This window comes from Ruegeria sp. AB8, from assembly GCF_056542605.1.
Genome location: NZ_JBQGAB010000015.1, coordinates 1 through 57,671, shown reverse-complemented (window position 1 = coordinate 57,671; position 57,671 = coordinate 1). Strand labels below are relative to the sequence as shown.

The following is a 57,671-nucleotide window of genomic DNA, read 5'->3' as shown; positions in this document are numbered from 1 at the left end:
GCTGCGACCCTTTGAGATGCGCGCCAGGAACAGGCCCACGAAGGGCGAGAACGCGATCCACCAGGCCCAGTAGAACGTGGTCCAGCCTGCCTGCCAGCCAAACTGACGGCCCTGCTCTCCTGCTGCATAAGCCGCGGTCAGAGTGGCTTCGTCCAACTCGGCGGCTGCACCTTCCAGACCGCCCTTGAAGCCGTCAAAGCTGCCCCAGGCATTGGTTGCGCCGCCCATCAGGTCAGCCGCATGCGCCTGCGCCTCGGCGGGCAGAGCTGCTGCAAAAGCTTCGGCCGACAGCGGGCCATAGGCATTAAAGCTGAGCGACAGGAAGTGCAGGATGTAGTCCACCATCGCCGAGCCGTAGGTGGTCATGGCGAAGACAAACGAGCCGAAGACGATGAACGTGCCCAGCAGGATGATCGACAGCACAAGGTTCAGGTTCGACAGGTACTTGACGCCCCGGCCAACACCGGAAACCGCCGAAATGATCGACAGGCCCATGATGACGACCAGCCCCGAAATCAGACCGACCTTGCTGGGGGTCGGCACCTCGCCGCCCATATCCATGATCCACTGCATGCCGGTGATGGCATAAAGACCGTCGATGAACTGGCTGACGCCGTAGCCGATGGTGACCGAGACACCCAGAATAGTCGCCACAACACCCAGAACGTCCACGGTGTGGCCCAGAAACCCGTTCATCAGGCGGCCAAACAGAGGCGTCAGCGCCGAGCGGATCGTCAGGGGCATGTTGCGCGTATAGGCGTAATACGCCAGCGACAGCCCGGTTACCACGTAGATTGCCCAGGCGTGGAAGCCGTAGTGCAGGTATGTGAAGCGATATGCGGATTGCAGCGCCTCAGGCGAGTTGCCCTCGACCGCGCCCGAGACCACCACGGGGTTCGAGCCCCATAGACCCAGAGGTTCGGCGGTGGCAAACACCATCAGGCCAACACCCAGACCCGCGCCGAACATCATCGAGAACCACGAGAAATTCGAGAATTCAGGCTTCTCACCCGGTGTACCCATGATCCGCCGACCGGTGGATGGCAGGATCGCAACGATGGCAAGGAAGAAGAAGAACAGGCCGACGATGATAACGTAGAAGCTGTTGAATACTTCAAGCAGCCTGCCGTTCCAGCTGCCGAGCGTGCTGTTCGCATTGGCCGGGAACACCAGCGCCCAAAGTACGAGCGCGACCATGATCCCTTTGCTGATCAGGGCGATCGGGACGCTGTAGTTCTCGTAGAAACCGGCATCCGCCGTTTCTATCTCGAGATCCGTGAACGGTTCGGGTACTGACATATTCTCTCCTCCATGGCGATGTCATTATTTTGGGGGTCTACGTGGTTGCGTATGCGCCTTCGCGCCGACGTCCTGATGTAGCTGACGACCGGGCATGCGGCCGGGGTACACATGAAACCCTTTCAACCCCGGGAAGTGCCAACGCGCGCTCCCATACGCACAGATTTCAGCGCAACCTGGTCCGAAAACACGTGCTGCGCCCTGGCCTTCCAGTTTTTTTTCATACGGGTGACGCCCAGAATTGGCACGGAACCCGAAACTGTCTGCGGACCTGTTCAACGGCGTTTTTTGCAGCCCATTGTACTCGACCCTCATTGGTTCGTCTGCATACAAGGTCGATTTCGGTCGTATTCGGCGTTTACCGACACTATCCGACCCATTGCCGACCCCAGCCGCCATTTGTGACTGACAGATGCATCTATTGTTTAACAAAATCAGTTCTACAACCGAGAAAATTCCATTATTCACTTGAATGATCCTAAACCGAGTACTGATTACGCATGTCCAGACGCCATTATAAACTGCCGCCTTTGACCACCCTTTCCGCCTTCGAGGCAGCAGCACGGCATCTGAGCTTCAAGAACGCCGCCGAGGAATTGTCAGTCACACCCGGCGCAGTCAGCCATCAGATCAAGGCGCTGGAAGGCGATCTGGATACAGCGCTTTTTCAACGCAAGCATCGCGGTGTGGACCTGACCGAGGACGGAAGGGCATTGTACGAGGCATTGTCCACGTCCTTCGGGCGCATCTCAAAAACGCTGGCGACGATCCGCGACCGCACGTCGGGCGGCAAGGTGACCGTCGGATCGACAACGGCCGTCGCCGCATTGTGGCTGTCACCCTCCATCATCCGGTTCTGGCGGGAAACGCCTGAAGTCAATGTCGATCAGATCTCGCAGGATCGTCCTTTCAGGAACCGGCCCGAGATTGATTTCTTCATCCGATACGGCAAGGACAATGACCCTACGCTGTCGCATACCCCGCTGTACCGAGATCAGCTGATCGCGGTCGGCAGCCCGGACACGGCCGAAAGACTTGCGGGGGCGGATTTGGAACAATTGGCCGCCCAGCGGCTTATTCATCTGGATTCAGAGGATCAGACCTGGACGACATGGCCGGACTGGTTTCAAATTCTGGGGTATTCAGGAAACATCCCGGTGGAAACACGCGTCAACAGCTACTCGGTGGCCTTGCAGCTTGCGCGCAAGGGCGCAGGACTGGCGCTTGGATGGCAACGCCTGATCAGGCCTATGTTGCAATCCGGGAAACTGGTTCCGATCGGCCCGCATCGCCTGACGGCCCCCAACCAGTTCTACCTGGTCGGCCGGCCGGAAGAGGAACTGACCGAGAATGCACGCGCGCTCAAGAACTGGATCATTCAGGAAGTGCGTCAGAATTCGGATTAGATCAGGTCAAGCTGTGATGAGGATTTCTGATATTGAAGCGGGGGCAGCGGTTCCGTCAAAACGATTGAAATGCATCCAGCCAAGAGTCAGGAGAGCCCGATGAACAAGCATAGTGTTCTGTCATCCGTTCTGAACGATGTGAATATCGCAAACGGCCTGCCGAACGAACATTATATCGACCCGGTGGTTTTTGCCGAAGAAAAACAGTCGGTCCTGTTTTCGAATTGGTCTGGTATCGGGTTTGGCAAGGACGTCCCCGAGGAAGGAGACGCCAAACCAGTGGACTTTCTGGGTATGCCCCTGTTGATCGTGCGCGACCGCGACGGCGAGATCGGCGTGTTTCAGAACACCTGCCGGCATCGTGGAATGATCCTGGTGGATACGCCCAGAAAAATCGGCGGTGCCATCCGCTGTCCCTATCACAGCTGGTGCTACAGCCTGAAAGGCAAGCTGCATGCGACGCCTCATGTGGGGGGGCCGGGACAGAACAAGCATGAAGATATCGACAAGGACGATCTGGGGCTGGTTCGGATTCGGTCTTACGTCTGGCGTGACGTGATCTTCGTCAATGTCAGCGGCAACGCACCCGATTTCGAAGAGGTTCACGGACCGCTGATGGAACGCTGGGGCGAATTTGAACAGCCTATCTTTCACGGCGGAGAGACATCGTCCTTCAAGCTTGAGGTCAAGTCCAACTGGAAGCTCGCAGTCGAGAACTATTGCGAAAGCTATCATTTGCCGTGGGTGCATCCCGGTCTCAACAGCTATTCCCGTCTGGAAGATCACTATAATATCGAAGCGCGCAACCACTACTCGGGCCAGGGAACGCTGGTTTACCGTCAACTGACAGATCAGGACGGTGCCACGCTGCAGGATTTTGCCGGCCTGAGCGACAAGTGGGATGAGGGCGCGGAATATGTCGCGCTGTATCCCAATGTGCTGTTGGGCGTCCAGCGCGACCACAGCTTTGCCATCGTTCTCGAGCCTGTCGATCAGGAGAACACAGTGGAACATATCGAGCTGTATTACGCCAAGAGCGAAGCCGAAACGCCCGAGCATGACGGGTTGCGCGCCTCGAACGCGCAGCTATGGAAAACCGTTTTTGAAGAGGATGTTTTCGTCGTGGAAGGCATGCAGAAAGGTCGGCACGGCGTTCTGTTTGACGGCGGGCGGTTTTCCCCGGCGATGGATGGACCGACCCATTGCTTCCACCACTGGGTGGCCACGCAGATCGAAAACGGCCGGACAGTCTGAGGAACGGCCGGGTGAAGGATCGGACAGAACAAGATCAACGGGCTACGCTGGATCGGCTGCTGCTGGATGCACATTCCCGAGGCGACCACGTAGACCTTGTCCGCTATTACACACAGGCCGCGGACGAGCGTGAAGCCGTTCGCGACCTGGACGCGGCCTGCTTCTATCTGACCCATGCCTTTGTCTTTGCGCTGGAAGCCGGCGTGCCCGAAGCCGATGTTCTGAACTACCGGCTGTTTGAACACGGGCGCACGGAACGGTTGGAGTTCTGAGCCAACCGTCGACGGTAACGTGCCCCGCCGTTACACTGCCCTAACGTCGCCCTGTTCACACGCGCGATAAAACTTCTATTCTGCCCGGGGCTTCAATCGGACCGTCACCGGAGGGGCAAACGTTGGAAAACGTGACTGACATGCTGATCGTCGGCGCCGGGTTTTCCGGGCTGACCATGGCGCTGGAGGCGCGAAAGCGCGGCGTTGCCGACATCGCCATCCTTGAAAAAGCAGGCGATATCGGCGGGACCTGGCGCGAGAATACTTATCCCGGCGTTGCCTGTGATATCCCCTCGCATCTCTATTCAATGGCTACCCACCCGAACCCGGACTGGAGCCGGGCTTATGCGGGCGGAGCCGAGATTCAGTCCTATCTGCAGAAGATCGCCCGCGCCGAGGGCCTGTACGATCTGTGCCATTTTCACCAAAGCCTGAAATCTGCCAGATGGGACGGCACAAGCTGGCAGGTCGAAACACATGAAGGTCAGCACTGGACCGCAAGCTTTCTGGTCTCGGCAATTGGTGCGCTGCATGTGCCGAACATTCCGGATATCCCCGGCGCCGAGAGCTTTCCCGGCCCTTGCTTTCATTCCGCCGAATGGGAACACGACGTCCCATTGGCCGGCAAACGCGTCGCGGTTGTGGGCACTGGCGCATCCGCGGTTCAGTTCGTGCCCGAAGTCGCCAAATCCGCGGCGGACGTCACCGTTTTCCAGCGCAGCCCGCCTTATGTCCTGCCGCGCCCTGACGGCCCGATTGCACCATGGGTACGTCGCCTCTACCGTCACGTCCCCCTGCTGCCACGCCTGCGGCGCAAGCTGATCTACATGATTTTTGAGTACCGCCACAAAGTATTTCGCGGCGAGGCGCGCATGGTGAATTTCGCAATGAAAATGTGGCGTAAATCACTGACTGGCGCGATCCCGGATCCTACCAAGCAGAAGATGCTGACGCCCGGTTATCGGATCGGGTGCAAACGTATCCTGAGCTCGAACGACTGGTACCCGGCACTGGCCCGCGACAACGTCCACCTGGTTCCGCAAGGGGTGGCATCCATTGAGTCCGACCAGATCATCGCAACAGATGGCAGCACGGTTCAGGCTGACGTTCTAATCTGGGGGACCGGCTTTCACGTCACGGATGTGGTGCAACGACTGGACATCTCGGGCGTCAACGAAATTACACTGCACAAAGCTTGGGGCGACGGAATGCAGGCCAATCTGGGCACCGCGATCGCCGGTTTCCCGAACTTCTTCATATTGCTGGGGCCGCATACCGGGCTGGGGCACAACTCGGTTGTTCTGATGATTGAAGCCCAAGTGAAACACATTGGCCGCGTTCTGGCGCAGATGAAGAAAAAAGGGCTGAAGGTCATCATGCCGGATGCCGCGAAACAGGATGAGTTCACACGCGAGATGCGCGAACGGCACACCGACAGCGTCTGGCAGACTGGCGGCTGCACATCGTGGTATCAGGATGCGCAAGGGCGCAACACCACGCTGTGGCCCGGCACCGTGGCGGAGTACGAAAAGAGGATGGCGCAGGCGGGTTTGGAACAATACCGTCCAGTGCCCACGCCGAATGGAGAATTGTAGATGACGACTATCCTGATCTTGCTGGGCGCACTGGGCCTCTTTCTGCTGGCCATGAACCTTTGGACGCGGCGGCTGACCAAAAAGGGGTTCGAAAGGGTGCCTCAACCGGGTCAGGTGGTCGCGGTTGATGGCGGCAGCATCCACTATGTCGAGCGTGGAGATCCCACCAACCAGACCATCGTGATGATCCACGGTCTGTCGGGGCAGCTACAGCATTACACCTATGCGCTGATGGACGAATTGACGGACGATTTCCACGTCATTGCCCTTGATCGCCCCGGCTGCGGGTATTCTACCCGGGACGACCCGTCGTTGGGCACCCTTCCGGAGCAGGCCCGGATGATACAGGAGTTTCTGGACCAAAAATCGGTCACCGACGTCATTCTGGTCGGGCATTCTCTGGGCGGGGCGGTGTCGCTGGCGATGGCCCTTGAATATCCCGACCGGATTGCGGGGCTCGCGTTGCTGGCCCCGCTGACACAGCAAATGCCCGCGCCGCCACAGGTTTTCAAACCGCTGGAAATCCGGACTGCCTGGTTACGCAACCTGATCGGCAATACGATCGCCGTGCCGCTGGCGGCAAAGACAGCGCCCCATGTTCTGAGCGCCGTTTTTGAGCCCGAGCCCGCCCCGGCGGATTTCCTGGACCGGGCGGGGGGTGCCCTGGGGCTGCGCCCATCGGCCTTCATCACAGCCTCGCAGGACGTGGTTGGCGTGGATACCAGCATCGAAGACCAATGCCGCCGCTACCCTGAATTACAAGTGCCGGGCGGTATTCTTTATGGCACTCAGGACGCCATCCTCTCAGCCGCGCAGCACGGCCCTCCGATGACAGAATTCGGCCTGACCTACGAGGAAACTGGCAAGCACGGCCATATGATCCTCATCACCATCCCGGAAATTTGCGCATCGTTCATCCGAAAGATTGCCGATAATTGCCGCTCATCCCGATTGGAATCGGCAGGTCAGCCCAAAGAGTGAAAGATTCCGCCACGGACCGCCATTTCCCTCTTGACCCTGCCGGACCCCTCCCTTAAATCGCCTCTCACTCGTGGCGGAGTAGCTCAGTTGGTTAGAGCAGCGGAATCATAATCCGCGTGTCGGGGGTTCAAGTCCCTCCTCCGCTACCAAATCACTCAAGTTAAGTATATGATTTTGAAGAAAAATCACACCCTTCCTTGAGATTGCCCCGCCATCTTTCCCACCACTTGGTTTCTCAAAACCTATTGGAAAGGAAAAATGATGCAAAAATACTCACCTAAGGAAATCTGCGACGAAATGCTGGGCGTAGCTTATCAGACCGCTGGCTTAGCAGTAGCGCTGGATAATGCGATCTTCTTCGACAACGGCGGGCTGCAAGACATACATCCCCAAACACTAAAGGCGGTGGATGGCATGGCAAAAGCGCTGTGCAGATCCACAGACATGCTCGTTGATCAGATCGAAGCCCTCAATCTTGCGGCCGATTGGTCTGACGCCACCAAGGACAGCCCAAAGTTGGTCAAGGTCTAGGTCAATAGACCAAGTTTGTGACCGGCGTTGAAAGAACCAATGGCCCCCCGTGCGAGGTACCCCGGGGGGTCTGTTTGTTAGAGGAGCGGGGGGAAAATCCGCGCGCGCAGATGCAGTGTCCACTCCCACACTCGCGGGTCTCTAATAAATTTTTTTCTTTCAACTCATCAATCACATATCGTTTTGATGCCGTGCATCGGCCATTCGTATATCTGATTGGAGACTTCCTCCCGAACCAGTTGTAGGGAGAAATGAAGAGCTCTGAAATCGTCTACAGGGTCTCACGCGGCCAGAAGATCTTGGTGCCCTGTCAGTATTTTTTTGTCCAAAAGATACGGGAGATGATTGAAGGGTTCGGAGCGACGGATCCGGCACCACTGATCGATTGGCAGAGGTCCGAGGTGCTGCACCCCTCCGGCGGGCTCGCACATTTCGCGGTGAACGATGAGGCCGTGTCAGGGCGGGAATACCATGCAGTGGGACTGTACCCTACCCAAGAGATGCGTTTTCGGGCGTTTCTTTCAGATGATTGCACTGAGGCCTGAGAGCTACCCGTATGGCGCTCTGTGTAACCCCAACTGTGCATGCGAGACGATACAACAATGAACTAGTGTTGGGATATGACAAAGCTCACCTCTGTTCCCTCCCCCAAACCCCGGATTTCATCCAAACTTCGGAAGGCCGTCGAACTGCGCGTTCGCCATGGCCTGACAATCGACAAGGCATGCTCCGAAGCAGGTATGTCGCCGGCCGGATACTACAAGGCGATGAAACGACCGGCAGTTAGGGAACACTTCGAAGCGGTTCAACAAGCCTACATCCTTGAAACCGAGCAACTGAGATCGATGGCCAAAGCGCGAGCTATTGAGGTGGCGCTGGATCTAATGCATAACGCAAAGTCGGAGTCCATCCGAGCTAGGATGGCTGAGTTCCTCGCAAGCGAAGGAAAGACGCCTCAGGTGGCCGTACATGTCGACGCTAGGCAGGTTCAGGGTTACGAATATGTCCGACCAGGGCAAAAAGTCGTTGAAGTCGTTCCTCAAGATGTCGAGCAGAACGAGTTTGGCTCATAGGCTAATAGGCAAACAATCGCTGCAAATTAAGTTTGGTTCAAGAAAACTATTCCCGACCTTACTCGTAGTCTGGGCTCCGCCTAGTCACTTGCTTGATTAATTGCTTGCTTGAGCTCCCGGGCTTTTTCAGAAAAGTGCCCACCTTCCATTTCGTCCAAGCGCTTTTTTGCCTCGCCCAAGTCAAAGAAATCTGAGACGCTCTGTTCCGAGAGGGGATAGTAGACCGTGTTGCTCATAGCCCAATGTCGAAGACTTTCTAAAACTTGTAGGAAATTCTCATCTAAGACACTGAACTCTTTTACCCACTTTCTCACGACTTCGGCGCCTGATAGGTCTCGCCATCCGTATAGGAAACCTGATAAATCTGGCATACTCTGAAAGGAATCTTGGGTTTTCGCTTCTTTCAGGCGTTCGTCCAGAATCGCCATCAACTCGTTGAGGAACACATCATCAAACACCCATTGCTCGGGTTGCGTTTTGCGGTCACCAACGATCCCATGATCCCAAATTTGGTCTCTAAACAACCTACCTACAAGCCAGTTTAATGCCTTTGCGTTCTTTGCCACATCTTTTGCAACTTTGTGCATCAAACTTGGGTTTTGATCTCTTAGTCGGACGAATAAAGCTTCAGTAGCCTCCGCCGCGACTTTCTCAATACCAAAAACCAAGGACCCCGGCTTTAGTTGGTTCGAAATTGCCGTGTCCATGCAATCGCAAATGCTATGGATAAAGCCAGCAGCGTTTTGATCCTCAAGTGTTGCAATAGTCTCCTCGTCTAGCCTGTTTAGAACATGCTCTAGCCAGGATTTACCTACTGGTCTGATTTCTGAAGCATACGTCAATAGTTTTGCGGTAAGCTCTGGCAAATCCTTCCCAGCCAGTTGCAACAACTCGTGGAAATCAGCATCGTTCATCACGGTTTTGGGGCTAGTCAAAGCGAAATAGTAACGATAGTGTATGGGGCTTCCTAAGCGTTTTAGTCTTATGGCACCACTCACGTCTTGTCTCGACGTTTTTGCAAAAACTCTTTTCTTTGGTTCTTCGTGCATTTCAATGCCAGGAACAAATTCGGATAGATGCCATATCGATTTGCTCGAGTCGATTTCCTCAGAAGGTAGCAATTTCTTTAATTTTTTCCCAAAATCTTTTCTATTTTCGGCATTTATTCTACCGTCACCAGTTACAATAATCGAGCGAACGGACAGGTATTTTTCGAGCCATTTATAAAGTTTGAACTGTGTAGTCTTTATTAGGTGAAGTCTACAAAAGTCAGGGAAATAGACATCGTCTGCTATTGATGGGAAGACGAAACGAATACCGTTTAAAGCAAGCTTGACTTCGCGTGGAGTCGACAGTCCCATCCCTTCGTGATCGACCGCAGATCTTAAGTCTTGTAGCATATCCCCTTGAGGTTTTGATCCAGTAACCTGCTCAAAAAGGGTTTCGGCCCCTGTCAAAAATTGAGCCCGTAGATCGAAAGGCTCGGGCAGAGGGATCGCGAACGTCAACTGAACAATTTTTTGTAAGAACAAGTCTCCATCTTTTACGTTTAGACCAGTTTTCAAAGCCTGACCAAGCACGTCACGGTCGTAACACATTAGGTATGCCACATTAGGAAAATCGGCCACGGAACGCACTAGGCGGACTACTTCAACTGCCTGTGCCGGCTCTAGGCGGTCCAAGTCGTCTAGTATTACCACAAACCCAATACCGAGTTCCTGGATTTTCTCAGCGATCTCGGCTTTCAACTCTGATGGGGTTTGACTTTGAGGCGCATAGCTTTCCAGAATACTTGCAGCAGCGCTTAAACCATCAGCTGCTAGGTGGCCGGAGGGGAAGAAATGCCCTGCAAAACTCGCAAATGGTACTAGTTTGCGTGCCGTGCTTTGGCTGTAAGCTCTAACTGCTTCACCAACTTCCTTGACTTTGGCTTGAACTGCTTCAGTGGTATATCCCTGCTCTGCTGCAAGCTCTTCCTCCCTTTTAGCTAACATCTCTGAGATGGGATCAAGAAGCGACGAAACCATTGGTGTCGAATCCCCATTCAACCACGGCGCAATCGTCACAGTGTGGATGTTAGCCTCTTTGCCTTTTTCAAGTTCAGTGCGAAGAAAGTTCAAAAGAGAGGTCTTGCCTGAACCCCAAGGTCCCTCGAGGCCAATAACCAAACCTGCTCCTTTTGAAGCCTCTAAAATTGAAGGTGCAAGCCTTTTCGCGATCTTCGAAAACCCAAATTGATCGCATTCTTCAACCACCAAGGCTCTGTCTGAATCTAGTTCTAGTGCCATAGTTTTCCCAGATGAATTGTTTGCCAGAAATTTTTGTCGCGTAACTTTAGAACACGGTTTTTTCATTACTATTCGCACAGTTAAGATCAGTTCAACGACAATCGACTTACTCACAAACAATGCTGTAGCCGGGTGGAACACTGTTGCTTTTTGTCGCTGGATTAGATTCCACTTAACAATCGCGGGCAACTCTGCAGATGGTCAGAACGGGCGCATTCAAATTTTGAAAGCACTCCCGGTCGCGAATATCCATTTCGTGTAGAAGACGCGCATAAGAGTTTTGAATGCGTAGATCTTTCGATTTGTAGTTGGCACGCTACAAGCGAGCGCAGCCAACCCATTGCTCGAAGCACGCACGGCTACACGTACATTCTGGGTGCGCAAGAGCTAAAAACACTCCGAAAACTAGACAAAGCCTAGACCGTCAAAAAACTCGCGCTCACCATATTTCTAAGCAAAACTAAGGTGCGGTGTGATCAAAATAGTGGAGTTATCCTCGGGCGAGAGAAGCCTAAGTACAATTCACCTACTCCGCTTTGGCGACCAGAAGCCCAAGAAAGGCATCCTCCAAAAACCACAATGAAGAAAACTGAAGGCAATCTGCTTTACTCACTTTGTGTTTTGAAGCTGCGTGATTTTTGGGTTCAGCTTCCTGACCTCTAGTAAGTGACGCTCTATTCCTCAGTTGTGCGAGTTTTTTTTCCTGCCTGCAACGCTGCGACACGGAGCCGGGTCAGGCAATCAAGCTAGTTTTCTGAAACTGTCAATCTTCGGGGAGCCCGCGTTACTCTTGTCCCCTCTAGCTTGCTTGCAACGCGGGCCAACTAGTTCCTCTCGTTTTTTCTTCTCTGTTTGTCTCGCTGCCGCTGAAGATGCTCAATGAGCGTTCGACAACAACGATACTTCTGTTGCCTATGACACTTTGAATGGCACAAACCTCATCTTCGACCCATGCGTTGTCGTTTCCGATCTGCATTCCTGAGTGGCCGCGCATTCCGATATGCAGCGGCAGAATTGCACCAAACTGCAGCCTTCACCTCACATTAAGTCGAGGCAGGTATTGGACCTGCTTCATTCGCCAGTGTACCGTCTTTCTTCTTGTGTGGCCTGCTCAGCAGAGATCACTTACACGTTGCCGCTGAAACCACAGCCGAACTGCCAAAGTGCGTTCTCTCTCCTGTTGGGGAAAAACTTGATTGGCTCAAAACGACCCGGAAAAATCATCGAATAAAACCAAATGAAGTGCTGTCGTTGCAATACCTTCGAACTCTGCCATGCGAGCGCAAAACAGTGCAGGTCTCCATTTCGCTTCTGCCGCTGTGTCACAAGAAAAACTCTCGGTAGACACCGACCCGTCGACGATTGACTTAGTCCACATAATACCGGATGACCCAACCTTCCTAAACTCATGTCCAATTTCATCGCCTAATTCCCAGTCCGGGCCGAATTCAAACTCTGGGAAATGGCATGTAAAATTGTCTGCATCTAATGCCGCAACCGAACCAGCTGCGCCGAAAAGTACTAGTGATGCAGCGATCTTTCTCATTCTCAGCCCTCAATCGTTGTTTGAAGAATTGCCGTTCCAAAATCTCCCATGTGCATACTCACTTTAACTGAACAGTTGCGTTATCATATGGGCTTTCGCCAATCCTCGGACCGCTTCTTTAAACTAGGTACACCCGATCCATGCCTGCGGCCGCAAGCGGAAATACACGGCCAATGTCTCAAGGTTTCATTCAGCCGACCCAGTTGCAATAGCAGACGTCACAAGTTTTGAGAGACGTAATTGATCCAGCGAGGCACATAACTTGAAAACTGTGTTAACATTAATCGCACTCTTGCGCGAAGCTGTGATAGGATGCCCAAACCGCTGATTGTACAAAGTAATTTAGGTGACCTATGGAAAAGAAGTTGGAAAAACTGGAAGAACGCGTGAACTCACTTTTCACCTGGCTTAAAGCGGCAGGCATCGCGTTGGGGGTTTTGGCCAGTGCAGGCATTCTAGGCTGGTTTCAGTTTCATAGCGCTAAGGATGCGCTGGTTGAAACCACTGCAGAACTTAAGGCTTCATCAGAAAAAGTTGCGGAGCTGATAGCAAAAGTTGATCAGCAGGAGGAAGAATGGACAAAGCTGCAGGGGTCGTTTGACGTTTTGCGAAACCAGGCAATCACGAGCTTTCAAACAGAAGCAACCGCACAAGTTGCGGAATTGATTGAAGACTTTAGGATGCAAAGCCGCACCATCTCTGAGCAGATAATGGCCGAAAACAGCGGCCTCATCAAAGCTGAAGTTCTGCAACTTCTGGCGGCAGGGGTTCCCTTAGTCACAACCGAAGTGATCCGTATCGGGAGCGACAAAGATACTGCGTCGGAGCTGGTGCAATCCGTTGGCGGCGTTACAACAGTCACGGCAAGGATATTCCGTGTAATAGACAACAAAGGCGAAATCGTCGGACATCTGTCTGGTGTGACTGACTTGGGCGGCGCAATTGAACTAGAGTCCCCTTTTTCAAAATCCGCCCACTCCATCGGCTTTTCCATAACTGGAAATCCGTTTCACATCATTAGGGGCTCAGGCGGCTTGGTCGAAAAAGTGGTCTCGGACTAGGAGACAGATGTACCAACCCCTACATCGCAGCGCGCTACTTTGCTATGGGCCACATGCAGTCTTTCTGTATAGACCCTTCCAGAAAATAATCTCTAAGCCCTGCCAGGGCCCCAACTCCCTCACCAAGTCTTTCAACACGATGGACCCCAGTCCTCGCAAAGATTCCCTGCTCGGATCACACCACTCATGGAGAAATTCAAGCACCATGGCTCGCTTACGACGCTTAGAATAATATACGTAAGTTGATGCTGCGATTATTGCGGGAATAACGAGCGATAAGGAGATTTCCATTGAATAGCAGCATCGTGCGAACACCAGTTGTTCTCAATGAGCGCAGCGAACGACTGGTATGAGCCCATCTCAACGTACACTGAGTGATGCACGGACATCTAAAACGTGACTATGGCGCGAATTGAGCGCTAGCGTGGAGGTGGGAAGTTGCCCGACATTGTTGACGCGCCGCCGCTCTAGTTGCTTCAATAGTTAGGTATCAAGACGTGTTAGCGGATGCCAATTTGGGGTATTTCGACCGTGACCGAAGCAATTAAGCACTTAGACTTGCTACTTTGGTTAACATAGATAGGCAAAAATATGCATGTAGATATAAAGACAGCGTTAATTGCGGGCGGCTTTGCCATTTTTACCAGTTTTGTCGCGCTCATACCTTGGTTGCTTAAGGAGTTCAGTTCGGACGAACAAATTGCCGAGAGCTATAACGGCATTGAAACAAAAATGACTGTGAGGCCGAAAGCGCTGGCGATTAGAGACGATGCAAATCAGTTCGCGATGTCTATCAACAACGGATCGAACACCCTTGTCGAAGTTTTTCCGGCCATCTGTGCATACTCATTATCCAGCATGCCGAAAAATCACTGTCTTTCAAAAGATATTCGAGATGGTATCGTCATAGGTTTTTATCATTCAGCAGACCTTACGCCCGAGTTTGCATTTCGACAATTCAACCCTGACGATGGCAATCAGACTCTAGAACCCGGCGAAACCAAGGCCATTATCTACACTGATCCATATGCAGACGAAGGTACTCTTACTCAAACCTATTCTCTGGCAGCTTGTACTTTCGGTTTTGGAATTGGAATTGAAGACTTTTTCGTGGGTAGGTTATCCGAAACACAGCTGCTGTGCTAAGAAGCTTGAAACTGGTAAATAACCCCTAACCCGCGCCTGCTCCTATCCCCCAGCAGTGTACGTTTTTTCTTGCCTGCGGCGCTGCGACGGGGAGCCGGATCAGGCAATCACGCTAACTACCTAACACAACCACCCTTCGGGGGGCCCGCGTTGCTCTTGCCCCCTCTAGCTTGCTTGCAGCGCGGGCCAACTAGTTCCGTGCGTTTTTCTGCTGTGATTGTCTCGCCGCCGCTGATGATGCGCAGTGAGCGTTCAACCTCAACGACCGTTTTTGGCGCACCGCGGCAGAGGAATGGTCTCTCGAACGAAACTTGTCTTTCATCGCGCAACATACATAATACTTGAATGATCGGAGATATCTTGAAGTCGGCAGACTTACTGCTGAAATGGGCGTCGCGCCAGGATGCACGGGATGACGAGATCTTTTCATACGTGGAAAGAATTTCAGAAGATGCGGATGATCTCGCTAGATTGTGGACATCTGCGCTCACCGACCTTCTTGACGGAGAGCAGCAGGTTGACTTGGGCGAAGGCCCGGAAGCGAGATCACTGCTAAGTAGTGAACGCCGACCGCTCCGCTTTCAATCAAGGATTCTCAATGCCCGCGAGTACAGCAGGATCGAAAACTTCTATCATCGACTGCACGTGGTGCTCGGTGGATACGACAAGCAAAAAGCTGACCTTCTCCTCGACAAATTGTCCAGGCTCATGGAGGCGAGAAACCTCTCCCGGGATGCACTGGCTACAGTCCTAGACACAGGTCACGTGGATGACAAGGTCATCGCCGAACTCATCACTGAAATCAACAAACAGGCTGCTGAAATACGCGGATTTTCAATGGAGCTTCGTGCTCGTAGGTAGTGGATGCGTCTCGTCTATTAGGGTATCAAGGCAGGTGGATGCTCCTGGTTTTCTCGGTGCATGGGTGCGCGAAACCTGGAACTTGGCGGGCCAATACCCATACGTTTCTGTCATCGGCGAAAAACCAGCCCAAAAACAAAAATAAGCCCGACTACATGGGCCGGGCTGAGTGAGGCGAAAAGCATTAAAACCGAAGATCGCTGATCTTCTCTAGAGCCCTCTCATCTTAGAAACAAACGCGCCTCGCTCCCGGCGCCGGGATTAGTTGCCGTACGGTTCCGCTGCAATTGAGGCCCTGAACGTTCCATCATTTGGGATTGTGGCCTTTCCACCCGACGCAAAAGTGACCTCGATCTCGGCTTGGAAGTCACCGGCCATATCCGTATCGCCTTTACTCTATGGTTGCGTCAGGCTGTTTTGGTTCTGATCGAGCTTCGCGACACCCGCAACTGAGGCTTTTCGTCGGATGACGAGTTCGCCGTTTTGAGCGGCCATTGCATTGGCCGATTCCATCGGCAACACCGTCGTGATTCAAGGGCGGCAGGAGGATTATCCATGTCGCACTTGTTCTGGATCGACCTACAGCACCTGAATTTATCCAGCACCTGTTCCCCAAACAGTGCGAAGTGACGCATTCCAGCGACCGGAAGGTTCTTAGCGGTATTATCCACGTCATTCGTAATGGCCTGCGCTGGCGAGATGCAGCGGCTGAGATGGGCCGCACAAGACACTTTTCAATCGGTTTGTCAGGTGGTCCCGCCCTGGTGTCTTCTCTCGTATCTTCCGTGAACTGGCGCAACCGGGACCGGACGCCGATACCATCATGATCGACAGCAGCCAACTGAAAGCGCACTGAACGGCGGCAAGCCTTTTAAAAAAAGGGGAACACGCTCACCGGCCATCGGTCGAACCAAAGGCGGCCTGAACCGCAAGTTGCAAACGGTCTGCGACGGCCGCGGAAGACCGCTGACGTTCTTCCTGTCTGCCGGGCAGATGAGTGACGCCAAAGGTGCGTTGGCTTTGCTGGGCAGCTTGCCCCCGGCCTAATTGCTTTTAGGGGACAAGGGGTATGATGCAGACTAGTTCCGGGAGGCGCTGACCGTACGCGGTATCTGAAGGTGCATTCCAGTGCGCCGGGGACGAAGGAATCCTGCCGGCCACGACGCCAAGCTGTATCGCAAACGCCATCGTGTCGAGAACCTGTTTGCCCGGTTGAAAGATTGGCGCCGCAACGCGACCCGTTATGACCGATGCGCTGAACTGTTCTTGTCGGCAATCTGCATCGCCGCTACCGTCATCTTTTGGTTATGAGTCTTTACCCTAATCACGGATCTCAATCGCTACTATGAAGCGAAGTGCTCACCCAATGTTTGGTTCTTCTCGTCATTTAATTTTTTCAATCAGTTCTTTTCGGCAACTCAAGCACTTAAATCGTATCTTCATAATAGACGTATTTCCTGTTATTTTAGCCCAAAACAACCCTGGCATCTGTTTTTATCAAAGCAATTGGAGGTTATTCGTTTTGTATTTTGATTTACCCTTTTTGATTAGCGGAGACGTGCTCTTTTATACGAGTGGAAAACCCCACGGCATTGCAATTGAAGCAAAGCAAAAGTCTCTCGGCTTCGCAAACGCTGAATTGATGCATGCGGCAATGATGGTTGATAGCAGAACATTGGTGGAAGCTACTACTAAGAACGGCGTGGACTTTGTTCCAATTTTCAAAGACGAAGAAACATTCGAGAATTATCGTCCAGCGAAAATTCTTCGCCATAAAGAGATTGCTACCAGTGCGAGGTCCACACGTGATTTATGGCATGGAGCATATTACTTCTTCAAGCAAAAGTATGACTGGGTGGGGGCACTTCAACGCCGTCTCGTCAGCGACAAAAGAAAAATTTGCTCCACCCTCGTACACGATATCTTAATCAAACGGAACTTCGTGCAGGACCCATCGCAAGGTTCGCGAAAGTTCCAAGTATTTCCGGCAGAGCTCTTTAATTTGTTTAGCGAACTGGGTTTTGAAGAGGTCGATGCTTTTAGGCTTCCTCGAACGAGGGAGTTTGGAGAGTACAGCGACATGACCATGTTAAAATTGCTCGAACAAAACAAGCGCCTCGATCGACAAGGTTGGACTATTGCGGAGACTGCTACCAAGTCTCACGAAATTGGCGAGCTTGAGTTGGTTCAATTGCAAATCGGCAGTTCGACGGAGAAGATCATTCGCCTTGCGCTGTTAGCCGCTCCATATGGAGGAAACTCTCTTATTCGCTTCACCAGCTTGATCGAAGATGTAGTTGATAGCTATTTAGTTTTAAAAGAAACCCGTGCAAACCCAGTTTCAAATTGGTCAGACGAAGAAGCAAAGCTGAACAGTGTTGAGCGTCAGGGCGAGCACGCGTCCAATCAATTGGACCTTCTAAGGCGGCAATTCGAAGTTTTGCGCAGCTTAATCGAAGATACAATTCCTGAGTTTTTGAGGGAATTAGGTGGTACTGAAGATGACGAGGTGGCAACAGTTGAAGCATTTTTTGCTTTGGAATTACTGGTTGGCGATTCTGACCCTTCTGAAACACCAAATACGATAAAAAAACTGTCCACTGCTGAACAAGAGTTACTTCAGGTAGCCTTTGAAGAGGTCGGCACTGCCGTTGGTAACGGCGTTGGATCGGCCATCGAAGCCTTCCGACAGACGCTGTTGAATGTCTTAGATATTGTCGTCGGATGTATCAATGAAGAGCCTGAACGAGCTCAGCGATTGCGATTTACGACGCAAGGTTTAGCGAAAACAGTCGCTGACTTGGCTGAGCAGAATTTGAAAGCTTCCGGATTGAGTGTATCGGAGCTAATGGCTCAAGCTCAAAGTCGAAAGCGGTTTTCGGATCTCTAGCTGCTAAAAGCGTGACGTTAGGAGTTAGAGCGAGTTTGATCTGCGAACCACCCGGCGTGCTGGGCAGGTCGATCTGATCTGCCACAACTGGTTCAACGGTGATACTCATTACTCATTCTTCCTGTACGTTGGTGGTTGACGTTGGACGTTTGGTTGGGCGGGGTTGTCATGGCCTCGTCCGTTCCATTTCACACACCATCCCCTGCAGTCGCTGGGCGAACATTGGCATCCAGCCATGCCTCCTTTTCCCGCCATTGATCCAGCTAAACCCGCCCCGCATCCGTATAGCTCCAGACCATGCTCCAGCCCCAATCGCTCGGAAGTGGTTCGATCCATCCGTTCAGATGCACCAGCAGACAGTGCGCAGAATGCTATCCTCGAATGGTCTATACTCGCCTTCATGCCGGCACATTTAACCCGCTGAGCGATCTCACGCGTAGGACTGCGAGGCAGCTGATCTCTGCGTATTTAGATTCCCAGTATAACAACCGGAATTTCAGTTAGTTGATTCTTTTGTGACTACTATAACTACGGGCCCAAGTTGGCGGAAACTCACAGAAGAATGGCCGTTCCACGCAAGCAATCGTTTCGTAACGTCCAGATGTGCACCCCAGGGTGAAAAGTCTTAACGAGTGATTAAGTGACGAACTATCGCGTGATGAGTGTGGAGCAAGGCGTAAAATGACGGAGAACAAGGATCGCTTGACGGCTGAGGAAGCAAAGGGCCTTCGGACCGCTAAAGAACTAGAAGGTCATCTCGCGTGGTTAGACACGTTTACGCCCGCAGCCTTGGGAGTTCTGGCCATTGCATCTGGTATTTACACCTATCTCGGCGTGTCCTCATTGCTCGAAGACAACGGCGCAGTCTCTTTCTTCGCAGCCGTTGCGTACTCAATCGCCGTCTCTGTCGGCATCTTCGTCTTTTGGAGCTACATGCTTCGACTGCTACCCTCGATGCGTACGGCTAGTGGTTTCATTGGTCTGACAATCTCCACAATTGTTGGCTCCGTCGCCATTATCGCTATGTCTAGCTGGCTTAACGCAGCCGCTCTCGCAGGCTCAGCAGCGGTGGAACAACACTTGGAAAACACTGTCCGAGACTACCAAGCTGCTCTTGAGCAAGCTCACGATATAGCTCTGAGTGGTCAAGCGTTGGGTCGCGAGGTGGAACGCGCCCGCCAAAGTTTTGAAGAACTCGCTGAACTAGAGCAGTCCGGAGACCTCTCAGGTACCGCAGGTCGGGGCGCCGTATTTCGGGTACTGACCCAAAAAGCTGAAGAGTTGCGAAACCTTGAAGAGCAGATCGCGGCACAGCAGGAACCTATCGAGGAAGCATTCCAACAAGGCAACGAAATTCTCGCAAAGATGCGCGAGCTTACCGTTGCACCGGGTCCAGTAGACCGCCGCTCGGTTCAGTTTTCTGAGGAAAGCGTGAAGCTAGCAGGTGTGATCTCGCGTCTCAACCAGTACAGCGTGGCCCCGCTTGTTGCCCGCTCTGCAGAGGACCTGCCATCCTCGGTCGTACTTCCAGAGCTTGATGGACGCAGCTCCGACATACGAGACGCGCAATCATCCACAATCAACTCCGTTTTGAATGCGCTGGACCAACGCAGCAAGACACTCAAGAACGCTGCTGACCAGGTGCTGGACATGGAGCCGCCTATCGAGACGGCATACAACCCGATTTCTAGCGCCGACGCGGTAATCAAGTACGCCCACAACTTCGTCCCTTCCTGGGCCGGAGCTATAGCCATCGACTTGCTACCGGCAGTTTTGGTGTTCGTGCTGGCAATCACTCAGGCGGCTATACGCAGTGGTAAAGATGGTATGAGCATCGAGGACACGCTGACACTGTCTGATCTGAGAGCCGCGATGAATGCTATGAAGGACGTCGAGGCGACTATGGGTGTTGCAGATGCAGCCATCCTTAACCGAACGGCGCCGCAAAAAGATGAAGCGTGATGAACCTACTAACTCGTCTCGATCCACGCTCTGGGCTGCGCTACGTTCTGATATTTCAGCTAGCGATTGCGGGCGTTCTAATAGCGTCTGACTTTCTTGGTGTCATTCCCAGTCCGTTCAAAGAGCGAGTTGAACTCCCAAAAGGGCCGATATCTCCCGGGGACCAGCGCCGCGAGTACCGCACTGATCGCAGTGATCCATCGCTTGTACCTCAAGACGGGCCACTAGACGTCCCCGTACCTGAAGCATTTCCCAACCGATTGGACTTCTCGGTTCAGGAAGTCGAAGGATTGGGGAGGGTACTTCTACTCAGCGGTCAGATAGAAGTGGATGACTCGTCTCGCTTCGCTTCGTACTTGTCGGACATGCAGGAGAAGCCTGACCTAGTGGCTCTTCACAGTCCAGGAGGAGTGGTGTCAGAGGCATTGTCCATTGGTAAGAAAGTCAGAGAGGCTGAGCTTGCTTCTGCCGTTCTTGCTGGGGCGATGTGCGTGTCCTCATGCCCTTATATTTTAGCAGGCGGAGAAGATCGCATAGTCTCGCTGCGCGGCATTGTAGGTATGCACCAACACTACTACGAGCAGCCCCGCCTGATACCAGTCGTTTTCGCCGTCGAGCGCATCCAAAAGGGGCAAGGAGAAACAATGCAGCACCTCATCGACATGGGTGTGGACCCGGCGCTCATGCTGTATTCGCTGAACACTCCTCCGGAGGAGATCTATGCGCTTATCGAGGAAGAACTCGTGGATACCCGAATAGCAACCCAAATAGTCGATTAACACCAGACACCGAGGACTTTGCCTTGTTCAAGAAGCTAACCATTGCTGCGGCGCTGTTCGCCACGACTGCCACTGCGGGAGGTCTACAAGTACGTGATGCAGACACAATTGTCGTCGATGGCACTCCCGTGCGCTTGAACGGCGTGGATGCGCCCGAGCTTGGCACTCGTTCTGGTCAGGATGCTAAACGCTGGATGGTGAACTTCCTTCGAGGCAAGAGTATCGAGTGCCAACTGAATGGTGAGCGCACCTATGATCGTTGGGTTGGTGTTTGTTACGCTGACGGACAAGACATTGGTGCTGCCGTGATTGCTGCGGGGCATGCATTGGATTGCGCGAGGTACTCGGGGGGGCGATATAGGCACTTGGAGACCCCGGCCGCGAAGTCTCGGTTGAGTAGGGCTGGGTACTGCCGGTAGCGAAAGTCTCGCATGGATAAGCATGAAATCGTCGAGTTGATCCGCGATTGAATTTTGGCTTTCTTGGTCGTGAACTTGCGCCATCATAGGCCTCCGGTTTCGCTGGTTTTTTGGAAAACCCACACCCGCCTTCATCAGAGATACCTGTCTTGGTAGCAGGTCGTTTTTTGAAAGGGGGATATGGTAGGTTAAGGATGTCACGAATTTTGAGACGGGTGTCCTGCTGAAATGGGGCGTTTCCGGCACAATATTCGTGACGGGCCGTCATCATTTTTGTGCCGCCTCTACTTTCCCCGGCGCAAATTCTACGACGGTCCCGTCACGGTTTTGATGACGGGCTTTTTCTTTTCCGTTGGTTCCTTTGGGGTTGTGAGTTGGGGCTTTGACGACTGGAAAATCCGCACCATCAGACCATTGTTTGTAGAGCCTTCGCCCACCGTTTCCGCGGGCAGTTGGCAGTGAAATCTCAGTGAGTTCAAACAGAGGGGAAGAGGCAACGCCACTACAACCAAGTCTTGGCGGCCGGGTCACAGCAATGAAACCTTTGGCTTGCAGTTCCCGAAAGCCATTAGCTACGGTATTTCGCGTGACACCAAGGCGCTCTGCGGCTTGCCGAACGCTTAGAGTGATCTTTCCGTTATTGTTGTTGTCTGGTCCGCGCCATTCCAGTCTTAACCAAACGTATAGTGCCTGCGAAACCAGGGGCAAAGATCGCCAAGCCCGTGTCTCCATCAGCGAGCGCGTCATTTTGGTCCAGTGCTCGCCTCGACGCTCATTTTTTGGGTCTTGTCCCAAGGTTTGTCTCCAACATTGCGCCGGAGGTTCGCAGTGGCTATCTTTGAGATGCTCAAATCCGAAAGATCGCTACCCGCGCCTCACTACTCGGCGCGGGTTTCGTTATGCCGCTTCCTGTTCATCGATCCACGCCTCGAGAGTAGATCTGCGCCATCGCGTCGTTCCACTGATCTTAATGGGCCTGGGAAGATCGCCGTTTTTTACGTGGCGCCAAACGCTAGATTCACCAAGGTTGAGCATCACGGCAACGTCTTGAATTCGGAGTAGTTCTGGCTTGCTTTGGACTAGTTCAGTCATTTTCTTTCACCTCAACTTATTGGGATGAGGTGAAGTTAGGAGAGAGTTAGATCCCAGTCATTGGACATCGAAATCGAAAAAGTCCGAGATTTCTTTTTGGGTAAATCCGGCGGAAATTAAGGTGTCTCTTCGACCTTTCCAAACCTTTTCAATCGCGCTGTATCCCACCGTCGTACCCATCTTTGCCATGTGTTCTTCGAGGTGGCCGCAACCGCTCCGTTTTTTGGCCGCACCTTTGGTTGAAGATTCTGTGGGCTTCCATCCCAATTGGCGACCGACCGAGATAGCCAAAACAAAAACGACATTCCTAGCAAGTGTTGGGTAGATAGTACTTGGCGGATCGGACGTTAGGAAAAAAGCAGAGATCTGTCTGATAAAATGGTTTGGAGGGTGCCTTACGAGAGATCTCGCCAGCATTCGTTTCGTAGCATCAAAAAATTCGGCGTCTAGCGTTGAGAGATATAGAACGATTCCGATTAGCCTTCCTGGCTCCAAGCCCCGGCCTTCCTCGAACAACTGATCCAAATCAGCGTCGAATGATTTTCTTTGCTTGCATGCCCAAGTCGCGATTCCAGCAAGGATTTGAAAGTTGGTTCGTGCTTCGTCTTCGTCGAGCCAACAATAGTCGCGAAGCTTGCAAAACTCGCGCAAATACAACTCTGCATTCGGCTTCATGCACGCACCAACGGCACCACCTGTCCGGTTCCGCCCCAAGCGTACTGCCCCCAAGCATCCATGAGAGCACGACGCCGCTCAAACAGATCAGATCGGGCATAAGCCCGCTCGACCTGATCCCCAAAGGTGTGATGTAGGGCGGCCTCGGCAACGGCTCGATCCACCATCGAGCTTTCGCTGCACCAATCCCTAAATGTTGATCGAAAACCGTGAGTGGTCAGCCCTTCACGCTTCATCCGGATCATCAATGCCTTGAACACCGTATCCGACATAGGTTTTGATCGGCCATTCTTGCCGCGTTGAACGCTTGGAAACACCAAATCACGGTCCAGCCCCTTGACCGCCCCCAAGACTGCCAGAGCTTTCTCACAGAGCGGCACACGATGCGGCAGGCGTCGCTTTGTGCGCTCGGCAGGAATTATCCATATCCCATTCTCGATTTCGCACCATCGGGCGCCACGCGCCTCGCCTGATCTGGCTGCAGTCAGGATGATAAATTCAAGGCACCGTGCCGATGTCCCATCGCGTTCGCCAAGGTCGGTCATAAAGTCGGGCAGATCCCGCCAAGGCAGCGATGCCATGTGTACAGGCCGCTGCTTGATAGTCGGCAAAGCCTTTGCAACACCGTTTACGGGGTTTTCGTGAGGATAGTGACCGGCACCTTTGGCCCAATCGAATACCGACGCGACCCGCTGTTTAATCCGCTTGGCCGTGTCATTTTTCTCCGCCCAGATCGGGGATAGAGCATTGAGAACATCCGCAGGCCCAACCGTTTCGATAGGACGCTCCCCAAAAACCGGGAACACATCGTTCTCCAAAGAGGCAATCCATTTTCGGGCGTGCTTTTCGTTGCTCCATGTCGGCAGTAAGTTGCCATGCACTTTCCGCGCTGCTTGCTCGAACGTCATCGCGCTACGCTTTCGAACAGAGTCTGGGTCGCCCCCCTCTCGTGCGATCTTCCGTAACTCTCGGGCTTGTTCGCGTGCCTCTAGAAGGGAGACAAGGTTGGCCGATCCCATTCCGAGCTCACGGCGTCGACCATGCACAACGGTCCGAAGTATCCAGGACTTTGCACCGGTGGGTCCAACGCGCAGATACAGCCCCTCTCCGTCGCCATACATTCCTGGCTCTTGGAGACTACTGACTTTTTTGACCGTGAGCTTGGGCATCTGGCTTCCTCAATATGTCCCAACAGTTTTGTCCCGCCAATTGTCCCGCCTCTAGCGGCGGGACAGAACTAAAACCAGTGATAGCACTTGATAACGCATGATAACGAACGTATCAATATTACAAGAGAAATTGAGAATACATGGGAATAGACGAGGATACAGTATGGTAGCCTCCTCCGCTACCACCAAACCCCCCACCTTTTTGGAACGGTTTGAAATCAAGGCACTAAGACGGCCCTTCACCTCGACCGGCACGCCGTCTTCCTAGGTCGGAGACACAACGATCTCTGAAATCAAGCCGCGCACCGCGTCAAGTGCCTTTGGGTTCGGATTGACGTCGTGTACTTGCATATAAGAGATCATTTCATCCAGTGCCGTGACATACTTGGAAGCTGTCGCCGGATTGAACTCGAACGCCTGCTCCTTCTCGTCAAAGCTGGCCAACAACTCCATGGCAACCGAAGTGCGCTCTTTGCCATCAGTGAACTTTGCCTCACCTTCGACTCCTTCAAGAATACCCATCTCGAAAAGTTCGATACGACGCGGTAGCAGCTTGTTGGCTTCTGATAACGCGCGTTCAAGTTTCTTTCTGTCTATTTTGCCTGCTGAGTTGAGTTCGCGGCCTTCTTGATTGTGGGCGGGCTTGCCGTTGCCATTCAGCGTTGACGCGTTCCACTTCGTCCCACGGGGCGGTAAGGCGTGAGCCAAAACGATATGCTAAGGCTATAAAAACAGTTAGATCTTCTTGGGGCATTGCAGGCTCTCAGAAGGGTTGGCTGACTTGGGCCTATTGAAAGTAAAAGACTGGCGCGGCTTACCGCGCTCAGTATCGTCAGGTCGCGACGTGAGAAACGTCCTTGTCCGGCGAATAAATGTCGAGGATGTTCCAATGTCCGGTAGTTGGCGTCGGGTTGTTAATCATTGGGACATCAAGGACAGTTGGTTTGCCGCTGGCAATTGCAGCTTCTAATGCGGGCAACAACTCGTCAGCAGCGCTGAGCCTGTGCCCTTCCGCGCCATAAGCTCTTGCAATGTCTGCATAACCCGGCCCGTTTGCGGGAGCTGCGGCTGATCCGGGGAACGTTGTTCCATAGGTCAGACCGTAATGCGCCTTTTGCAGACCTGCTATGGTTCCGAAGGCGTTGTTGTTCATAACCAGCCAGATAATGCCCAGATCGAGTTCGACGGCCGTTGCGAGCATCGACGGGTTTTGACCGAAGCCACCATCACCGACCAGACTGAGGACAACGCGATCAGGTGCCGCCAGTTTCGCGCCGATCGCACCCGGAGGACCGAAACCCATCGTCGCGAACCCGCCTGGGGTCAGGATTGAACCCGGCGTCAAAATGTCGAACTGTTGCCCGACACCGTTCTTGTTCCACCCAACGTCCGTGGTGATGATGGCATCCTCGGGCAGTGCCTTGCGGGTATCTGCCAGAATACGCTCGGGCATCATTGGAAAGGCCGATGAGGTCGCCATTTCCACGTTGCGCGCTTTGAAGTCCGTCCGGAAGCCAGCGATCTTCTGTTCCAGAGCGGGGCGCTTGAAACCGTCCGGATACATCTCGCGGGCGACCCGGTTGAGGACGCGCAATGCGGCCTTGGCGTCCGCGACGACTCCGATCTCGGTGGGATAGTTCCGACCGATCTCCTGCGGCTCAATGTCGATATGAATGACCTTCGATCCTGGAATGTTGAACGTGTAGCCAGGGTACCAACTTGAACAATCAGCCTCTTTGAACCGTGTTCCCACGGCAAAGATGTAGTCCGCATTCAAGCAGGACTGGTTGACCAATTCGGTGCCCCAAAACCCGGTCATTCCCAGCACAAGCGGGTGGTCGTCCCGCAACGCGCCTTTACCCATCAGGGAATGCGCGACTGGCAACCCCATGTGTTCAACGAACTCGCGTAACTCCTCACTGGCTTGTGCCAAAAGGATACCGCCACCGACATAAGCGACTGGGTTTTCGGCTTTAACCAACGCTTCGACAATCTCTCGCGCTGTCTCGTCGTCAATCGACGGTTTCTTGAGAGCGCGCGTGTTTTCGCGGATACGGTCGAAACTGTCCGAGGGGATCACCTCTGAAAAGATGTCCATGGGGACATTGACCAGTACCGGCCCGGGCTGGCCGCTTTCAGCCAGATGGAACGCCTTTTCAAGAATCTCGGCCATTAAATCTGCGCGGTCGACCCGCCAGGCGCGTTTTACGAAGGGTCGATAGATCTCCCACTGGGCGGCGTCGGCATGGAGGTTCACTTCCTGATGTGGATGTTTGCCGTAGTAGTGCGTGGGAATATCGCCCGCGATCACCACCATCGGGATACAGTCCAAGGCCGCGTTGGCGACCCCGGTGGCGCAATTGGTCAGTCCCGGGGAGAGGTGGGACAGCACCACCGAGGCCTTGCCCGTCACGCGGGCATAGGCGTCCGCCGCGTGGCTGGCGATTTGTTCGTGTCGTACGGTGACGAAATCGATGGGGCTTTCCGCCAACGCGGCCAGAACCGCTATATTCGTGTGGCCGCATAGACCGAACACGTGTTTGACCTCACGACGCTCAAGAAAATCGACGATGTGCTCAGCAACGGTTTTGCCTTCCAATTTCGCTCCGTCCATCACGCGACCTCCTGTCCGTAGAACTCACCGAACAAGTCCGGCTCCGAGGGGCGATCCTCGGGGATCGGACGGCTGACCCAAGTGTAGTTCATCATGTGTTTCATGGTGACGTTTTCGTTGGTGATGTTGCCGCCCCAGATGCCGCAGCCCAGGCTGCTGGTCATGGGCATGCCATTGGTCCAGGCACCCGCATTGGCCTTGGACTGAGGCTGTCGCACCATCATGCGGCTGACCGGAGCCAAACGCGCCAACCGGTCGATGTGATCGTCATTGTGGCTGTAGATGCCGCAGGAATGGCCTTTGCCGCCCGTGTTATAGATCTGACTGACCGTATCCAGCGCGTCATCGAATGTATCGAAGTGATAAAGCGCCATCAGAGTGGTCAGTTTTTCCTTTGAGAACTTATGCTGCGGGCCGATTTGCCCCTGATTTTCAACCATCAGAAACTTGCGATCTTCGGGGATGTTAAAACCGGCGACCTTGGCCGTTTGCTGCGGCGGACAGGCGATGGTTGGAAACGTACGGTTTCCCTTTTCATCCCACATGGCCGCTTCGAGCATGGCCTTCTCTTCATCCGAACACAGGTAGCCGCCCTCGGCTTGAAGCGCCTTGACCATATCGTCGTAGACTGAGCGCTGGATGATGATGTTGCCGTCGGCCGAGCAGCCCGACCCAAAGTCGGAGGTCTTTGAAATGCGAGTGTTCTGCGCGGCGATGTCCAGATCGGCGGTTTCATCGATGACGATGGACGAATTGCCCGCGCCGACACCATAGGCCGGGCGCCCTGAACTGTACGCTGCTTTGACCATGGGCTTGCCTCCCGTCGCCAAAGTCAGGTCGCAGATCTCCATCAGGTGTTGCGTCAATGGGATCGACGGTTTGCGAATGGACTGAAACAAGTCCTCAGGGGCACCGGCAGCACGACAAGCTGCACGCATGACTTCGACCATTTCAAAGGTGGTATGGGCGGTTCGCGGGTGCGGGCTGAAGATGACCGCATTCCGGGCGTTCGCGGCAGACACGCCGGTCACCGGTGGCGTCATCGCAGGGTTGGTCATGGGAATCAAGGATGCGATCACACCAGCAGGTTTGGCGTATTTCACGAGCCCCTTTTCTTCGTCGACTTCGACGATCCCCGTCGAGGGCGTGCGCAGAACATCACGCAGCACCATGTGAATCTTAAATCGCTTCGCAGGGCGCCCTTCGCGATCTCCGATACCGCTTTCGTCCACGCCCTGCTGGGCCAGACGCGTGAAGGTCTTCTCGTTACCAGCATACCACGCAATTGCCTGAGACAGGCGGTCCAGCCTGTCCTGATCCCAATCCTCGATCTCGGCCATAGCAGCGCGGGCGCGTGCCAGCATATCGGCCGCAATGTTGCGGTCGTTTTCAGTGAGCTCTTTGCCCATGATGATCCTCTTGGTGTTTTAGAATTGCAGCATCGGGCACACGACGCTGTGACCGCGCCTCGCCGAATGTTCGCTTGGCGTGGCTGAGACAGCGACGCGCGTGTTCTTCATATCCCAACTCGGCAACGCGGCTTTGGTTGGGTAATTCAATGGAGTAGTCGACGGGCGGCATCCGTTCGATGATGCCAGTGAAGTCAATCCAGCCTTCGCCGGGATAGAGCCGCGCATCGCGGGCCAGTTGGATCATGCCCTCTCGCGTATCGGCGATCCCGGGTAGGCAATCGGAGATATGCAGGAAGTGAAACAACTCCGAGGGGACGTGCAGAAGCTCTCCGAGATCAACGCGACTGAGGTGCAGATAAAGCGTATCGACCAGAATACCGCCATTCGGTTGATCAGAGGCGCGGACAATATCCAGAGCCTCATCCAGAGTGCGCAAGCGAGAGAAGCTTGGGAATTCCAAGTCCACTGTCAGCCCGTAGGGCGCCGCCAGTTCGCAGGTTTCAGAATAGACGTCGATCAGGAAGTCACGATCATCGCGGGTGTTTGTCCACGCGCTCATGATCATGCGTTTGGCGCCCAGCTCCCCGCCCACCTCCAACGAAGGCTCAAAACTGCGCGGATCGACATCTTCGGTGATGCGCGCAAGCTCGACATCAAGGACTTTCAAGCCTGTGGTTGAGAGAGCCGTTTTGGTGGCCTGAACCTGCGCCTTGTCGATTGGAGACTGAGTGAATTCACCGGGCACATGCATCGGAATGAACCGAGGGCTGACGGCATCGTAACCGGCCCGCGCGGCGATATAGACCAACTCGGGCGGCGTACAGCCAATCAGCGTCAGATGCGCCAAGGAATAGAGAGAGGGGCTTGCGCCAGCCTCTTCGGGTTTCACCATGAACGACAGCTCCACGTGTCTGCGAATCTTAAATTCATCACACGTAGTAAAAAATATCTGATATTTTTTAAAATATCAACTTTTAATACTGAGCAGAAAATAGAAACGCCCGAGCAATAGCCCGGGCGTGTTTAACCTTTATGCTGGCAGAGCATTAGATGGTGACCCAGTCACCTCCGGACTGGTGAGAGCGCACAGAGGCATCAATGAATCGGACACCGTCTGCGCCTTGTTCGACACTGGGGTAAGCAAGCCAATCGGCCGGAACGGTAACGCCATCCCAACGCGCGGCCACGGCCATGGCAAATTCCGTATAGAGGTTGGCCCAGGCTTCGATAATCCCTTCGGGGAAGCCACGCGCGGTACGGATCAGACGTTCCGCACCGCGGCCGATGCCGTGCCCGTGACCTCGGCTGATGATACGATCCGGCTCACCGAACCGATTGAACTTCAGGCGCTCCGAATTCTCCAGATCCCACTCGAGCCCTCCTTTGCTCCCGAAGATCCGCAACCGCAACCCACCCCGGTTTCCTGGGGCAAGGCGTGTCGCCATCAGGGTTCCCGGAACCTCGTTTTGATAGCGGGTGAACATGAACACCGTGTCTTCCAAAGGCTTGGGCGCGCCGCAGACATGAAATTCGGACCGTAGGTCGGTCAAGGGCAGGCCCGAGACAAAGCTGGCGAGATGCGCGGCATGGGTGCCGATATCGCCGACACAACTGGTCGGGCCAGAAATCTTGGGGTCCAGCCTCCACTTTACATGAGGCGCATCAGCCACATCATCGGGCGTCATCCAGTCTTGCATGAACTCGACGTGGATTTGGTTGATTTTACCGAGGCCGCCTTCCGCCACGATTTGTTTGGCCTGACGGATTACTGGAAAACACGACATCGCATAGCCGACAGCAAAGATTTGTCCCGTACGCGCGGTGATCTCCTCAAGCCCCTCGGCCTCGGCAACTTCGTTGGTCAGGGGCTTGTCGCACAGTACATCAATGCCTGCCTCCAGAAACGCTTTGGAAGCTTCAAAATGAACGTGGTTCGGGGTGGTGATCATCACGGCATCCACGCCATCCGGGCGCTCCGCTTCGGCCTGTGCCATCTCCTCGAACGATGCGTAGCACCGGTCGGCAGGCAGGAACCACTCGGCCCCGCGCGCCTTGCTGCGCTCGGCATCTGAACTGAGCGCGCCTGCGGCGACCTCCCACTGGTCGGTCATCCGCGCGGCCGTTGCCTGCGTGACAGAGATTCGTCCGCCGCCAACAACGCCCAGCCGCAAACGGCGGGACAACCGGGGGAAAGGACCGTCAAAGTTCAGGTCTTCGGGTAGAAGTCTCTCAGCCATTCTGAACCTCCATTTCCGGGGCCCGTACGCCTTCCGGCAGCATTTCCACCGCCATGAAGATGCTGGGGGTAATCGTCTCGTATTGATGCCAGGGATAATTGCCTTTGGCGTCATACATAGGCTTGTGTGTCGTGCCCGGAGCCATGAATTCTTCTAGATAAAGCGTCTCAACGTCCCGCTCTCGGCATTGCTGCATTTTACCGAAGCCAACGATTTGCGTGTGCACTTCGCGGAACCCCGGAACCGGGCAGAACGGATGATCCTTGTGCAATCCAACATTCAGTGGGACCGAGCCGGAATGGTACATGGTCAGTCCGACGTTACCCACGAAGACCTTTGGTGACATGTAGTGGCTAACGCCACGCAGACGCTCCTCTTGGCGGATATCAAAAGCGGATGGCCATGTATCTTTCACCCATGCGAACAGCTCATTGTCATCACCATGGGCGTCGAAACCGTAGACAATGACTGCGCGTTCTACGCTGTTAAGCGTGCTGTCTTGCACGATGACAGACGAAAGCGGTGCAACGTTCTGATCCACGACCGAAAGGTCTCGCTCCCCTACGTTCAGAACAATTGCGCGACCCTCGACAGATATTCTGTCTTCATCGGTGATGTGCTGGACACGAAAGAATGGCTGGGCAAAGTCGAGTGTCTCAATCGGCATGCGCCAACTCCTTCCTCTCATCGTTAAGGAAATCGACCGGCAAAGGCTCCGGAGCCGCGCAACGGCTTTCTATCGTCTGATAGGCGCCAAATTTCGGTGCCCGTTCAATCGCGTCCATGACCTCGAAAACGTGGTAGGCAAGCGCTCCACTTGCACGGGGTTGGCGTCCTTCTTGTGCCGCCAGGGCCAGATCCAAAAGGCCGAGCCCACGGCTGTCTTCATTGATCCCGTGTTTGTTTTCGACCGCCTGCCAGTCTTCGCGACCGGTTGGACGAGGCTGATGAGACCAGCGCGAGGTCTCCCGCGTTTTCAGCCAGACATCCCCTTGAAAGATATTGGCACCATGAACCGGGTCTGGGTCTGGGATGCTGATGGTGCCGTTTTCACCGTAGATCTCGAACCGCGGAGTTTCGCTGTCCCAGACGTCGAAGCTCATGGTCATCGACCCTATAGCTCCGGAGGAGAACTGCAGCAGGCTTAGGGAGTGCGTGTCGACCTCGACGTCCATCCATTCGCCGTTGCGAGGGCCGTTTTCGATCATCCTTTTGTCGAAAGTGCATCGCGCCATTCCGGCGACCCGGTCAACGGGACCAAGGCAGCAAATCATTGCGGTCAGGTAGTATGGCCCAAGGTCCAGCAAGGGCCCGCCACCGGCCTGGTAGTAGAAATCCGGGTTGGGATGGTGGCGCTCCGTCCCGTGGGTCCCGACATGGGCAAAAACCCCTGTCGGTTTGCCAATGGCACCCTCGTCGATCAAGCGCCGAACGGTCTGCCAGCGACCGCCCAGAAATGTGTCGGGTGCGCAACCGACCAGTAACCCATTTTCAGAGGCCATGTGCAGGATCGCTTTACCATCCGTTCGATTCATAACCAGCGGCTTCTCGGAATAGACGTGCTTGCCCGCCTCCAACGCGCGCAGGCTGATTTCGGCATGCGCCGCCGGAATTGTCAGATTCAGAACGCAGTCAATCGTCGGATCGTCAAACACTTCATCTGGCGTGCAGGCCTTGGCGATGCCGTATTGATCCGCCTTGGCGCGGCTTTCCGAAGGATCAAGGCTTGCGCAAGCCACGACCTCAACGTTTGAGAATTTGGATAGTGTTTTTAGATAGATATCACTGATACGACCACAGCCGATAAGGCCGACCCGGAAGGATTTCGATGTCTCACGTGTCATCATTCCTGTCTTCGTAGAGGGGTAAATAATTCGGAGGCATCGGCCCTTTGTTGCGACCGCCCTGCCCCATCTGCTCCCAGGCGTGAGCGAGTATCCCGACCGAGCGGGACAGGCAGAACAATCCGCGCGACAAGGGCGCAGGAAAGCCAAGTTCGCAGAAGATCACGGCTGTCGCGCCGTCGATATTCATGGCAATTGGCCGACCGCCGCGTTGACGACCGAGTTCGGCCTGAACCTCTTCTCCGATATCGGCAAACCGGCCAGAAACTGTGCCTTCTGCCGCCGCATCACGAACAAGTTGCATCAATCGTGGTGCGCGTGGATCGACAGGCTTGTGAAACCTGTGACCAAAGCCCGATACGATCTTGCCGTAGGTCTCGCGCCAATTGCCCAAGCCATCCCGAACAGCGTCATTCAGCGAAGCTCCCGCATCCATGCGGACTGCGGTATCATTGTACAGCTCTGCACACTGCTCTCCTGCCCCGCCGTGCACGTCGCCCAGCATGTTCACCGCAGTCGCCATCGCATTATTGAGACCTACCCCGCAGGTGGCAGCCATACGCGCAGCCGCGATTGAGGGAGCCTGTGGGCCGTGATCCACGCCTGCGACCAAAGCAGCTTCGAAAAGGCGCGCTTGCGCGTCGCTGGGCAAGTCGCCCCGCACCATCAGCCAGATCATCTGCGGGAAAGATACGTTCCCGATCAGGTCCTCTATTGCGTTGCCGCGAAACGCGATCTGGCCGGGCTTCATGTCGATGATAGATGTGCGCCACCATTGGCGGATAGCTTGCTCGTCGTTTGTCATACCGTTGCACCTCTAAACTCGCGCATGCGCTGCTGACGAAGTGAATCGAAAACGTTTTGAAGACGACTGATTGAGGCGGTGCAGCCGGTGAAGATTTCAAAAGACGCTGCAGCCTGATGAACTGCCATTCCAGCCCCATTCATCACTTTTAACCCGATTGTGCGGGCGCTGCTCAGAAGATGTGTCTCGAGCGGGAAATATACGATATCTGCCACCCAAGCACCCGGCCGCAACAATGATGGATCAATTACCGACCCGGGGTACTTGTCCATCCCCAGCGGTGTTGCGTTGACCACTCCGTCCACAAATTTGACCCGATCCAACGAAATCGAGGGGGAACCCTGAAGCCTTGCATAAGGGCGCAAGACCTTTAGTCGACTGACCAGCGCCTGCGCTCGGTGGAAGTCAGGATCGATGATCTCCAGATCTCGAACACCTGAATCAAGCAAAGCCAAAGAGACTGCACTGCCCGCGCCACCAGCACCAAACATGAGAACCGTTTCAGTCTTCGATGATCCCAAAAAATCTCCGAAGGCACTGTGGAAACCTATGTAGTCGGTGTTGTGGCCAACCATTCGGTCGTCACAAAAAACCACCGCGTTGACAGCTTGAAGCTCCTCAGCAGTCTTGGAAAGCTCATCAAGATGATCAATGACCGATGCTTTGTAGGGGTGTGTCACGTTGACCGCCGCACAGCCTAATTCAACGGAATAGCGCAGTAAATCAGCGACCGACATTCCACGAAATGGCTCTTTTACAGTGTCGATCCTACCGTAGCTCAGATCGATACCCTGCGCCCGGCCCTCCGCCTCGTGCATCTCAGGCGTCATGGAGCCAGAAATCCCTTGTCCGATTAGTGCGGCCTTCATATTAGGTTGTTCCTTCCGCCACGTGGTGTCGCGTTTGAGCCGCTAATCGAAACGCAGCGTTACGCGCGCCATAGCCGGCGTAACCAGTTCGGCGCTCAACAATTTCAAAGAAAAAGCCGTTAAAGATAGGACGACTGTAGATCTGAAAATACTCGGCACCCGCCGCCTGATCGTAGAGTATGTTATCCCTGCGCATTTGGGCGATCAGGTCTTCACTTAACCCGAATGTCGCTTGCAGATCAGCGTAGTAGTTTTCTGGGATGGACAGGCTGGGAAAACCGGACTTCCGCAATTGGGCTGAGGTTTCAAATATGTCGTCCGACTGGAAGGCGACGTGCTGAACACCGGCACCAAAACCGTCTTCAAGGAATGAAGCCGCCAGTGTTCGACGCCCAACTGCACCATTCAGGTTTAAACGCACTTCGCCTTCGGGGCTTTCGATGGCTTGGCTTTGCACAACACCCAACGGGTCGGCAACGTTCACGATCGGGGCTTTTGCCATCTCAAAAGTCGAAATGTAATAGAGCAGCCAGCTTTGCATCTCATCGTTACGCATCGTCTGTGCCAGATGGTCGATGCGGCGCAGACCGGCAGGCTGGGTCGCTTTGGTTTTCGCAACAGGCTCGAACTCGATATCCCACACCCGATGCAGATCGGATTTCTCATCGATAAAATGAACGACGTTGCCACCGACGCCCCTAATGGCCGGAATATCCAGTTCCCCTGTTCCCACCGGCTGTGAGAAATTCGGCGCGCCCAACGCGGTCGCCCGCTGAACAGTCTTATCCGCATCTTTGACACGCAACCCCATGTCACAAACCGAGGGGCCGTGACCCAGGAACGCCGAATGGGCAAAACCTTCCTTTTCGGTATTCACAACGATGTTTATCGCGCCCTGCCGCCACAACTCGACGGACTTGCTCACATGCTTTCGCTCCATTCGAAAACACATTGCTGACAGCATATCTGCCAGCTGCGCGCCGCTTGTTTCGTCGGCTGTAAATTCAACGAACTCAAAGCCTGACGCATAGACGCGTTCAGGCAAGTCCGGGATGCCGAAATCGGTTCCCGGCTCGGTCCGGGAAACCTCATCTAACAGGTTCACCAGCGACCTGTAGCTGTCTCGGGCCAGTGTTCGGCCACCGGGTTGAGGAGCTGCTTCGTTGACGCGTGCAACCGACCAAGGCCCTTTGTATCCGGCGCGGGACAACACGCGAACGAAGCCCGCAAGGTTCAACGACCCAAGCCCCGGCAGAAGCCCAAAGTGCCGCTTGAGCCGACGTATATCCATCTCAAGCCGGGGTGCATCGGACAGTTGCACATGGAACAGCCGCTCTCCGGGAATGTCCCGAAGGCGGGCTGGTTTGGATCCGTCGGCAAGCGAGAAGAAGGAATTCAAAGCCAACCCCAGATTAGGGCTGTCGACAGCATCAACGACGCCTAACGCCTGTTCATCCGAGTGAATAAGATCCGACCATGGCAAGCCCATATAGGCCAGACGCATCCCCATTTCTTTAGCGATTTGGGCCGCCTCGCCAAGATCTGCGATTACCTGTTCTTCGGTCGCAGCGACATCGACCTCGAAGGCAGACCCGATAAGCAGCAATTCCGTTCCCAGCTCGCTCATCAGGTCGAGTTTGCGCTTCAGTCGATCAAAGGCGCGCTCCCGTCCACCGCCGGACTGGCCTTCAAGGTTATGGAAGGGCTGCAGCAGGCAAATCTTAAGGCCGAGATCTGATGCAATGTTCCGAATTTGCGATGGCGGTCCGTCAAAAGCGGTCAAATCCGGTTCGTGTAACTCGACACCTCCGAACCCCGCGTCGGCGATTGCACTCAGTTTTTCGGCCAGATCACCGGGGATCGACGTTGTCGAAACCGAGAGGCACATTATCCCTGATATCCAAACATACGCGGCAACCACAGGACCAGATCCGGCATCAGCATCATGATCACCAGGGCGAAGATGAGAACCGCGAGGAAGGCCCAGATTTCCGAGATGATTTCGCGCAGCGGAATGTCCGTCACGGCGTTGATAACGAAGAGCAGAATGCCATAGGGCGGCGTGATCAGACCGATCATCGAGTTCACGACGACCAGCACTCCGAAATGCACCAGATCAATCCCAAGCGCTTCGCAGGTTGGAATGAAGAGGGGCACGATAACAAGAATGATCGTTGTCGCGTCTAAAACGCATCCCAGCGCGAGGATCAGCAGGTTTACGAGGATCAGGAATACAATCGGGCTAACATCCGAACCCTCCAGCAGTGCCGAGATCGACTGTGGAATCTGTTCCTGAATGACGATGAAGTTCAGAATGAACGCACCCCCAATGACCACCCCGACGGCGGCGGAGGAGCGCGCGCTGTCGACGAACACTTGATAAAGGCCACGGAAGGTCAGCGCGCGGTAGAACAACGCTGCCAGTAGCAGAGCGTAGAATGCAGCAACTGCGGCGGCTTCGGTCGGAGTGGTGACGCCGCCATATATACCGTACAGCAGGATCGCGGGCATCAGCAGTGCCGGGAACGCGTTGGCGGTTTTAGCCGGCAACTCGCGCAGAGGAACAGGTTCTTCCAATGCAAAGTTCCGCTTTCCAGCCAGATAGTAGTTCATCGCCATGAGGACGACGCCCATGATCAGGCCCGGCAGAATCCCTGCCAAGAACAAAGACCCAATAGAGGCCTTGGAAACGAGCGCGTACAAAACCATCGGGATCGAGGGCGGAATAATAGGGCCAATCGTCGCCGACGCTGCCGTGATTGCGGCTGCGTAACCACGGCTGTAGCGGCCATCCTTGGTCATCATCTCAATGATGATCTTGCCGATCCCGGCAGCATCCGCGACGGCAGAGCCGGACATGCCGGAGAAAATCAACGACGCAACCACGTTGACGTGCCCAAGGCCGCCCTTGAACCGACCGACCGCAGCGACGCAGAAGTTCAGCAAGCGGTCTGTGATCGACCCCGCGTTCATGATATTCGCGGCGACGATGAACAAAGGCACGGCAAGCAGAATCGTGCTTTTGTAGAAGCCCTGCAGGATCTTCTCGCCTGCGAGTGCGACGTCCAATCCGGCCGTGCCCAGGTACACTAATGAGGCCAATAGGATGGAATAGCCAATAGGTGTCCCGATGCCTGCCAGAAGAAAGAGAGCGAGCAGGCAGGAAAGAAGTTCAAAACTCATTTCTTAACTTCCTCGTCCTCTTCGACGTCGACACGTGGATGGTCGTCAACCACGTTGTACCCAACAACCAGTTCCAACTCTGTCTTTGGGGGGCCATTGCGCATGACGTCGAAGAATAGCCACGCGTAGCGCGCTGCGACGACCAGCATGAATACCGCGTAAATCGAGAATACTGTGCGCAAAGGTATCTTCTCGCCGGAGAACGGATTGCGGACAGTCGATGTCTTGCGGATCTTCATCCAATCGATGTAGTCCCACGTCGGAAGGAAGCTGTAGAGCATACCGACCACGATCGCTGCGGCCGCCAGCATCGCAAAGACCTGCCGCACGCGCATCGGCACAGAAAGGTAGATGATATCGAACTTCACGTGATCTCTCTCGCGCACGATGAAAGCGCAACTGAAGAAGATCACCCAGACCCACAGAATGCCGATGAGTTCAAGCGTCCATCCGGCGGGGGTAAAGAAGTACCGCAGAAGAATTTGTAGAAGGAAGATTAGAAAGATTGCCGCCAGCATCCCGCCGGCAATCGCTTCGGTCAGTCGGGAGAACCCCTTCATAAAGGCTTTCATATGGTTCTCCCCCCTTGTCTTGCTGGGCTCAGTTGCCCAGAGCGTTGATCTGATCCAGAACGCCCTCAGGCCACGAGCCAGCGAACTCGCTGTCCAGATACATAGACTGTACCTGATCGCGGAACGCCGCGAGATCGGGTTCATAGATCGCCATGCCTTGCTCTTTCAGGAAGCTGACAAGGTCCTCTTCTTTCTGAAGCTGTTTCTGGCGACCGGATTCAGCCGCTGCATCCGCAGCTTCCTGAACCTTGGCCTGCTGCTCGGGTGTCAATCCATCCCAAACTTCTTTGCCGATGGCGATATAGTTCAAGTCAACCAAGTGCGATGTCAGGATGATCTGATTGGTCACTTCGTAGAATTTGGCATCAACCACGGTCGGCAACGGGTTGTCCTGACCGTCAACGGCACCAGTCGACAGAGCTGTGTAAACTTCTGAGAACGCCATTGGTGTCGGGGCGGCACCCAGCGCTTTGCCAAGGAACTGCCACGCATCTGTGCCCGGCATCCGCAGGTTCACACCCTCCAGATCAGCCGGAGTGCTGACGGTCAGTTCATCCTTGGGTTGGCGCAGGTTCACCTGACGACGGCCCAAATACATGACCGACAGTAGTTTGACGCCCAGTTCTTCTTCGGCCTTTTGCTTGAAGGCATCCATTAAGGGATCGTTGAAGACAGCCACCTGATGCGCGGCGTCCTGGTGGACATAGCCTGCTGTAAAGATCGAAAACTCGGGGAAGAACTGCGCCAGCTCCTGCGCCGAGGTGATCGACATCTCCAGATTGCCGCGACTGATAGCGTCCAGCTCAGTGCCTTGCGCGAAGATCGTGCCGTTGTAGCTGGGTTCATAACTTGCGAAATCGGCGACCATGGGCGCGAAAACCTCGGCCATGGCGACCGAGCGCTGATCAGTCTCCGATCCTGATGTTGCGAGGCGAAGTTGCACTTTGTCTTCTGCCAGCGCACCGCCTGTTGCGCTGAACATAACACCGGTTGCGACCAGGGCTGATACAGCAGCCCGGCGGGTAAGTTTGGTAATCACTTTGCTCCTCCCTGAGACATCATGATGCTTCTTTTTTGCGATTCAGAGTTTTGACCTATTTTGGACATTTTGCAAGATGTTTTACAAAATATCAGATATTTTTCATTACCTGCAATCTCTGTTGCTGCGTTTCCTGAAGGTTTCTTATCCTGACAGCCTCGCCAGTTCTGCAAGAATTCTGAATAGCTTCAATAACTTGAAGCGTTCTGAACCCTTCCCATCCAGACACAATCGGCACTGCTTCGTGCCGAGCTACTTCAACAAAGTGCCTGAGCTGATTGACCAGAGGGTCAGACGCACCCTTCTTCAGCGCGGTCGATGAAATAGGTGTCCACCAGTCCCTTTGCTCACTCTGGTAACTCCACAGGCGAAGATCGGGAACGGACAACGAACCATGAGAGCCACCTATCATGTAGCTACTCTCAGTGGTTGCAGGATAGATGGGATATTCCTGAGACGTCATCTCCCAGCTCCACGGGGCGACGATGCTGTCGGACACACTTATGGTCCCTATCGCCCCGCTTTCGAACGTCAACAGAGCACCGGCAACATCTTCGTTGTCGTAACCCCGCTGCGATGAAGCCGACTGAGCCTGAACGGTCACGACTTCTCCGGCCAGATACCGCAGCAGATCCACATCGTGGACCAGATTGACCGAGATGGGCCCTGCACCGGGTTTCTTTCTCCAGGGCGCAGCATCAAAATACTCGTCTGGCTTATAGAACCAGCAATTCGCATGGACAGCGCGCACATCTCCAATCTTCCCATCGACAATGGCTTCCTTGGCCGACCGGATCAGAGGATTGTGCCGACGATGATGTCCAACCATCAGTGGCACATTGGCCTTCTCCGCTGCTTGAACAAGCTCAAGTGCAGCAGTGGCTTCCACGGCGATCGGCTTTTCGACAAGAACAGGACAACCATGTCGAACACACGTGAGGCCTTGTTCGACATGAAGCGTGGTCGGGGTCGCAAGAACAGCTCCGTCCGGCGTCTGATTTCCAAACATTTCCTCAAGGGTCTCGTAACATGCGGCCCCGTGCTCAACGGCGTAAGCACGGCCTTCATCGCTGGGGTCGACCACCGCGACGAGATCAACATGGCGCAACGCTCGGATCGCGTCTGCGTGGCGGCGTCCAACAAGGCCAATGCCGACAATGGCAATGCGAAAGTTCTTAGACACTTTGCTTCCTTCCGGAGGGTCCGGAAAATCCCGAAACCGATGATTGCGATCGAGCTGCTTTGCCCAACTTGGCCACGACCGTATTGGGGTTTTCGCGATTCCGCAATAATGTATGATATTTTTATTTTTACCATACATCAGTTTGGATTGCTGATGTCTCTGAAAAATGCTAATTGAACGAGGAAACTGATAATATCGGGTGAAACGCATGGCGAAACAGCCGTCTACGATAGGTGCAAGCACCTATCAGCGCATCAAGCGGGACATCATCTTCGGGGAGTTGCAGCCCGGCTCCAAACTGAAGCTGGACGCCTTGAAGGAACGCTACTCGGCAAGCCTTTCGACACTTCGTGAAACGCTAAACAGGCTCGCCAGCGACGGATTTGTCGAAGCTCCTGAGCAACGGGGATTCCTGGTTACACCGGTCTCCCGTGAAGACCTGATCGAGATATCAGAGCTGCGTGTCCTGCTGGAGTGCCACGCATTGGAATTATCCATCGAGAATGGTGACACGGATTGGGAGGGGAACCTTGTCGCCGCGCATCATAAGCTGCATTTGATGGAGCAACGGCTTCTCAAAGGAGATGACTCTGAGAAAGAAACCTGGAAGAGGTACGACTCGGAGTTTCATCAAGCGATGATAGCAGCCTGCAATTCCAAGAATCTTCTATCCCTTCACTCAATCATCTATGACAAGTATCTTCGCTACCAGATGCTCGTACTGACCTATCGAGGTGAGGTAGCAGCCAAAGAACACAAACACATGTTCGATGCCGCATTGGCCAGAGACGCGGATATGGCCAAGAAGTTGTTGGAAGATCACATTCGAAATGGCCTCGAGCATACCTTGGAGGCTATGTAGGACATTCCCCATGCCGCAATTGCGACGGCCTTCAACGTAGGACAACGCGGTGAAGGCCAAATTCTTTTGATCGAATTCGCCAGTCAGTGTACCGCTACGACAATTGACCTTCCGGTTTACCGCTCGAAGGTTGCGGCACCCGTATTTTACAGAGGGTTAATGTGTGGGGTTTGTGTCCAAGACGGACCTCCGCTACCATTTATCCCTGAAATTGTGGTTGTTGATGATGTCGTTGCTTCGCGCACATCCTTTTGTCGGCTACTTGTACCATATCTGTACCATTTGATCTCACGTTCACATTTGCATCGGCAGATGCTGAATCCGATTGCGTACCGCACCTATGGTTGGGTCGATCACGGAGAATCATATCGGCAAATTGGCATAGTTCAAGCTGGCATCTACGATTGGGAGCAGGCTGTCATGAAACCTGGCAACCGATGAGTACTGGCCACTCTTTGGGCATTTCGTCAACGCAATATCTGGCCCGAATGGGCGCAACCTTACCAATTACTCCTAAACTCGTTTTTCTGGCCAAATTTAGTTAGAGTTAAACTTGACAGTTCACCGGCAAGAAAAAGACACAGAACCCACACTAAAACGGCTTGGGTCTTAAATCTGGGTAGCATGTCACGCCTTACCCCAAAACCGGTGCCCGTTTTCGACAAGTTCAGGAAGGCGAATGTTTCTGCCGGTGATGTCTTGAAGGACGATGTCCGCAGTATCACTATTAGACTAAGCTTACTTATACCAAGTCTTGTTCATTGTTATCACTCCCAGATTGGCTGCGTTCCAAGCCAAAGCAGCTCACCGAAGTAAATCAAAAGCCCGAAAGCGAGCTTGATGCCGAACCGGTTGCGAAGGTCGGCACCAATATCGACCGGCCGGTCATCAATCTTTATCGACCCCATATCACCTCCGGGGATTGTCTGATTGTCACCGGGTATCAGGACTTCTTGTCTTCGCTGTCAATTTTGATGAAGGAATTGCCCGAGCTGACGGATCTGGAAAACGACAACGATATCCGGATCCGGATATCGTTCGGGATCGACACTGCGAATCCAAAAGGCTGACCAACCCAATACCAGTCACCGAAAAAATGAAACTCTACTGGCTGGAGCGCTCCGGGCTTCAAGTGGAAGAGGATCACGATCTTATCGCGGTGCTGGCAAAACACGCCATCAAAACCGGCAAAATTGATTTACGTGTCTTCGATCCAGAGCTTGCCAAACGCAAGTTGGGGATATCTGGGGATCGGCGGCTACATTCAAAAATCGTCAGCTCACCAAAAGGTGCCGTCGCCGGATCCGCAAACTTTTCCTACTCAGGGCTCTACAGAAACATCGAGTATGCCGATGACCTGGATGCGGGCACTCATGAACTTCAGGTCGAACGCACAGAAGCCGCTGAGCAAGCCTGGAACGTGTCTGTCGATTGGATTGCCGAGGCGCTGGAGATACTCGAAAAGCTTACCGATTCCGATCCCATTGCGGAAATTGCCTTCGCGGCATGTTTGGGAAGAACCTGAACGCATTTTTTGAACTGTCACCGGCCAATACCGATCCAAATTTTGTATTTCATTCCAATACTGTTATGTATGAATTTATTTTGCGGGCGGGGGCGTAATGAACTCACTAACCAGAATAACACGCGGGATAGGCGTCGCCTTGAAGGACGGCAGGGTGAAGAGTCTTTTGGCCTTCACCTTAGGCATGATCCTTTGGGCGTCTGTTTTTTATCACTATGTAGAAGGCTGGAGTTGGCTGGATTCCATCTACTTTTCCGTAGTGACGATTTCGACCGTCGGATTCGGTGACTTCTCGCCCGAGACCGCGTTAGGTAAGATTTTTACCATGGTCTATATCATTGTCGGACTGGGTGTCTTTGTGACTGCGGCAACCACGATTGCGGACACGATCCTGTCTCAGGATGACAAAAAAGCAGACGAGTAAAACGACCGTAGCCCTGACGCTGCGCTCAAAAAACAACTGCAGTGCTGAAGCCGCAGTTCGTTTTTTCGACGCTTCATCAAACCCATACCAAGCGACGATGTTTGAAAAAATGTACATATCACGTTTTTTGAGTGTAAGGTTTGGAAAACGAGTAATGGAGGGACGGTATGGAAAAGACACAAGACGCAAGAATTGTGGATCTGGCAATTCGCTTGCTTTTTCTTGGGTTATTCCTTTACAGCGCATTGGTCATGATCGCGCCGCTGGCAAGCGTGGTGATCTGGGCGACGATACTCTGCGTCGCGCTTTATCCGGTTTTTGATTGGCTTCAGTCCAAGTTGGGCGGACGCAAGTCGCTGGCCGCAACCATTCTGGTTTTGCTGGGTCTGGTTCTGACATTGGGGCCCGTCGCAACTGCAGTATCGGGCGCAGCGGAGCTTGGAGGCGAGTTTGCGGAACAGGCGGACAGCGGTGAATTGAAAGTCCCACCGGCGCCTGAAGGTCTCAAGGAGCTGCCCCTAGTCGGGAACAAGATCGCCGAAGTCTGGGGGATGTTCGAAAGGAACCTGGACGGTGCGCTGGCCAAATATGGCACACAAATCCTGGAAGTGACCAAATCCCTCTTTGGTAAGGTTCTGGGTATCGGGATCGGGCTTTTGGGACTGGCCCTTTCGGTTTTGATCATGGGAGCCCTGTTCAGCCCCGGCCCGAACCTGGTTCAGGGCCTGCAACGATTTGCCAACCGCGTGTTTGCGCCACGCGGGGGTGAGTTCGTGACTCTGGCGGGTGCAACAATCCGAAATGTCACAAAGGGTGTCATCGGCGTGGCGGCAATTCAAGCTGTCGTCGTGTGGTTGCTGTTGGTTCTGTTTGGCATTGGTTCCGCGGCGACGCTGGCGTTTATCTGCCTGATCCTGTCCATCATTCAGATCGGGCCCGGTCTGGTGCTATTGCCCGTAGTTATTTACGCATGGAGCTCGATGTCCGGTGGTGCGGCTTTGGTCTTCACCATATTGGCCATCCCTGTCGCCATCATGGACAGCTTCCTGCGTCCGGTATTCATCTCAAAAGGTCTTGAGACACCAATGCTGGTGATCCTGATTGGGGTTCTCGGTGGCATGATGGCCTACGGCTTGATCGGCATTTTCATGGGACCGGTTCTGTTCGCTGTCTTCTACGAGCTGTTCAAGGTCTGGATCGACGCCTCACCCGAAACGGAAGACGCTGCTGAAGGAGCAGCAAAATGAGAAAAACAATATGGACGACACTTGCCGTCATTCTTGTTTTTCTTGTGTGGTATCTGGTTGCCGACCGGAAAACTCCGTTTACGGGAAATGCCAGAGTCAAGGCCGTGGCAACGCAGATCGTGCCGCAGGTCACTGGCACGGTGACCGAAGTTCTGGTCGAAAACGGTCAGGTCGTCTCAGCTGGGGACGTGCTGGTTCGGATTGACGCCAGACCATATGAAATCGATCGCGCAAAGGCAGAAGCGGATCTGGAAGCTGCAACACAGGAAGTGGGCGCTTCCTCGGCCGAGGTAAGTGCGGCGCAGGCCAAACTGGCTAGGGCGCAAAGTGACCTCGACACGATGCGCATACAGACAGAGCGGGTTTTTGCACTTGAAAAGAAAGGACTGATCGCGGTTTCAAAAGCGGATGACGCGCGAGGACAACTGGCAGAGTCAGAGGCGAATTTCGAGAACGCCAAAGCGGATCTGGAGAAGGCCAAGCAGAGGCTCGGCAGTGAGGGAGTGGAAAACCCCAAGATTCAGCGCGCACTGGCGGCATTGGCGGATGCAGAGCTTAATCTTGAATGGACCGAGCTGCGCGCGCCGGCAACAGGTGTGATCTCCAACTTGCTGATTGCGCCTGGAACATATGCGCGCTCCGGGCAGGACCTGCTGACCTTTCTGGATGCGACCGACGTCTGGATTGAGGCGTACTTTACCGAAAACAACCTTGGCAGAGCGTCTGTAGGCTCGCCTGTCGACGTGGTGCTGGACATGCATCCCGGCAAGATTGTCCCAGGTGTAATCGAAAGCTTCAGCGCAGCTGTTTCCCTGAGCGGTGGAGATGAGCCCGGCCAGTTGGCAAGCCCGCCAAGCACCAAGGGTTTTCTGCGCGAACCGGAACGGTTCCCGGTTCGGATCGTTTTGCCCGGGTATGAGGCTGGAAGCGCCGAGGACGACCTGCGTTTTCAACTCAACGGGCAGGCGGACGTGATCATGTATCTCAGCGAAAACTCGCTACTGAACGTGGTTGGCCGCACCTACATTCGTTTGGTTTCGATCCTGTCTTATGCGTACTGAGGACAGAAACTCGGTCATCCGGCTTGCATTGGGGGTAACAGGCGTCTTCTCGTTGGGCCTGTTCCTGGGTTGGCCCCTTGCGGTTGTTGGTGCCGTGTTCACGGCCTTGTTTCTTCAAGCGCCGGCCGCGTTGCCTTTGGCGGCGTTTGCAAAGCTGTTTGTCTTCTCGATCGGGTTGATGTTTCTTTCGTTTCTGCTGTCATCGGTATTCGCACCATATCCCGTCGTATTTCTGATTCTGGTTGCGATCGGAATAATCCTGTCGTTCATATGGTCGGTGTCAGGCGCAGGAGTATTGCCCGGGGTCATTGCCCTAATGGGGGCATTGATGATCCCGAACCTTGTGCTGCAATCGCAGGATTTGGCCTTGGTGCTGGTGTTCTGGATCCCGCTGAACCTTCTGTTTGCGGGGTTCGTATCCACACTGATGTTTGTTCTGATCCCCGCCGAACCCCCAACGCCTGCTGAAAAAAAAGCAGCGTCATCGCCTGAATTTGACCCGCATCGTCGGATCGTCAGGATGTCGCTTGTCACGGTTCCGTTTGCTTTGGCGTTTTTCGTGTCCGGCGCGTCGGCGTTGTTGGTGTTGTTCTTTGTGGCGCTTCTCAGTCAGCAACTGGCTGCGATGCCCGCAGCGGGGAAGACCGTTGCCAAGGCTATGCTGACAGCAAACCTGCTTGGAGCGGCGGTGTCGATCATCTGCTATGAAATCAACGTGATCGCCCCGGTCATTCTGACGCCTATACTGCTCTGTCTGTTCTTTTGTCTGACACTTGGGGCGCTCGGCAAATCTCAGGTTCCACTGGCTGCCGCTGCCGGGTCTGCAATAACAACAGCATTGATTGTGTATGGCGGGTCGATTGCACCGTTTTCCGACGAGGCCGACGTCAAAAGCATCACGCGTGTTCTGCAAGTCGCCAGCGCTGCGTTCTTTGTGATCATAGCCTACGTCGTGGTCGACGAATTCTGGCCGGAAAAGCAACGCCAGACCAGTCAGAACAACGCGGCCTGACGGGAACAGACGTCGCGGCCAATAACAAGCCGCGTAGATGGCCGCTTAGCGGATGGCGAAAAACAACCAGTGTTGAATGCATCTGAATCCCGCCTGACAGCCAATATGCTTCGTACCTCCGCACCGCGCTAAACGCGGTACAGGGCAAGCCAAATCAAAAAACCGATATAGGCGAAAACTGTTACATTCAGCACCGTATCGACGATTGATCCCGTCATTTCGTGACCTCCTTCATCAGCGACTTGAGAAGGCAAATAACAAGGACAGGCACAATAAAGACAAACGCGATGGCTGACAGCGCGATAATGGATCGAACGAGCGCCACGTCGTTCACAAAGATCATCGCCAGCCCCAGGCCGCCCAGTACCGCGCCCCAGATGGTACGCACACCAGGGGAAGGGTTTTCATCTCCGCCCGTTCCAATCATTGCAAGCGTGAATCCGGCGCTGACAACACTGGTGACCACAAACAGGAACGCGGCCGCGATTGTTGCGATCTGTGTCACGTATTGCAGAGGAAACTCTTGCAACAAAGCAAATGTCGTCGCATCGAGGCTTTCGGCGTTCACCTCCAGAAGATGGCCGCTTCCATCCAGAACGTCAAAGATACCAATCCCGCCGAAAACGCCAAACCAGAAGATCGAGAACAAAGTCGGCGCGATGATGACGCCGGTCAGAAACTCGCGGATCGTGCGGCCGCGCGAAATTCTTGCAATGAAAATCCCGACAAACGGGGACCATGCAAGCCACCAGATCATGTAGTTCAGCGTCCAGTCCTGAAACCATGTGGAAACGGTTTCGTCGAAAAACTCGGTTGTCGAAAACCCGGCGGGTATGACGTGGAAAACGTACCGGCCAAAACCGGAAACGATGGAATTCATCGCGAAGGACGTGGGACCAACAAGCAGCAAATAAACCAGCAGGGCAATTGCGATACTCATGGCCAGATTGGACAGCCTGGACATCCCCTCACCCAGATCGCGCCGAAGTGGGATAAGAAATGCAATGCACATGACGACAAAGATAATCGCGGTCAGCGAATACGAGTTTGGTATTCCCAGGACCCCTGCCAATCCCGTTTGAATCTGGAACACCCCCATCGCCAATGAGCCTGCCAGCCCGACGGCGATGGCAACAACCGACAAGAAATCGAAAACCCACGCCAACGCCCGGGTCCAGGCTTTGTCCCCGTAAACGTCCAGCAACGGTGCACTCAATAGCAAGGAGCGCTCACGCCGAAATGCAAAATACGCAATAATCAGCCCGACGACGCCATAGATCGCCCAGGCATGAAAACCCCAGTTCAAATAGGTGACAAATATGGCCAGGCTGGCCGCTTCCGGGTCGGCGCTGAAGTTGCGAATAACCGAAAAGTGCGTGAGAGGCTCTGACGCGCCAAAGAACAGCAGTCCAACGCCCATACCCGCCGCAAACAGCATTGCTATCCAGGCGACAGTGGAAAACTCGGGCTCTGATCCTTCGGGACCAATTCGTATCGAACCGAACCTGGACAGCGCGAGATAGATCGACAGCAACAAAAGTGCACTGGCTTCCAGCATAATGAACCAGCCCCGGCTTTCGAATTGAATCGAAACAACTGTGGAAGAAACGGATCCCAGGCCCTGTGGATCGACAATGCCCCAGATGGCAATGCCGCTGCTGACCAGAAGTGCCGATACCAATAGCGCGTTAACTTTCATCGCTCGCCAATCTGAAGAAGTGCGTCTGCCTTGGCACCGTAGTCACAAAATACCGTCACACAAAGTCGCAAACGTGGATTGCCACGAGAAGCCGATGCTTATCCTGCCCTCGCAGTGGCCGTTTTCGTCCGCCCCCTGCCGCATCGTGGCTGATCACGGCTTGGTCCGCACAGAAATCGATCAAAGAACCGATGGACGGACGTGTCGAACCCGAATTGTGCAAACAATACTTTTCAAAAAATCACTATAAGTGAATATAATGCCCTAATATAGCATTGAACGGCGTGAACGGGGGAAGTCGGCGGTGTTTGATATATTGGCGCATACTGTCAATGAGACAGGCCAAGGTGATCTGATTGTTCAAAACACCACGATGCCTGCGATAATCAGCGGCTCGACCATTTCTTTCGACGGTGGGCAGACGTTCCAAGCCTACACGTATCTCGGTCAGGGCAACTATCGCGGCACCGGTGAGTCCGGCGAATTCATCAGAGTTGGCGGACAGGTCTATGCCTATAACACCACGAATCCCACCGGCCCGATGCAGACGGGCAACTGGAAAATTACAGAAGGCGACCTCGATCCCAGCAATCCTCCCTGCTTTGTTGGCGGAACATTGATCCAGACACCGCAAGGCGAGGTTCTGGTCGAACAGCTTCAAGCAGGAGACTTGGTTACCACGGCATCAGGCGGACACATGCCAATTCTTTGGATAGGCGGCCGACAGGTCGTGCCCTCGATGCTGCTTCGCAATCCGTCATTGCAACCGTTGAGAATAGACGCAGGCGTCCTTGGGAACGACCGGCCCCTGGTGATTTCCCAGCAACACAGATTGTTGGTTTCGGGCTACAAAGCGGAACTTCTTTTTGGTGAGCGAGAGGTCCTGATGCCCGCCAAGGCGCTTGTTGGATTTCCGGGTGTCACATTGGATTACTCCCGTACAACGTTCACCTACTACCACCTGTTGCTGGAAACACACGAGGTGGTCTTCGCAAATGGAGTTCCATCGGAAAGCCTGTTTCTTGGTGACCAGCTTGGGCGCAGTGAAACCGATGAAATCAAACTCCTGTTTCCGGATTTGTTCTGCGAGTTAAGAACTGTCAGAGCAGCAAAACCCATGGTTTCTCGTCGCGAAGCAATGGTGATGTTTGCCTGATCAATATTGCGCAAACTGGAAAGTCCGGCTTTGTTCCACCTACGATCTCAGAGACATCTGTAATGTACGGGAAACAGGTATTCGCCGCGAAAGAGTGACGGAATATATTGCCCGCAAATCTAGCTTCTTTTTCAAAGCTGGATGCGCCGTCCACATATTGCAGCCAACATATTCAGAAGCCACTTACGCGTTCTATGAGCCAATACATCGACACTGAGCCGATGCCATAAGCGGTAACAGTTGTCGCTGTTTGACCAATCGGAACCGCTATGAATCGCCCCGCCGCTATTAGAAGAGCCAAAGCGCCAATGAAACTGAGCTGGCCTGCCTCGACGCCGACATTGAAGGCAAGCAACGCCGCCGGAATATCGCTTGAGGGCAGTCCGATCTCGGCCAAAGCCCCAGCAAAGCCAAGGCCGTGCAAAAGCCCAAATCCGAAACATACGATCCAGGGTTGCTGTTTTGACAACCGGAACCGACCTTCGCCGCCCTTCACAATCTCCATGGCGAGGAAAACGATTGAAAGCGCGATTACAGCCTCGACTGGCGGACCGGGGACATTCAGGACACCGAAGGTTGCAAGCGCCAGAGTTATGGAGTGCGCAAGTGTAAAAGCCGTTACAGCGCCAACCAGCCTCCACGGGTCACGAACCAGAATGAACAGCGCGAAGACAAACAGCAGGTGATCCCAACCTTCCAGTATGTGTTCAAACCCCAACAGGAAATACGCGGAAAAGACTGACCACGTCGTCTGTTCGGAAGGTATTTTCTGGATGGCGGCATCAGGAGTGAAACGAAGGGTCGTCGGCTCGGCTTGCAGAGGGTGCAAACGCACCAATACGTCGTTCTTTTGAGTCTCTAGCCCCTCAATCGCAATGGGTTGGCCAGTGATACCTGCGCCGCACTCGACAACCCATGAAGATACCCAGGCTCTGCCGTCTGAAACCGGGTCCGGGCCCCGCGCCGGGGCGCAGCCATCCGGTAGGACAGCATCAATCGCCATCGGTCGACCGTTCACATCCGGCTTTCGCCAATGAACGCTCCACGTGTCTGAAGCGATTTGGCGAATTTCCAGATAACCCGGATCAAGCGCATGTGCGGTAGCCTTACCTGCCGACGAGGTAAACAGCAGAGCAAAAACAAGACAGACAACTGCTCTCATTTGGCCGGGCCTGAAAGGTCGGGAGCTACAATTTCGTAGTTTCGGGCAAGAGCCTCATATTGCGCCTGCGCCAGATCTTCGCTCGCAGCGCGACGCCAATCCCGCAGTACCACACCGTGGATTTCTGCCAACGAAGGCAGTTGGCTGGGTTCGATGGCGACAACCTTGACCAGATGTACCCCATATCCCGACCGGATCGGTCCGGTCCATTCACCCACGTCCAGCGTTGTCAGACCTTCGGAAAATCCATTTCCAAACACCGAGTCGATGACTCTTGTCGCGGTCATGGGCATTGAAGCGGGCAGCAATGTCGAGCCTCCAAGGCCATCAGGCTCTTGCTGGGCCCGCAGCGCGGTCAGTGCCTGCTCGATTTCTGCGTCGCCTGGCTTTTCACCCAGAAAAACCTGAGTGAAGGCCGATTTGGCAGATGTTGCGTAGCGTTCAGAGTTCTCCTGCAGAAAAGCCTCTAATTCTTCGTCATCCGGAACAACTGATGTGGCGATCGCTTCAGACAGAAAATCCATCTTTTGGCTCAGCCGGGACCTGATGACGGTATCGCCGCGATCAAGGCCAAGCTTTCTCGCTTCTCTGACCAGTACCTCTTCGCGAATTGATGCATCGACCAAGGCTTGCAACTCAGCGTCGCTTGGTCTGCGTTTCCACCTAGCTTCAAACTGAGCTGACAGCAGCGCAACATCGTTTTCGTCGATTGCTATCGTATCAATGTCTTCAACAGCCTCTGCTTCCGGCGCAACCAAATGGAACCAAACGAAAATCGCCGCTCCAATCAAGAAGAAATGGAACAGAGGTTCTTTCAATAATCGCATGAAGGCTCCTGCAAGAAAAACACGATCCGGTTCTATGTATCGATGCTGGCATCACCCGGTTGGGTTTTGCAAGAAACGAACACCCTGTGTGTTTCAGAAAGTTGGTGACAGCACCGGGGCAGAGGTACCTGCCCCGGCTTCCAATTCTGTCCCCAGATTGGATCACTCTTCCGGCGTGTACCAGATCGGAGAGGAATACGCGCGCTCCTGATGCGTCAGAACCGCGTCTTCCGGCAATTCGGCACCGAACCTCAGCTTGTCGTACAGCACCCAGCGTGGTGTAGGGATTTCGATGGCGCGCACGTAGTAAAAGGCCCGCGCATTCGGATCGAAATCAGGATCAGACCAAACCGTAACCAGTTCGGCGGTTCCGATTGTGTTAGTCCAGCTTGCGGTGTCTACATCCACGGTGTTTCCAACCGCGGGAACCTTGCCGTTTTCATCAGCAACACGATCACCCGACCACGCCACATCGTAGACCTTTTCCTGCAAGGCTCCGTCGGAATCGAGCCATCCCTTTACCACTTGCACGCGGTCCAGATTGGCACCAACCGGGTCGCGCAGCGCAGCGATCAGGAATGCGGGCGCACCATCTCCTTCGCGGGGGCGCAGGTCCGAACCCATCGGGACCCCTTTGGTATAGCCGACATCTGCAAGGAAACGGGTTTCAACGTCCGCGTCATTGAAATCCCATCCGCCAAAGAACCGCAGGCCGATCCGGGGACCGGTTGTTGCATAAGTCTCGCGCCGCTTGAACGCATCAAAGATCGCAGCGCGTGTGTTTTCGGTCGCCCAAACGGCCGTGTAGCCGGAAGCGACCAGAAGATCGCCGGGAATTTCACCCAAATCATTGGCAATGAAAGGATGTTTGATCCGCGTGGCCGAAGGTTCAACACTGACAGATTTTCCAAAGAAGTTGTCTTCTTCGGCAGTGGCCAGAGACGTGTGGCTGTCCGTCGCGCCGCCCATACCGAACTTATAGGGGTTAACGCCGAACTTTTCTTCCAGCAACAGACCGCGCTTCAGTGCTTCTCGGGCGTATTCACCGGCCAGCATGTCATCGGTCTTCAGCTCGGTGATATCCAGATTGCCTACATCCCAGTTTTCGTAGTCTGCAAATTCGTCATCCGGGCTCAGGAATGGATGCGCTTCGCCGTCACCCTTGATCTGCGTGACTTCGTAGTGGGGTTCCCATTTCGCACGGGCCGCCACGTATTCCTCATCGACCTTACCGCCGTGATATGTATCTTCGGTCGGGAACATCCACCCGTTTGACAGGTTGCCGTTATGGGCAAAGGCAACAGCACGCCCCCCGGTTTTTTCCTGATACTCTTCAAGCCACGCGTAAAGCGCCTTTGGATCCGTATCGCCGTAAGGCGGCTGCGTCACCGGGGGCACCATCTGAAGCGCTCTGATCGGCCCATCGCGCAGCATGACGTTTCGATGCAAATTGAAACCCTTCGGTACCGAGGTCCACTCGAACCCGATGAAAGCGGTAAAGTCGCCGGGGTCGTTATGCCGCTCGGCCGCCAGTACAATATTCTCCCAGGTGAAGGCGAAAGCGTCGGCACCCGGGCTGTAGGACTCGAGAAGAACTTCCGGCAACGTCATTTGCGAGAAGTTGGTAATAATGTCGAACGCCGTTTTCCCGGCCTCTTCACCGCCGGCTTTGTAACCCTCGTACCATTCCAGACCTTTTGGATCGGCAAGAACACCGGGCTTGCCAGCTTGCAGATCCGGGGCAAATCCCATCAGGTCCGTGTGATCCGTCAGAACCATCCAATCCAACGGCCGGGCCAGCCGGACAGGTTGGCCGGTGGAAGAAATGACCTGCTCACCCTTGGCGAAACGCCATGCATCGTCCGGCAGCAGGGTATTCCCGAAGGCGCCCGCATCCAAGGAAAGCCCCGTGTGAAGGTGCGTGTCCCCCCAAAGCGGGCGTTCGGGAAAAGTCCGGTTGGCATATGGAGAAAACGGTCGGTCCGAGAACAAGTCTTCGGCCGCCTCTTTGCTTGGCACGGCGTCAGAAAGAGCAATTGTCGGCGCAAATACCAATGAGAAAAAACACGCGGATATCCGAAACATAGTGACCTCCCAAATCAACTATACCAACAGAATGGAGGAACTTTTCGCAGCTCCTTAATATTCGATTTTGTTTATATCACAGCGTGTCGATTTCCGTGAAGAATTTTCCGGACCACGATTTTCGTGGTGCTGGAAAGGCAACCGATCCGTTTCCAATTCGAAGTTTCCACCTGCGAACGTTTTACGGTTTTCGCCCAAGCTCGTGACCAGGAACCAGTGCTTTCGGAACTCAGGCGCGCAACCGCTTGTTCTCTGGGTCATAGACGTGGTGGTTGTGACGAACGGCAGATCGAAGTGCGCCAAAAGCTTGAACGTGGCAGCTTTGGCCAATGTCCAGAGTTCCCGTTTCCACATAACCCAGCGCGATAAGACGACCGCTTCGGAACCCCATCGACACGGATGTGAGGTAACCGATTACTCGGTCGCCCAGGATAATGGGATCAGACGGCAACGGATCCGGGCCAGGGTCCGTAAATTCAAGTCCGATGAATTGCCAGGCTGGCACCTCGCGCTTTTGCTGCTTGACAGCTTCGCGCCCTGTGAACGGCCCCTTGTTCAGGTTGGCAAAGCTCGCCAGCCCCGCGTCAAAGAGTGTGTATTCGGTGCCAAAATCAGCAGCCCAGCCGTGATATCCCTTTTCAACCCGCATTGCGTTCAGCGCGTAGGAGCCGAAATTTCGAATACCTTGGTTTTGCCCGGCCTCCCAAATGGCCTGGTAAAGCGTTGTCAGATGCTCGGAAGGGACATGAAGCTCCCAACCCAATTCGCCTACGTAACTCACCCTGAGGGCGGTGACTGGTACGTCGGCGATCGTCGTCTCGGTAACGCTCATCCAGGGCCGGGTCAGGTCGCCGTCTGTCAAAGGCTCAAGAAGCGCACGGGATTTCGGCCCCATGACCAGAAGCGCGCCATCCCGTTCGTAGGGCCAGGTGAGCGTGGCATCGGCGTCGCCTATCTGTCCCGCGATCCAGTCGTAGTCACGGTCCACGGCAAGTGTCGGACCGCAAATTAGAAAGCGGTCATCGGCCAGCCGGGCGATCGTTGCCTCGGACCAGATCTTTCCGTTTGGTGTCAGCATGTAAGACAGGCGCACCCGTCCAACGTCCGGCAGGGAACTACAGAAGACCCTGTTCAAAACCGCGGCCGCATCCGGACCTTCGAGCGTGAATTTGGTAAAGCCGCCATGATCCATGAGACCGACCGCATCCCGAACGGCCTCGCATTCCTTGCGGACCGGCTCATTCCATGCTTCTTCGCCAAAGCTTAGATCATGAGCCTCTGAACCAGGTGCCGGATCAAACCAGAAGGCACGTTCCCAACCGCCGATCTGCCCCATGACCGCGCCCTGTGAAACCAGATGGTCGTAAAGCGGAGACTGCCTGACGGGTCGCCCTGAGGTCAGAATGCGGTGGGGGTAAGGGATCGCATATTGCAGATCGTAATGCTCCGAAGCCCGGCGCGCCGCATAATCCCCGCATGCCCAGTCGCCAAAGCGTCGCGGATCCCAAGCGCTCAGATCCCATTCGGTTTCGCCTGTGGTCAACCATTCGGCCATTGCCTTGCCAATCGCGGCAGAATGCGTGATTCCGATCTGAACACCGGTCGCTTGGAAGAAATTTCGTACGCCACTTGCCGGGCCGACAAGCGGCAGAGCATCCGGCGCATAAGGAATGGGGCCATTCACGAAACGTTGTGCTCCGGCTTGTTCCAGCAGCGGGACATGGCTGCATGCAGCCTCGAACACCGCCATCATCCCGTCGACATCGTCAGCAAAAAGCTGATGGTCAAAATCCCCGGGAACACCATCCATCCAGACAGGTCGACCTTCATGCGCGTAAGAACCCAGCAGGAACGCGTTCCGTTCCCGGCGCAGGTAGAACCTTAGATCCGGGTCCCGGATCAGCGGGAAAAGATCACTGTCCGCGTCCAGCTCAGGCAAAGCGCTCGTAACCATGTATTGGTGTTCCAGGGTCACGACCGGCAGTTTCATTCCGGCAAGCGCGGCGATCTGCGCGCCGCTAGACCCCGCCGCATTGATTACGGTTTCCGCAATCAGGCTGCCAGCCGATGTTTCGACCTCCCAGTCTCCGCTGCTGCGCTGTCTGAGGCCGGTGACTTTGGTATAGCGGCGCACCTCGGCTCCCATGTCCCGCGCGTGTTTGGCCAAGGCCTGCGTCAACTGGCTGGGATCAATATCACCTTCATAGGGGTCCAGAATGCCGCCCAGAACGTCATTCCCCGCCTTCCAGTAAGGGTGCATCTTCTCAATGTCCGACGGTTCCAGCATCGAAAGCTCGAACCCCGCGGATCGCGACACGCCACACAAATGCTGAAACAGCTGCATCCGCTCTGGCGTGTGTGCGGGCCAGATTGCCTTGGTGTGGCGGTAGGTAATCGGTGCATCCGGGTGGGTTGCAAGTTCCTTGTAAAGACGCCAGGCGTAGTTGCCCGCGCGCATCCCCAGCCACGAGTTGGCGTAAGTGGGAATGTTGCCTGCCGCATGCCAGGTCGAGCCAGCCGTCAGCTCATTTTTCTCGAGCAGCAGCGCATCGGTAATGCCCGCCTTGGCAAGGTGGTAAAGGATAGCCGCCCCTACGGCACCGCCACCGATGACGGCGACCTGCACGTGATCCTGCATTCAGTGTTTCTCCAGCAATGTGCCGTAGCCCGGGATCACATCCTTGATGCCGATGGCGCGAAGCGCTTGCCAATACACGGCCGCATTGCATGCAACGATCGGTTTTTCATAGCGCGCTTCCAGTTCCGCGATCAGTGAGATCACAGGCAACGCGGTGCCAACCTGAAGGATGACATCGCAGTCCGATGCAGCCACCTGAGAGAAGACGGCGCGAATATCGTCAAGCGGTGTTTCGCAAATCTCGGGGAGTGTCGGCGCCGCGGTTCCTTTGATCGCGGCAACCTCAAATCCGGCGGCCTCGGTATTGGCTTTTACAACCGCATCCACTTCTGCGCTGAACGGGGTGACAACTCCGACCCGCACCGCCCCAAGTGCGCGAAGCGCCGCGTAGTTGGCCTGCGAAGCGCCCAGCAAACGCACGCCCACCTGGTCAGAGACTTCCGAGCACCGGGCCGCCAGCTTGTCCGGCCCACCCGCCCCTGCATCCGTTGTCAGCCCCACGGCAATTACCCCGGGGTTACAATCCATCAGCTTGGCCGCTTCTTCAGGCAGATCATCCGACACAGCGTCCCCACCAAGGCGAAAGCGCTGCATCTGGTTGGTCACACCGTTCGGCCGCAAAAGCTCCAGCTCCGGCTGCACGACGGTATTCATCGCCGGTGTCATCACGCCGACAATGGCGCGGGGCGCGAGCGTGTCATTCATGCTGGTTCTCCCTGAGATATCGGTTCAAACCTTCCATGCCACCAATGTAGATTGCGTCACCCACGATACTGTCCATCTCGTTTGCGACATCAGGCGCACAGTTAAATCGGCTTTCCCAAATGCCCAGGGTCTGATCGGTATGTGATATCGGGATAAATCGATGCGTCGAAACGTATCCTTCGACGGGAAGCGGACTTTCGAGAATGTCGTAGGTATAGAAGTGGTCGATGTCGGAATGCGCAAGCAGGGTCTCGCGAAACACCGTCCCGTCGCGAATTTGCAGGCTGCGAATTGACCCGGTCGTGGTCGGCGCTCCATTTTCCAAAGTGGCCTTATCCACTGCGGGGTTCCAGGCTGCTAACCCGTCAAAGTTTCGGACGGCCTGCCAGACCCGATCGATATTTGCATCTATGATCATACTGCGAAAAACGTGCATCTTTTCCCTTTCAGTGACCCAAGCGAGTGGTAAATCGCGTGAATATCCTTTGTGTCGTTCAACGGAGATGTGAGGGCGCGATCCCATATTGATTGTGCACCAACTTCGCGCCAATCGTCCACGCTCGGGCGGTCTGCGAGGCGACGACAACAGCCGTGGATCTGGACACTCATGGGCCTTACGCCTCGCGCGAGGATCATGTGACACTTACCTTGGTCGACTGATTGCTGGTCCGAAAGCGCTGCGTCGAGCGCGCATCGGGCCGATGTCCGTTAGATGGATCCAATAGCCCACTCCGCTTGCCCGAGGTCAGTCCGACCCCTCGGGACTCTCTGCCCTTATTCGGGAAGGTATTTGTCGGACCACTGCGTTGCCGCTGCCCCGGTCTTGATCATGTGGTCAACTGCATCTTCGGCCAACCCGGTCCGCGCCAGGATTTCGCGCGTGTGGGCCCCATATTTTGGCATGTGCGAAGGCACGGTGATACGGCCCTTTTCCGGGCGCACCGCATTTGGCGCCACCAGATCAGTCCAGCGGCCCATCGGATGCCGGTCGTGGCGGATCACGCGGAATGTCGCCTGTGACAGATCAACCTCTCCACCTCTTTCCGGTTGCAGGGCGGCATCGCGGGTCTCGTGCAGCGACCCTAATGGAACAACGGCGCTGGACGAAGCGGCGAATGCTTGTGTGGATGGCTCCTTCCTAGCAAGACATTTTTGATCTGATTTGCGCATTTGTCAGAAGCAGTCATGTGTCCGGCCTGTCTGCGCGGTTT

General features: G+C 54.5%; 51 protein-coding genes, 1 tRNA gene and 1 pseudogene (1 of these 53 running past the window's edge). 24 read left to right on the top strand and 29 right to left on the bottom strand.

Going from position 1 to position 57,671, the window contains the following annotated elements:
• On the bottom strand, positions 1–1,299 hold the 5' portion of the coding sequence (locus tag ACR0CG_RS15900; protein WP_170681632.1) for a BCCT family transporter. The gene continues 525 nt to the left of window position 1, outside the view; 1,299 of the gene's 1,824 nt are visible here — the first part of the coding sequence; it begins with the start codon at positions 1,297–1,299; the stop codon falls past the left edge of the window.
• A gap of 500 nt (positions 1,300–1,799) precedes the next feature.
• Here ACR0CG_RS15900 and ACR0CG_RS15895 point away from each other — a divergent pair, with 500 nt between their 5' ends.
• The 8 genes from ACR0CG_RS15895 (at position 1,800) to ACR0CG_RS15860 (ending at position 8,411) form a co-directional block, all read left to right on the top strand.
• Positions 1,800–2,705 carry a LysR substrate-binding domain-containing protein gene (locus ACR0CG_RS15895; protein ID WP_480526171.1) on the top strand — a complete coding sequence of 302 codons (906 nt, stop codon included), beginning with the start codon at positions 1,800–1,802 and terminating at the stop codon, positions 2,703–2,705.
• A gap of 99 nt (positions 2,706–2,804) precedes the next feature.
• Positions 2,805–3,959 (top strand): aromatic ring-hydroxylating oxygenase subunit alpha, encoded by a 1,155-nt coding sequence (locus ACR0CG_RS15890; protein WP_170805921.1) that lies wholly within the window; start codon positions 2,805–2,807, stop codon positions 3,957–3,959.
• Positions 3,960–3,970: 11 nt separating this feature from the next.
• Entirely contained in the window at positions 3,971–4,231 is a 261-nt protein-coding gene (locus ACR0CG_RS15885; protein WP_480526169.1) for a hypothetical protein, read from the top strand.
• Positions 4,232–4,362: 131 nt separating this feature from the next.
• Positions 4,363–5,826, top strand: coding sequence for a flavin-containing monooxygenase (locus ACR0CG_RS15880; RefSeq protein WP_480526302.1), 1,464 nt, complete (start codon positions 4,363–4,365; stop codon positions 5,824–5,826).
• Positions 5,827–6,807, top strand: coding sequence for an alpha/beta fold hydrolase (locus ACR0CG_RS15875; RefSeq protein WP_480526167.1), 981 nt, complete (start codon positions 5,827–5,829; stop codon positions 6,805–6,807). It begins immediately after the preceding gene.
• 72 nt (positions 6,808–6,879) lie between these two features.
• Positions 6,880–6,956: transfer RNA gene (locus ACR0CG_RS15870), tRNA-Met, on the top strand.
• 109 nt (positions 6,957–7,065) lie between these two features.
• A complete protein-coding gene (locus ACR0CG_RS15865; RefSeq protein WP_480526165.1) occupies positions 7,066–7,338 on the top strand; it encodes a hypothetical protein in 273 nt (90 codons plus the stop codon).
• 620 nt (positions 7,339–7,958) lie between these two features.
• Positions 7,959–8,411 carry a hypothetical protein gene (locus tag ACR0CG_RS15860; protein ID WP_480526163.1) on the top strand — a complete coding sequence of 151 codons (453 nt, stop codon included), beginning with the start codon at positions 7,959–7,961 and terminating at the stop codon, positions 8,409–8,411.
• Between the two features lie 80 nt (positions 8,412–8,491).
• Here ACR0CG_RS15860 and ACR0CG_RS15855 read toward each other — a convergent pair whose 3' ends face one another.
• Together ACR0CG_RS15855 and ACR0CG_RS15850 are read right to left on the bottom strand one after the other, a co-directional pair.
• Positions 8,492–10,699, bottom strand: coding sequence for a KAP family P-loop NTPase fold protein (locus ACR0CG_RS15855; protein ID WP_480526161.1), 2,208 nt, complete (start codon positions 10,697–10,699; stop codon positions 8,492–8,494).
• Between the two features lie 1,201 nt (positions 10,700–11,900).
• Complete coding sequence (locus tag ACR0CG_RS15850; protein WP_480526159.1) at positions 11,901–12,245, bottom strand: hypothetical protein; 345 nt, start codon at positions 12,243–12,245, stop codon at positions 11,901–11,903.
• Between the two features lie 353 nt (positions 12,246–12,598).
• Between ACR0CG_RS15850 and ACR0CG_RS15845 the strand changes: the two genes are divergently transcribed.
• From ACR0CG_RS15845 to ACR0CG_RS15810, 8 genes and pseudogenes are all read left to right on the top strand, one after another.
• On the top strand, positions 12,599–13,306 hold the full coding sequence (locus ACR0CG_RS15845) for a hypothetical protein (protein WP_480526158.1): 708 nt from the start codon (positions 12,599–12,601) through the stop codon (positions 13,304–13,306).
• A gap of 591 nt (positions 13,307–13,897) precedes the next feature.
• A complete protein-coding gene (locus ACR0CG_RS15840; protein WP_480526156.1) occupies positions 13,898–14,452 on the top strand; it encodes a hypothetical protein in 555 nt (184 codons plus the stop codon).
• Between the two features lie 360 nt (positions 14,453–14,812).
• On the top strand, positions 14,813–15,313 hold the full coding sequence (locus tag ACR0CG_RS15835) for a hypothetical protein (protein WP_480526155.1): 501 nt from the start codon (positions 14,813–14,815) through the stop codon (positions 15,311–15,313).
• Between the two features lie 555 nt (positions 15,314–15,868).
• A pseudogene (locus ACR0CG_RS15830) lies at positions 15,869–16,624 on the top strand (IS5 family transposase).
• A 55-nt stretch (positions 16,625–16,679) separates the two neighbouring features.
• Positions 16,680–18,203: a hypothetical protein gene (locus ACR0CG_RS15825; protein WP_480526152.1), complete on the top strand. Its 1,524-nt coding sequence runs from the start codon at positions 16,680–16,682 to the stop codon at positions 18,201–18,203.
• Between the two features lie 681 nt (positions 18,204–18,884).
• The gene (locus ACR0CG_RS15820; RefSeq protein ID WP_480526151.1) at positions 18,885–20,165 is read left to right on the top strand and encodes a hypothetical protein; all 1,281 of its coding nucleotides are present in this window, start codon (positions 18,885–18,887) and stop codon (positions 20,163–20,165) included.
• Positions 20,166–20,578: 413 nt separating this feature from the next.
• Positions 20,579–20,944 carry a COG3904 family protein gene (locus ACR0CG_RS15815; RefSeq protein WP_480526149.1) on the top strand — a complete coding sequence of 122 codons (366 nt, stop codon included), beginning with the start codon at positions 20,579–20,581 and terminating at the stop codon, positions 20,942–20,944.
• A 128-nt stretch (positions 20,945–21,072) separates the two neighbouring features.
• Complete coding sequence (locus ACR0CG_RS15810; protein WP_480526300.1) at positions 21,073–21,363, top strand: thermonuclease family protein; 291 nt, start codon at positions 21,073–21,075, stop codon at positions 21,361–21,363.
• 267 nt (positions 21,364–21,630) lie between these two features.
• Here the strand turns inward: ACR0CG_RS15810 and ACR0CG_RS15805 are convergent, their stop codons facing one another.
• The 18 genes from ACR0CG_RS15805 to ACR0CG_RS15720 form a co-directional block, all read right to left on the bottom strand.
• Positions 21,631–22,158: a hypothetical protein gene (locus ACR0CG_RS15805; RefSeq protein ID WP_480526147.1), complete on the bottom strand. Its 528-nt coding sequence runs from the start codon at positions 22,156–22,158 to the stop codon at positions 21,631–21,633.
• A 102-nt stretch (positions 22,159–22,260) separates the two neighbouring features.
• Positions 22,261–22,455 carry a helix-turn-helix transcriptional regulator gene (locus tag ACR0CG_RS15800; RefSeq protein ID WP_480526145.1) on the bottom strand — a complete coding sequence of 65 codons (195 nt, stop codon included), beginning with the start codon at positions 22,453–22,455 and terminating at the stop codon, positions 22,261–22,263.
• A gap of 57 nt (positions 22,456–22,512) precedes the next feature.
• Positions 22,513–23,130: a hypothetical protein gene (locus ACR0CG_RS15795; RefSeq protein WP_480526143.1), complete on the bottom strand. Its 618-nt coding sequence runs from the start codon at positions 23,128–23,130 to the stop codon at positions 22,513–22,515.
• Entirely contained in the window at positions 23,127–24,299 is a 1,173-nt protein-coding gene (locus ACR0CG_RS15790) for a tyrosine-type recombinase/integrase (RefSeq protein WP_480526141.1), read from the bottom strand. Before ACR0CG_RS15790 ends, ACR0CG_RS15795 begins: the two co-directional genes overlap by 4 nt.
• 264 nt (positions 24,300–24,563) lie before the next feature.
• Positions 24,564–25,007: a hypothetical protein gene (locus ACR0CG_RS15785; protein ID WP_480526139.1), complete on the bottom strand. Its 444-nt coding sequence runs from the start codon at positions 25,005–25,007 to the stop codon at positions 24,564–24,566.
• Between the two features lie 124 nt (positions 25,008–25,131).
• On the bottom strand, positions 25,132–26,913 hold the full coding sequence (locus tag ACR0CG_RS15780) for a thiamine pyrophosphate-binding protein (protein WP_480526137.1): 1,782 nt from the start codon (positions 26,911–26,913) through the stop codon (positions 25,132–25,134).
• Positions 26,913–28,322: an aldehyde dehydrogenase family protein gene (locus ACR0CG_RS15775; RefSeq protein ID WP_480526135.1), complete on the bottom strand. Its 1,410-nt coding sequence runs from the start codon at positions 28,320–28,322 to the stop codon at positions 26,913–26,915. The genes ACR0CG_RS15780 and ACR0CG_RS15775 overlap by 1 nt, the downstream gene beginning before the upstream one ends.
• On the bottom strand, positions 28,303–29,217 hold the full coding sequence (locus ACR0CG_RS15770; RefSeq protein ID WP_480526133.1) for a sugar phosphate isomerase/epimerase family protein: 915 nt from the start codon (positions 29,215–29,217) through the stop codon (positions 28,303–28,305). The genes ACR0CG_RS15775 and ACR0CG_RS15770 overlap by 20 nt, the downstream gene beginning before the upstream one ends.
• Before the next feature lie 154 nt (positions 29,218–29,371).
• Positions 29,372–30,562, bottom strand: coding sequence for a Gfo/Idh/MocA family protein (locus ACR0CG_RS15765; protein ID WP_480526131.1), 1,191 nt, complete (start codon positions 30,560–30,562; stop codon positions 29,372–29,374).
• Positions 30,555–31,229, bottom strand: coding sequence for a hypothetical protein (locus tag ACR0CG_RS15760; RefSeq protein WP_480526130.1), 675 nt, complete (start codon positions 31,227–31,229; stop codon positions 30,555–30,557). Before ACR0CG_RS15760 ends, ACR0CG_RS15765 begins: the two co-directional genes overlap by 8 nt.
• Positions 31,219–32,409 (bottom strand): Gfo/Idh/MocA family protein, encoded by a 1,191-nt coding sequence (locus ACR0CG_RS15755; protein WP_480526128.1) that lies wholly within the window; start codon positions 32,407–32,409, stop codon positions 31,219–31,221. The genes ACR0CG_RS15760 and ACR0CG_RS15755 overlap by 11 nt, the downstream gene beginning before the upstream one ends.
• Positions 32,396–33,211, bottom strand: a complete 816-nt coding sequence (locus tag ACR0CG_RS15750) for a citryl-CoA lyase (RefSeq protein WP_480526126.1) — start codon at positions 33,209–33,211, stop codon at positions 32,396–32,398. The genes ACR0CG_RS15755 and ACR0CG_RS15750 overlap by 14 nt, the downstream gene beginning before the upstream one ends.
• Positions 33,208–34,080, bottom strand: a complete 873-nt coding sequence (locus ACR0CG_RS15745) for a shikimate dehydrogenase (RefSeq protein WP_480526125.1) — start codon at positions 34,078–34,080, stop codon at positions 33,208–33,210. The genes ACR0CG_RS15750 and ACR0CG_RS15745 overlap by 4 nt, the downstream gene beginning before the upstream one ends.
• A gap of 1 nt (position 34,081) precedes the next feature.
• A complete protein-coding gene (locus ACR0CG_RS15740) occupies positions 34,082–35,968 on the bottom strand; it encodes a bifunctional sugar phosphate isomerase/epimerase/4-hydroxyphenylpyruvate dioxygenase family protein (RefSeq protein WP_480526123.1) in 1,887 nt (628 codons plus the stop codon).
• Positions 35,968–37,263 carry a TRAP transporter large permease gene (locus ACR0CG_RS15735; protein WP_170328647.1) on the bottom strand — a complete coding sequence of 432 codons (1,296 nt, stop codon included), beginning with the start codon at positions 37,261–37,263 and terminating at the stop codon, positions 35,968–35,970. Before ACR0CG_RS15735 ends, ACR0CG_RS15740 begins: the two co-directional genes overlap by 1 nt.
• Entirely contained in the window at positions 37,260–37,835 is a 576-nt protein-coding gene (locus tag ACR0CG_RS15730; protein ID WP_170429693.1) for a TRAP transporter small permease, read from the bottom strand. Before ACR0CG_RS15730 ends, ACR0CG_RS15735 begins: the two co-directional genes overlap by 4 nt.
• A gap of 28 nt (positions 37,836–37,863) precedes the next feature.
• Positions 37,864–38,874 (bottom strand): TRAP transporter substrate-binding protein DctP, encoded by a 1,011-nt coding sequence (gene dctP / locus ACR0CG_RS15725; protein ID WP_480526121.1) that lies wholly within the window; start codon positions 38,872–38,874, stop codon positions 37,864–37,866.
• Positions 38,875–38,965: 91 nt separating this feature from the next.
• The gene (locus ACR0CG_RS15720) at positions 38,966–40,267 is read right to left on the bottom strand and encodes a Gfo/Idh/MocA family protein (RefSeq protein WP_480526119.1); all 1,302 of its coding nucleotides are present in this window, start codon (positions 40,265–40,267) and stop codon (positions 38,966–38,968) included.
• Here ACR0CG_RS15720 and ACR0CG_RS15715 point away from each other — a divergent pair.
• The 7 genes from ACR0CG_RS15715 to ACR0CG_RS15685 all read left to right on the top strand — a co-directional run bounded on the left by ACR0CG_RS15715 (position 40,266) and on the right by ACR0CG_RS15685 (position 46,188).
• Complete coding sequence (locus tag ACR0CG_RS15715) at positions 40,266–40,919, top strand: GntR family transcriptional regulator (protein WP_321250817.1); 654 nt, start codon at positions 40,266–40,268, stop codon at positions 40,917–40,919. The genes ACR0CG_RS15720 and ACR0CG_RS15715 overlap by 2 nt on opposite strands.
• Positions 40,920–41,680: 761 nt before the next feature.
• A complete protein-coding gene (locus tag ACR0CG_RS15710; RefSeq protein WP_480526117.1) occupies positions 41,681–41,989 on the top strand; it encodes a hypothetical protein in 309 nt (102 codons plus the stop codon).
• Between the two features lie 26 nt (positions 41,990–42,015).
• Entirely contained in the window at positions 42,016–42,444 is a 429-nt protein-coding gene (locus tag ACR0CG_RS15705) for a phospholipase D family protein (protein ID WP_480526116.1), read from the top strand.
• 154 nt (positions 42,445–42,598) lie between these two features.
• Positions 42,599–42,868 (top strand): potassium channel family protein, encoded by a 270-nt coding sequence (locus ACR0CG_RS15700; protein ID WP_480526114.1) that lies wholly within the window; start codon positions 42,599–42,601, stop codon positions 42,866–42,868.
• 167 nt (positions 42,869–43,035) lie between these two features.
• Positions 43,036–44,115, top strand: a complete 1,080-nt coding sequence (locus ACR0CG_RS15695) for an AI-2E family transporter (RefSeq protein WP_170612210.1) — start codon at positions 43,036–43,038, stop codon at positions 44,113–44,115.
• Positions 44,112–45,176 carry an HlyD family secretion protein gene (locus tag ACR0CG_RS15690; protein ID WP_170612212.1) on the top strand — a complete coding sequence of 355 codons (1,065 nt, stop codon included), beginning with the start codon at positions 44,112–44,114 and terminating at the stop codon, positions 45,174–45,176. The genes ACR0CG_RS15695 and ACR0CG_RS15690 overlap by 4 nt, the downstream gene beginning before the upstream one ends.
• Positions 45,166–46,188: a DUF2955 domain-containing protein gene (locus ACR0CG_RS15685; protein ID WP_170805883.1), complete on the top strand. Its 1,023-nt coding sequence runs from the start codon at positions 45,166–45,168 to the stop codon at positions 46,186–46,188. Before ACR0CG_RS15690 ends, ACR0CG_RS15685 begins: the two co-directional genes overlap by 11 nt.
• Before the next feature lie 214 nt (positions 46,189–46,402).
• On the opposite strand, the gene ACR0CG_RS15680 is transcribed toward ACR0CG_RS15685, so the two are convergent.
• Positions 46,403–47,887 (bottom strand): BCCT family transporter, encoded by a 1,485-nt coding sequence (locus tag ACR0CG_RS15680; protein WP_480526111.1) that lies wholly within the window; start codon positions 47,885–47,887, stop codon positions 46,403–46,405.
• A 304-nt stretch (positions 47,888–48,191) separates the two neighbouring features.
• Between ACR0CG_RS15680 and ACR0CG_RS15675 the strand changes: the two genes are divergently transcribed.
• On the top strand, positions 48,192–49,043 hold the full coding sequence (locus tag ACR0CG_RS15675; RefSeq protein WP_480526109.1) for a Hint domain-containing protein: 852 nt from the start codon (positions 48,192–48,194) through the stop codon (positions 49,041–49,043).
• Positions 49,044–49,215: 172 nt separating this feature from the next.
• Here the strand turns inward: ACR0CG_RS15675 and ACR0CG_RS15670 are convergent, their stop codons facing one another.
• The 7 genes from ACR0CG_RS15670 to ACR0CG_RS15640 form a co-directional block, all read right to left on the bottom strand.
• On the bottom strand, positions 49,216–50,205 hold the full coding sequence (locus ACR0CG_RS15670; protein WP_480526107.1) for a HupE/UreJ family protein: 990 nt from the start codon (positions 50,203–50,205) through the stop codon (positions 49,216–49,218).
• On the bottom strand, positions 50,202–51,032 hold the full coding sequence (locus ACR0CG_RS15665; protein WP_480526105.1) for a peptidyl-prolyl cis-trans isomerase: 831 nt from the start codon (positions 51,030–51,032) through the stop codon (positions 50,202–50,204). The genes ACR0CG_RS15670 and ACR0CG_RS15665 overlap by 4 nt, the downstream gene beginning before the upstream one ends.
• 162 nt (positions 51,033–51,194) lie before the next feature.
• Entirely contained in the window at positions 51,195–53,117 is a 1,923-nt protein-coding gene (locus ACR0CG_RS15660) for a DUF3604 domain-containing protein (RefSeq protein WP_480526103.1), read from the bottom strand.
• Positions 53,118–53,346: 229 nt separating this feature from the next.
• Positions 53,347–55,755, bottom strand: coding sequence for a GcvT family protein (locus tag ACR0CG_RS15655; RefSeq protein WP_480526101.1), 2,409 nt, complete (start codon positions 55,753–55,755; stop codon positions 53,347–53,349).
• Positions 55,756–56,460 carry a maleate cis-trans isomerase family protein gene (locus tag ACR0CG_RS15650; protein WP_480526099.1) on the bottom strand — a complete coding sequence of 235 codons (705 nt, stop codon included), beginning with the start codon at positions 56,458–56,460 and terminating at the stop codon, positions 55,756–55,758.
• Positions 56,453–56,878 carry an SRPBCC family protein gene (locus tag ACR0CG_RS15645; RefSeq protein WP_480526097.1) on the bottom strand — a complete coding sequence of 142 codons (426 nt, stop codon included), beginning with the start codon at positions 56,876–56,878 and terminating at the stop codon, positions 56,453–56,455. The genes ACR0CG_RS15650 and ACR0CG_RS15645 overlap by 8 nt, the downstream gene beginning before the upstream one ends.
• 356 nt (positions 56,879–57,234) lie before the next feature.
• Positions 57,235–57,630 (bottom strand): hypothetical protein, encoded by a 396-nt coding sequence (locus tag ACR0CG_RS15640; protein ID WP_480526096.1) that lies wholly within the window; start codon positions 57,628–57,630, stop codon positions 57,235–57,237.
• Positions 57,631–57,671 lie beyond the last annotated feature (41 nt).

Coding starts and splice junctions, on each gene's coding strand:
- ACR0CG_RS15690 (WP_170612212.1), top strand. CDS start 44,112: ATGAGAAAAACAATATGGACGACACTTGCCGTCATTCTTGTTTTTCTT.
- ACR0CG_RS15840 (WP_480526156.1), top strand. CDS start 13,898: ATGCATGTAGATATAAAGACAGCGTTAATTGCGGGCGGCTTTGCCATT.
- ACR0CG_RS15780 (WP_480526137.1), bottom strand. CDS start 26,913: ATGGACGGAGCGAAATTGGAAGGCAAAACCGTTGCTGAGCACATCGTC.
- ACR0CG_RS15680 (WP_480526111.1), bottom strand. CDS start 47,887: ATGAAAGTTAACGCGCTATTGGTATCGGCACTTCTGGTCAGCAGCGGC.
- ACR0CG_RS15790 (WP_480526141.1), bottom strand. CDS start 24,299: ATGCCCAAGCTCACGGTCAAAAAAGTCAGTAGTCTCCAAGAGCCAGGA.
- ACR0CG_RS15875 (WP_480526167.1), top strand. CDS start 5,827: ATGACGACTATCCTGATCTTGCTGGGCGCACTGGGCCTCTTTCTGCTG.
- ACR0CG_RS15760 (WP_480526130.1), bottom strand. CDS start 31,229: ATGCCGATTGAGACACTCGACTTTGCCCAGCCATTCTTTCGTGTCCAG.
- ACR0CG_RS15855 (WP_480526161.1), bottom strand. CDS start 10,699: ATGGCACTAGAACTAGATTCAGACAGAGCCTTGGTGGTTGAAGAATGC.
- ACR0CG_RS15720 (WP_480526119.1), bottom strand. CDS start 40,267: ATGCGTTTCACCCGATATTATCAGTTTCCTCGTTCAATTAGCATTTTT.
- ACR0CG_RS15770 (WP_480526133.1), bottom strand. CDS start 29,217: ATGGTGAAACCCGAAGAGGCTGGCGCAAGCCCCTCTCTCTATTCCTTG.
- ACR0CG_RS15750 (WP_480526126.1), bottom strand. CDS start 33,211: ATGACAAACGACGAGCAAGCTATCCGCCAATGGTGGCGCACATCTATC.
- ACR0CG_RS15895 (WP_480526171.1), top strand. CDS start 1,800: ATGTCCAGACGCCATTATAAACTGCCGCCTTTGACCACCCTTTCCGCC.
- ACR0CG_RS15730 (WP_170429693.1), bottom strand. CDS start 37,835: ATGAAAGCCTTTATGAAGGGGTTCTCCCGACTGACCGAAGCGATTGCC.
- ACR0CG_RS15735 (WP_170328647.1), bottom strand. CDS start 37,263: ATGAGTTTTGAACTTCTTTCCTGCCTGCTCGCTCTCTTTCTTCTGGCA.
- ACR0CG_RS15755 (WP_480526128.1), bottom strand. CDS start 32,409: ATGATGACACGTGAGACATCGAAATCCTTCCGGGTCGGCCTTATCGGC.
- ACR0CG_RS15660 (WP_480526103.1), bottom strand. CDS start 53,117: ATGTTTCGGATATCCGCGTGTTTTTTCTCATTGGTATTTGCGCCGACA.
- ACR0CG_RS15765 (WP_480526131.1), bottom strand. CDS start 30,562: ATGGCTGAGAGACTTCTACCCGAAGACCTGAACTTTGACGGTCCTTTC.
- ACR0CG_RS15775 (WP_480526135.1), bottom strand. CDS start 28,322: ATGGGCAAAGAGCTCACTGAAAACGACCGCAACATTGCGGCCGATATG.
- ACR0CG_RS15845 (WP_480526158.1), top strand. CDS start 12,599: ATGGAAAAGAAGTTGGAAAAACTGGAAGAACGCGTGAACTCACTTTTC.
- ACR0CG_RS15685 (WP_170805883.1), top strand. CDS start 45,166: ATGCGTACTGAGGACAGAAACTCGGTCATCCGGCTTGCATTGGGGGTA.
- ACR0CG_RS15745 (WP_480526125.1), bottom strand. CDS start 34,080: ATGAAGGCCGCACTAATCGGACAAGGGATTTCTGGCTCCATGACGCCT.
- ACR0CG_RS15865 (WP_480526165.1), top strand. CDS start 7,066: ATGATGCAAAAATACTCACCTAAGGAAATCTGCGACGAAATGCTGGGC.
- ACR0CG_RS15820 (WP_480526151.1), top strand. CDS start 18,885: ATGACGGAGAACAAGGATCGCTTGACGGCTGAGGAAGCAAAGGGCCTT.
- ACR0CG_RS15825 (WP_480526152.1), top strand. CDS start 16,680: ATGTTTGGTTCTTCTCGTCATTTAATTTTTTCAATCAGTTCTTTTCGG.
- ACR0CG_RS15705 (WP_480526116.1), top strand. CDS start 42,016: ATGAAACTCTACTGGCTGGAGCGCTCCGGGCTTCAAGTGGAAGAGGAT.
- ACR0CG_RS15715 (WP_321250817.1), top strand. CDS start 40,266: ATGGCGAAACAGCCGTCTACGATAGGTGCAAGCACCTATCAGCGCATC.
- ACR0CG_RS15665 (WP_480526105.1), bottom strand. CDS start 51,032: ATGCGATTATTGAAAGAACCTCTGTTCCATTTCTTCTTGATTGGAGCG.
- ACR0CG_RS15800 (WP_480526145.1), bottom strand. CDS start 22,455: ATGACTGAACTAGTCCAAAGCAAGCCAGAACTACTCCGAATTCAAGAC.
- ACR0CG_RS15850 (WP_480526159.1), bottom strand. CDS start 12,245: ATGAGAAAGATCGCTGCATCACTAGTACTTTTCGGCGCAGCTGGTTCG.
- ACR0CG_RS15860 (WP_480526163.1), top strand. CDS start 7,959: ATGACAAAGCTCACCTCTGTTCCCTCCCCCAAACCCCGGATTTCATCC.
- ACR0CG_RS15655 (WP_480526101.1), bottom strand. CDS start 55,755: ATGCAGGATCACGTGCAGGTCGCCGTCATCGGTGGCGGTGCCGTAGGG.
- ACR0CG_RS15670 (WP_480526107.1), bottom strand. CDS start 50,205: ATGAGAGCAGTTGTCTGTCTTGTTTTTGCTCTGCTGTTTACCTCGTCG.
- ACR0CG_RS15650 (WP_480526099.1), bottom strand. CDS start 56,460: ATGAATGACACGCTCGCGCCCCGCGCCATTGTCGGCGTGATGACACCG.
- ACR0CG_RS15890 (WP_170805921.1), top strand. CDS start 2,805: ATGAACAAGCATAGTGTTCTGTCATCCGTTCTGAACGATGTGAATATC.
- ACR0CG_RS15645 (WP_480526097.1), bottom strand. CDS start 56,878: ATGATCATAGATGCAAATATCGATCGGGTCTGGCAGGCCGTCCGAAAC.
- ACR0CG_RS15795 (WP_480526143.1), bottom strand. CDS start 23,130: ATGAAGCCGAATGCAGAGTTGTATTTGCGCGAGTTTTGCAAGCTTCGC.
- ACR0CG_RS15695 (WP_170612210.1), top strand. CDS start 43,036: ATGGAAAAGACACAAGACGCAAGAATTGTGGATCTGGCAATTCGCTTG.
- ACR0CG_RS15640 (WP_480526096.1), bottom strand. CDS start 57,630: ATGCGCAAATCAGATCAAAAATGTCTTGCTAGGAAGGAGCCATCCACA.
- ACR0CG_RS15740 (WP_480526123.1), bottom strand. CDS start 35,968: ATGTGCCTCTCGGTTTCGACAACGTCGATCCCCGGTGATCTGGCCGAA.